This is a genomic window from Vibrio salinus, assembly GCF_021272385.1.
Classification (GTDB): domain Bacteria; phylum Pseudomonadota; class Gammaproteobacteria; order Enterobacterales; family Vibrionaceae; genus Vibrio; species Vibrio salinus.
Map to the genome: position 1 here is coordinate 346,029 of NZ_JAJSDZ010000007.1, position 57,671 is coordinate 403,699.

53 protein-coding genes and 5 pseudogenes (2 of these 58 cut by a window edge) are annotated in these 57,671 nt (G+C 36.5%); 25 read left to right on the top strand and 33 right to left on the bottom strand.

The genetic code is table 11. The annotated features are described in order from the left end of the window. The 6 genes in view from LRQ06_RS07435 to LRQ06_RS07460 are tightly spaced (each overlapping or abutting the next) and all read right to left on the bottom strand, a layout consistent with a single transcriptional unit that may run on beyond the window. On the bottom strand, positions 1 to 56 hold the 5' end (the start) of the coding sequence (locus tag LRQ06_RS07435; protein ID WP_232765760.1) for a WavE lipopolysaccharide synthesis family protein. Its footprint begins 877 nt before the window's first position; the window shows 56 of its 933 coding nt (coding positions 1-56); its start codon is at positions 54 to 56; its stop codon lies off the left edge, out of view. Continuing rightward, positions 53 to 796 carry a glycosyltransferase family 2 protein gene (locus LRQ06_RS07440; protein WP_232765761.1) on the bottom strand — a complete coding sequence of 248 codons (744 nt, stop codon included), beginning with the start codon at positions 794 to 796 and terminating at the stop codon, positions 53 to 55. Before LRQ06_RS07440 ends, LRQ06_RS07435 begins: the two co-directional genes overlap by 4 nt. Beyond that, positions 793 to 2,379: an aminoglycoside phosphotransferase family protein gene (locus tag LRQ06_RS07445; protein ID WP_232765762.1), complete on the bottom strand. Its 1,587-nt coding sequence runs from the start codon at positions 2,377 to 2,379 to the stop codon at positions 793 to 795. The genes LRQ06_RS07440 and LRQ06_RS07445 overlap by 4 nt, the downstream gene beginning before the upstream one ends. Further along, positions 2,370 to 2,750, bottom strand: coding sequence for an HAD hydrolase family protein (locus LRQ06_RS07450; RefSeq protein WP_232765763.1), 381 nt, complete (start codon positions 2,748 to 2,750; stop codon positions 2,370 to 2,372). The genes LRQ06_RS07445 and LRQ06_RS07450 overlap by 10 nt, the downstream gene beginning before the upstream one ends. Beyond that, entirely contained in the window at positions 2,725 to 4,032 is a 1,308-nt protein-coding gene (gene waaA / locus LRQ06_RS07455) for a lipid IV(A) 3-deoxy-D-manno-octulosonic acid transferase (RefSeq protein ID WP_232765764.1), read from the bottom strand. The genes LRQ06_RS07450 and waaA overlap by 26 nt, the downstream gene beginning before the upstream one ends. Further along, entirely contained in the window at positions 4,033 to 4,824 is a 792-nt protein-coding gene (locus tag LRQ06_RS07460; protein ID WP_232765765.1) for a glycosyltransferase family 32 protein, read from the bottom strand. Between the two features lie 256 nt (positions 4,825 to 5,080). Between LRQ06_RS07460 and LRQ06_RS07465 the strand changes: the two genes are divergently transcribed. Beyond that, positions 5,081 to 6,193 (top strand): glycosyltransferase family 4 protein, encoded by a 1,113-nt coding sequence (locus tag LRQ06_RS07465; RefSeq protein ID WP_373054814.1) that lies wholly within the window; start codon positions 5,081 to 5,083, stop codon positions 6,191 to 6,193. Here LRQ06_RS07465 and LRQ06_RS07470 read toward each other — a convergent pair. From LRQ06_RS07470 to rfaD, 5 genes are all read right to left on the bottom strand, one after another. Further along, positions 6,184 to 7,164 carry a WavE lipopolysaccharide synthesis family protein gene (locus LRQ06_RS07470; protein ID WP_232765767.1) on the bottom strand — a complete coding sequence of 327 codons (981 nt, stop codon included), beginning with the start codon at positions 7,162 to 7,164 and terminating at the stop codon, positions 6,184 to 6,186. The two genes, LRQ06_RS07465 and LRQ06_RS07470, sit on opposite strands and share 10 nt — an antisense overlap. Before the next feature lie 10 nt (positions 7,165 to 7,174). Further along, positions 7,175 to 8,428: an O-antigen ligase family protein gene (locus LRQ06_RS07475; protein ID WP_232765768.1), complete on the bottom strand. Its 1,254-nt coding sequence runs from the start codon at positions 8,426 to 8,428 to the stop codon at positions 7,175 to 7,177. Beyond that, the gene (locus LRQ06_RS07480; RefSeq protein ID WP_232765769.1) at positions 8,419 to 9,441 is read right to left on the bottom strand and encodes a glycosyltransferase family 9 protein; all 1,023 of its coding nucleotides are present in this window, start codon (positions 9,439 to 9,441) and stop codon (positions 8,419 to 8,421) included. The genes LRQ06_RS07475 and LRQ06_RS07480 overlap by 10 nt, the downstream gene beginning before the upstream one ends. 16 nt (positions 9,442 to 9,457) lie before the next feature. Further along, a complete protein-coding gene (gene waaF, locus LRQ06_RS07485; RefSeq protein ID WP_232765770.1) occupies positions 9,458 to 10,480 on the bottom strand; it encodes a lipopolysaccharide heptosyltransferase II in 1,023 nt (340 codons plus the stop codon). A 131-nt stretch (positions 10,481 to 10,611) separates the two neighbouring features. Next, entirely contained in the window at positions 10,612 to 11,556 is a 945-nt protein-coding gene (gene rfaD / locus LRQ06_RS07490) for an ADP-glyceromanno-heptose 6-epimerase (RefSeq protein ID WP_232765771.1), read from the bottom strand. Between the two features lie 236 nt (positions 11,557 to 11,792). On the opposite strand from rfaD, the gene rfbB reads away from it, so the two are divergent. From rfbB to LRQ06_RS07540, 10 genes are all read left to right on the top strand, one after another. Continuing rightward, positions 11,793 to 12,857 (top strand): dTDP-glucose 4,6-dehydratase, encoded by a 1,065-nt coding sequence (gene rfbB, locus LRQ06_RS07495; RefSeq protein ID WP_232765772.1) that lies wholly within the window; start codon positions 11,793 to 11,795, stop codon positions 12,855 to 12,857. A gap of 1 nt (position 12,858) precedes the next feature. Next, complete coding sequence (rfbA, locus tag LRQ06_RS07500) at positions 12,859 to 13,746, top strand: glucose-1-phosphate thymidylyltransferase RfbA (protein WP_232765773.1); 888 nt, start codon at positions 12,859 to 12,861, stop codon at positions 13,744 to 13,746. 65 nt (positions 13,747 to 13,811) lie between these two features. After that, positions 13,812 to 14,369 carry an acyltransferase gene (locus LRQ06_RS07505; protein ID WP_232765774.1) on the top strand — a complete coding sequence of 186 codons (558 nt, stop codon included), beginning with the start codon at positions 13,812 to 13,814 and terminating at the stop codon, positions 14,367 to 14,369. 1 nt (position 14,370) lies between these two features. Continuing rightward, positions 14,371 to 15,516 (top strand): dTDP-4-amino-4,6-dideoxygalactose transaminase, encoded by a 1,146-nt coding sequence (rffA, locus tag LRQ06_RS07510; RefSeq protein WP_232765858.1) that lies wholly within the window; start codon positions 14,371 to 14,373, stop codon positions 15,514 to 15,516. Between the two features lie 14 nt (positions 15,517 to 15,530). Beyond that, positions 15,531 to 16,664, top strand: a complete 1,134-nt coding sequence (wecB, locus tag LRQ06_RS07515) for a non-hydrolyzing UDP-N-acetylglucosamine 2-epimerase (protein WP_232765775.1) — start codon at positions 15,531 to 15,533, stop codon at positions 16,662 to 16,664. A gap of 41 nt (positions 16,665 to 16,705) precedes the next feature. Then, the gene (locus LRQ06_RS07520) at positions 16,706 to 18,430 is read left to right on the top strand and encodes a hypothetical protein (RefSeq protein ID WP_232765776.1); all 1,725 of its coding nucleotides are present in this window, start codon (positions 16,706 to 16,708) and stop codon (positions 18,428 to 18,430) included. Then, positions 18,430 to 19,233 carry a hypothetical protein gene (locus LRQ06_RS07525; RefSeq protein ID WP_232765777.1) on the top strand — a complete coding sequence of 268 codons (804 nt, stop codon included), beginning with the start codon at positions 18,430 to 18,432 and terminating at the stop codon, positions 19,231 to 19,233. Before LRQ06_RS07520 ends, LRQ06_RS07525 begins: the two co-directional genes overlap by 1 nt. After that, positions 19,227 to 20,114, top strand: a complete 888-nt coding sequence (locus LRQ06_RS07530; RefSeq protein ID WP_232765778.1) for a glycosyltransferase — start codon at positions 19,227 to 19,229, stop codon at positions 20,112 to 20,114. The genes LRQ06_RS07525 and LRQ06_RS07530 overlap by 7 nt, the downstream gene beginning before the upstream one ends. A 54-nt stretch (positions 20,115 to 20,168) precedes the next feature. Continuing rightward, positions 20,169 to 21,428 (top strand): glycosyltransferase family protein, encoded by a 1,260-nt coding sequence (locus LRQ06_RS07535; protein WP_232765779.1) that lies wholly within the window; start codon positions 20,169 to 20,171, stop codon positions 21,426 to 21,428. Positions 21,429 to 21,444: 16 nt separating this feature from the next. Beyond that, positions 21,445 to 23,157, top strand: coding sequence for an ABC transporter ATP-binding protein (locus tag LRQ06_RS07540; protein WP_232765780.1), 1,713 nt, complete (start codon positions 21,445 to 21,447; stop codon positions 23,155 to 23,157). Positions 23,158 to 23,256: 99 nt separating this feature from the next. Here the strand turns inward: LRQ06_RS07540 and LRQ06_RS07545 are convergent, their stop codons facing one another. From LRQ06_RS07545 to LRQ06_RS07570, 6 genes and pseudogenes are all read right to left on the bottom strand, one after another. Continuing rightward, entirely contained in the window at positions 23,257 to 24,009 is a 753-nt protein-coding gene (locus LRQ06_RS07545) for a glycosyltransferase family 2 protein (RefSeq protein ID WP_232765781.1), read from the bottom strand. Positions 24,010 to 24,012: 3 nt separating this feature from the next. Further along, positions 24,013 to 24,339, bottom strand: a complete 327-nt coding sequence (locus tag LRQ06_RS07550; protein WP_232765782.1) for a cupin domain-containing protein — start codon at positions 24,337 to 24,339, stop codon at positions 24,013 to 24,015. After that, positions 24,329 to 25,408 (bottom strand): nuclear transport factor 2 family protein, encoded by a 1,080-nt coding sequence (locus tag LRQ06_RS07555; protein WP_232765783.1) that lies wholly within the window; start codon positions 25,406 to 25,408, stop codon positions 24,329 to 24,331. Before LRQ06_RS07555 ends, LRQ06_RS07550 begins: the two co-directional genes overlap by 11 nt. After that, on the bottom strand, positions 25,401 to 26,036 hold the full coding sequence (locus LRQ06_RS07560; RefSeq protein ID WP_232765784.1) for an HAD family hydrolase: 636 nt from the start codon (positions 26,034 to 26,036) through the stop codon (positions 25,401 to 25,403). Before LRQ06_RS07560 ends, LRQ06_RS07555 begins: the two co-directional genes overlap by 8 nt. Continuing rightward, positions 26,029 to 26,664 (bottom strand): PI-PLC domain-containing protein, encoded by a 636-nt coding sequence (locus LRQ06_RS07565; RefSeq protein ID WP_232765785.1) that lies wholly within the window; start codon positions 26,662 to 26,664, stop codon positions 26,029 to 26,031. Before LRQ06_RS07565 ends, LRQ06_RS07560 begins: the two co-directional genes overlap by 8 nt. Positions 26,665 to 26,759: 95 nt before the next feature. Then, positions 26,760 to 26,996: pseudogene (locus LRQ06_RS07570) on the bottom strand (IS3 family transposase); the annotation flags it as partial. Between the two features lie 73 nt (positions 26,997 to 27,069). Here LRQ06_RS07570 and LRQ06_RS07575 point away from each other — a divergent pair. Beyond that, positions 27,070 to 27,342, top strand: a pseudogene (locus tag LRQ06_RS07575) (transposase); the annotation flags it as partial. Further along, positions 27,341 to 27,499 (top strand): annotated as a pseudogene (locus LRQ06_RS21190) (IS3 family transposase); the annotation flags it as partial. The pseudogenes LRQ06_RS07575 and LRQ06_RS21190, both read left to right, overlap by 2 nt. An 8-nt stretch (positions 27,500 to 27,507) precedes the next feature. Here LRQ06_RS21190 and LRQ06_RS07580 read toward each other — a convergent pair. After that, positions 27,508 to 28,217 (bottom strand): annotated as a pseudogene (locus LRQ06_RS07580) (IS3 family transposase); the annotation flags it as partial. A gap of 667 nt (positions 28,218 to 28,884) precedes the next feature. On the opposite strand from LRQ06_RS07580, the gene LRQ06_RS07585 reads away from it, so the two are divergent. From LRQ06_RS07585 to LRQ06_RS07600, 4 genes are read left to right on the top strand one after another with little or no spacing between them, the layout of a single operon-like run. Next, on the top strand, positions 28,885 to 29,865 hold the full coding sequence (locus LRQ06_RS07585; RefSeq protein WP_232765786.1) for a radical SAM protein: 981 nt from the start codon (positions 28,885 to 28,887) through the stop codon (positions 29,863 to 29,865). Further along, positions 29,858 to 31,138, top strand: a complete 1,281-nt coding sequence (locus LRQ06_RS07590) for an MFS transporter (RefSeq protein WP_232765787.1) — start codon at positions 29,858 to 29,860, stop codon at positions 31,136 to 31,138. The genes LRQ06_RS07585 and LRQ06_RS07590 overlap by 8 nt, the downstream gene beginning before the upstream one ends. After that, complete coding sequence (locus tag LRQ06_RS07595; RefSeq protein ID WP_232765788.1) at positions 31,139 to 32,356, top strand: radical SAM protein; 1,218 nt, start codon at positions 31,139 to 31,141, stop codon at positions 32,354 to 32,356. It abuts the gene before it with no gap. 9 nt (positions 32,357 to 32,365) lie between these two features. After that, the gene (locus LRQ06_RS07600; protein WP_232765789.1) at positions 32,366 to 32,605 is read left to right on the top strand and encodes a hypothetical protein; all 240 of its coding nucleotides are present in this window, start codon (positions 32,366 to 32,368) and stop codon (positions 32,603 to 32,605) included. Positions 32,606 to 32,694: 89 nt separating this feature from the next. On the opposite strand, the gene LRQ06_RS07605 is transcribed toward LRQ06_RS07600, so the two are convergent. Both LRQ06_RS07605 and LRQ06_RS07610 read right to left on the bottom strand, forming a co-directional pair. Next, complete coding sequence (locus tag LRQ06_RS07605; RefSeq protein WP_232765790.1) at positions 32,695 to 33,252, bottom strand: recombinase family protein; 558 nt, start codon at positions 33,250 to 33,252, stop codon at positions 32,695 to 32,697. Between the two features lie 139 nt (positions 33,253 to 33,391). Continuing rightward, the gene (locus LRQ06_RS07610; RefSeq protein WP_232765791.1) at positions 33,392 to 33,682 is read right to left on the bottom strand and encodes a hypothetical protein; all 291 of its coding nucleotides are present in this window, start codon (positions 33,680 to 33,682) and stop codon (positions 33,392 to 33,394) included. 44 nt (positions 33,683 to 33,726) lie between these two features. Between LRQ06_RS07610 and LRQ06_RS07615 the strand changes: the two genes are divergently transcribed. The 5 genes from LRQ06_RS07615 (at position 33,727) to LRQ06_RS07635 (ending at position 39,127) form a co-directional block, all read left to right on the top strand. After that, complete coding sequence (locus LRQ06_RS07615) at positions 33,727 to 34,791, top strand: glycosyltransferase (protein WP_232765792.1); 1,065 nt, start codon at positions 33,727 to 33,729, stop codon at positions 34,789 to 34,791. 84 nt (positions 34,792 to 34,875) lie between these two features. Further along, positions 34,876 to 35,913: a polysaccharide biosynthesis protein gene (locus tag LRQ06_RS07620; RefSeq protein WP_232765793.1), complete on the top strand. Its 1,038-nt coding sequence runs from the start codon at positions 34,876 to 34,878 to the stop codon at positions 35,911 to 35,913. Between the two features lies 1 nt (position 35,914). After that, positions 35,915 to 36,790, top strand: coding sequence for a dTDP-4-dehydrorhamnose reductase family protein (locus LRQ06_RS07625; protein WP_232765794.1), 876 nt, complete (start codon positions 35,915 to 35,917; stop codon positions 36,788 to 36,790). Further along, a complete protein-coding gene (wecB, locus tag LRQ06_RS07630; protein ID WP_232765795.1) occupies positions 36,783 to 37,916 on the top strand; it encodes a non-hydrolyzing UDP-N-acetylglucosamine 2-epimerase in 1,134 nt (377 codons plus the stop codon). The genes LRQ06_RS07625 and wecB (LRQ06_RS07630) overlap by 8 nt, the downstream gene beginning before the upstream one ends. Next, positions 37,913 to 39,127 carry a glycosyltransferase family 4 protein gene (locus tag LRQ06_RS07635; protein ID WP_232765796.1) on the top strand — a complete coding sequence of 405 codons (1,215 nt, stop codon included), beginning with the start codon at positions 37,913 to 37,915 and terminating at the stop codon, positions 39,125 to 39,127. The genes wecB (LRQ06_RS07630) and LRQ06_RS07635 overlap by 4 nt, the downstream gene beginning before the upstream one ends. Positions 39,128 to 39,181: 54 nt before the next feature. Here the strand turns inward: LRQ06_RS07635 and LRQ06_RS07640 are convergent, their stop codons facing one another. Beyond that, the gene (locus tag LRQ06_RS07640; protein WP_232765797.1) at positions 39,182 to 41,050 is read right to left on the bottom strand and encodes a polysaccharide biosynthesis protein; all 1,869 of its coding nucleotides are present in this window, start codon (positions 41,048 to 41,050) and stop codon (positions 39,182 to 39,184) included. 181 nt (positions 41,051 to 41,231) lie between these two features. On the opposite strand from LRQ06_RS07640, the gene LRQ06_RS07645 reads away from it, so the two are divergent. Continuing rightward, positions 41,232 to 42,182, top strand: coding sequence for a UDP-glucose 4-epimerase family protein (locus LRQ06_RS07645; RefSeq protein WP_232765798.1), 951 nt, complete (start codon positions 41,232 to 41,234; stop codon positions 42,180 to 42,182). A gap of 7 nt (positions 42,183 to 42,189) precedes the next feature. Continuing rightward, on the top strand, positions 42,190 to 42,738 hold the full coding sequence (locus tag LRQ06_RS07650; protein WP_232765799.1) for a sugar transferase: 549 nt from the start codon (positions 42,190 to 42,192) through the stop codon (positions 42,736 to 42,738). 87 nt (positions 42,739 to 42,825) lie between these two features. Here LRQ06_RS07650 and cysN read toward each other — a convergent pair whose 3' ends face one another. The 12 genes from cysN to wecA form a co-directional block, all read right to left on the bottom strand. Then, complete coding sequence (gene cysN, locus LRQ06_RS07655; RefSeq protein ID WP_232765800.1) at positions 42,826 to 44,235, bottom strand: sulfate adenylyltransferase subunit CysN; 1,410 nt, start codon at positions 44,233 to 44,235, stop codon at positions 42,826 to 42,828. 66 nt (positions 44,236 to 44,301) lie between these two features. Then, positions 44,302 to 45,270, bottom strand: coding sequence for a DHH family phosphoesterase (locus tag LRQ06_RS07660; protein WP_232765801.1), 969 nt, complete (start codon positions 45,268 to 45,270; stop codon positions 44,302 to 44,304). A gap of 3 nt (positions 45,271 to 45,273) precedes the next feature. Next, the gene (gene cysC / locus LRQ06_RS07665; protein WP_232765802.1) at positions 45,274 to 45,912 is read right to left on the bottom strand and encodes an adenylyl-sulfate kinase; all 639 of its coding nucleotides are present in this window, start codon (positions 45,910 to 45,912) and stop codon (positions 45,274 to 45,276) included. Next, complete coding sequence (cysD, locus tag LRQ06_RS07670; RefSeq protein WP_232765803.1) at positions 45,912 to 46,826, bottom strand: sulfate adenylyltransferase subunit CysD; 915 nt, start codon at positions 46,824 to 46,826, stop codon at positions 45,912 to 45,914. The genes cysC and cysD overlap by 1 nt, the downstream gene beginning before the upstream one ends. A gap of 34 nt (positions 46,827 to 46,860) precedes the next feature. Then, positions 46,861 to 48,597, bottom strand: a complete 1,737-nt coding sequence (locus LRQ06_RS07675; RefSeq protein WP_232765804.1) for an SLC13 family permease — start codon at positions 48,595 to 48,597, stop codon at positions 46,861 to 46,863. Between the two features lie 225 nt (positions 48,598 to 48,822). After that, complete coding sequence (locus LRQ06_RS07680; protein ID WP_232765805.1) at positions 48,823 to 50,271, bottom strand: phosphomannomutase; 1,449 nt, start codon at positions 50,269 to 50,271, stop codon at positions 48,823 to 48,825. A gap of 15 nt (positions 50,272 to 50,286) precedes the next feature. After that, positions 50,287 to 51,690 (bottom strand): mannose-1-phosphate guanylyltransferase/mannose-6-phosphate isomerase, encoded by a 1,404-nt coding sequence (locus tag LRQ06_RS07685; RefSeq protein WP_238483948.1) that lies wholly within the window; start codon positions 51,688 to 51,690, stop codon positions 50,287 to 50,289. 199 nt (positions 51,691 to 51,889) lie between these two features. Continuing rightward, complete coding sequence (locus tag LRQ06_RS07690) at positions 51,890 to 54,085, bottom strand: YjbH domain-containing protein (protein ID WP_232765806.1); 2,196 nt, start codon at positions 54,083 to 54,085, stop codon at positions 51,890 to 51,892. After that, entirely contained in the window at positions 54,082 to 54,876 is a 795-nt protein-coding gene (locus tag LRQ06_RS07695; RefSeq protein ID WP_232765807.1) for a capsule biosynthesis GfcC D2 domain-containing protein, read from the bottom strand. Before LRQ06_RS07695 ends, LRQ06_RS07690 begins: the two co-directional genes overlap by 4 nt. Further along, entirely contained in the window at positions 54,877 to 55,557 is a 681-nt protein-coding gene (locus tag LRQ06_RS07700; RefSeq protein WP_232765808.1) for a YjbF family lipoprotein, read from the bottom strand. 80 nt (positions 55,558 to 55,637) lie between these two features. Continuing rightward, positions 55,638 to 55,994: a hypothetical protein gene (locus LRQ06_RS07705; RefSeq protein WP_232765809.1), complete on the bottom strand. Its 357-nt coding sequence runs from the start codon at positions 55,992 to 55,994 to the stop codon at positions 55,638 to 55,640. Positions 55,995 to 56,137: 143 nt separating this feature from the next. After that, complete coding sequence (gene wecA, locus LRQ06_RS07710) at positions 56,138 to 57,235, bottom strand: UDP-N-acetylglucosamine--undecaprenyl-phosphate N-acetylglucosaminephosphotransferase (protein ID WP_232765810.1); 1,098 nt, start codon at positions 57,233 to 57,235, stop codon at positions 56,138 to 56,140. 425 nt (positions 57,236 to 57,660) lie between these two features. Between wecA and LRQ06_RS07715 the strand changes: the two are divergent. Then, a pseudogene (locus tag LRQ06_RS07715) lies at positions 57,661 to 57,671 on the top strand (transposase) (its annotated part continues 466 nt past the right edge of the window); the annotation flags it as partial.

Sequence of the window (57,671 nt, forward strand, 5' to 3'; positions counted from 1 at the left end):
CGCTGAATCGGTCCCTGGATGACAAAAGTGATATCAGAATCAGCTACCTTCATCATAGTAATGTCTTCTTAAGAAAATCGGTATATTCATCAGGTACACCACAAAATATGACTTCGCTTGGGTCGATTTTGTGGTAGTGGATCGATTTTCCCTCGGCAATCAGCGTATTGTACATTGGTGCAATGTACAACTCGCCTTTTTCCCACTCTTGCTTCGGACGGTTAAGCGCATTTTGAAAGGCGTCCAGAAAATCTTGTACAGAACTGAAATGATATAAGCCGGTGCTACACAGATTAGAGATAGGCCTTTTTTCAGCCGTCTCTGCAACCTGTGTATCATTATCTGAAATTGGCTTTGCAAAAGACCAGTTATCTCCGGAACCTTCAAAAACTTCCAGGTATCCATCACCTTTGAAAGCTTCGTCAGGAAATGTAAAACCGGGTCTGAAGGTATCAATGTTGAAGACCGTAATTGACCCCTGAATGTTGACATCTTGATCAAATAATTCAGTCAAACCTAAAAAAACGGTGTCGGCTTGCCCTCGAGTGTCTGAATTTAGTTCAACAATATAAAACGTGCGAATACCCAACTTTTGGGCTTTTTCCTGAACAAATTTTTTTGTGTCAAAGACATTACGGGTAATAAACAGAAATGGTATTGAATCAAAGTAACGAGAGAAACTCTGTACCGAATGTTCAAATAAGGTCTTACCATGTGCTTCTAACATATATTTAGGCTTTTCGTAGCCGGCTTTAAAAAATCGGGAACTTAATCCTGCCATTGGGATAACGATCATTGAATTTCCTTTATTAGCAACTGATGTAATCGAAAGGCATTTGCAAAAAGAGCATCCTGACGAATCAGATCATCTGAATGTAACGGAAGCATAGATAAAAATAATTGAATTTTCATTGCATAAAGATGAGATGCGTTAAGATTAAATTGTTGTCCGATTAACTTCAAAAATGTTGTCTGGATATCAAATTGTGACTTACCGGCATGGATAGCTAAGTCAATCTGTTTATCCTGAATATGGACACTATAATACCCAGCGATAATAAAGTCATATAGACCAAGTATGGAATGACTGAGTTTCGCTACATCATAGAGAATATCGCCGTACAGGCTGATTTGACCTTCTGGTGTTAATCCTCTGGGGTCAATGGTTTTTATTCGTCGGGAGCGTGAGTCATATAAAATATTACTGAAGCAAAAATCACCATGCAGAACACATAATGTCGAGCTTGGTTGTGGCAAATATCTGGCGCTGTCATGAAGCAGTTGTGTTATGGAGACCTGATGTTCATCATTGAAATTCCAGAGTTGGTCGACGTCAATATTTCTCTGAATGCAAAATTCCTGGATGCGTTGTTGGGTTTTTTCACCAAAAAGAGAAGAAAAATGATTTGCCGGGACATTATCTGGTGCTTTGTATTCCGAACATGATGTCAGAAATTCAATACAACTTTCTAATATTGGTTGCCATGCATGAGTTGGAAGTTCGGCAAAGACAAAAAGTTCATTAAGCGCAGTCTGATGAAGATACTCTAACTGATAACTGATGTCGTTGCCTTTTAATGCTTGACCCAAAAATTGGGGAGTAAACATTCGCAAAGGCGTAGGAAGGTGATCAAACCAAAAGGCTTCGGCTTTTATTTTTTCATTATTCGTACTGGATTTTTCAATATAATTGGTGTTGATCATCATAGAATTAAACGCACGTTGCGTTGTGAATTCAGCTTTGGAGCGGTAGTAAGTATTCACATGTCCAAAATCTAACCAGCCATCTGATTTGATGGGAGTTAACCCGATTTCAGTCCGATAACGGTTTAGTCCTGAAATAAAATCCCATTGACTTTGGGTGATACATTTTAAAAGAGCTCGTGGGTGAGAGAATTTAAAGTAACCATCAATAATATTGGCGTATTCATTGGTTCCCTGAGTGGTTACTGGTTTTAACCACTCAGATGTATCCTGAGTCACCATCGCCCAGTCATAGCTGTCTCTTATTTGTGAGATACTAATAAGATCATTACCTTCAGGTAAAGATTTAAATAAAGTATCGCCATAAAGAATATGGAGTGGCTTAGTGAGGGCCGCACCGGTCATGTTAATGGATGCAATAACAGAAGCTCCCAGACTGAGTTTATCCGGTGTTTTGATGATGGTAACGCTATGTGCATTTAGCCACTGCATGTCTTTTTGTGCGATTTGATATGACTCAGGTAAGGAGAGATAAATGTCACTACCTGTTGGTGCTAATGCTACTTGATGCTGGAATAACCGACGATTACCAAGAGGTAAAAAACTCGGAGGTATGTGACCAAATTCAGATTGCAGCTCTTGGTCCACATAAGCTGCAGACATAATTAAAAACATGTTTTTTCTTTCTCAAATAGAGTATTAATTTCGTCAAGGCTCATAGATGCAAATTCTGAGGGGCGTACAGAGCGGTCATCAATATAAAATCCTTCATGTCCACACCAGGGTTTGCCCACTAAGATTTCATCGTAAGGAACATCGTGTTTTTTTAACCACTCAGTAATGATCGGTAGCGTGTTTATATTGATTTTACCCACGTTTCCTTCGTAAGTTCGCATGTTTCGGGCTGTGAAAATAACAATTTCAAACCCTTCTTCTTTATAAGTTCTTAATTGCTGAATGACATCAAGTCTCGGTGAAACATTTTTATAGTCAGAAGTATCAGCCTGAGTGATTGTTCCATCAAGATCGACAACCAGTTTCTTCATTTACGTTCTCACTCTTTTCATTGATATTTTGCAGAGTTCTATCTATTGCTCCTGTATTTTCGGCAATAAATTGTCTGGCATTTTTTGACATCGTATGTTGTAGGTTTTTGCTTGTCATTAAATGGATGACAGAGGATGCAATGTCCTGTTCATTTTTCACTATATTGATTGCGGTTCTTTGCACCAGATTATCAACAATATCTTTGAAGTTAAAATAACTTGGTCCAATTAAGATTGGAACATTTAGTGTAGCGGGTTCTAATACATTATGCCCACCCACTTTATTCCCAAGGAAACTTCCTCCCATAAGACAAAGGTCAGAAGCTTGTATTAGTATTAACAGTTCTCCCATACTGTCACCCAGATATACTTGTGTTTCCCTAGATAGTTTGCCCGATGATGCCAGAGAGCGGCGTTTTGTCAAAAATGACTGGCAGCATAATTTGTAAACATCATCGAATCGTTCTGGGTGTCTTGGCACCAGAATAAGGAGTGCATCTGGAATTTGCTTGATAATGGTTTGATGAGCTTTCAGTATTTTCTCATCTTCACCCTGGTGTGTGCTGGCCGCAATCCATACCTGACGACCGTTGCCTAGTTGTTGGCGCAGGTCAGTTCCCTTAGTTAGTATGTCATTTGAGATTTGAAGATCAAATTTGATTGAGCCAGTTACTTTTAACTTTGCTTTTGAAACGCCTAATTGAGCAAAATTGTCTTCATCCTGTTGTGTTTGACATAAAACGCGCGTTAAACATGGTTCAATTACCCTAAACAGAGGCAGAATTTTTTTGTATCGCTGACAGGCGCGATTTGATAGACGTGCATTAATTATAGACACCGGAATGTGATGCTTTGCCAGTGTATGTAATGTATTTGGCCACAACTCGGTTTCCATTATTAGGAGTTGGGAAGGATGAATCGTTTGGATAAATTGGTTTATAGCAAAAGAAAAATCCAGCGGCATATAACGGTGTTCTGCGATTGAACTCAATTTTTCCGCTTGCTCAGCTCCTGTCGGTGTTGTTGTGGTAATAAGGATCGCAGCTTCCGGGTGTTGTTGTTTATAACGTTTTATTAATGGTGTTACTGCCATCATTTCACCAACGGAAACCGCATGAAACCAGATAGGGGATTTCATTGTTTTAAGTGGTGGTGTAAAACCAAAATGTTCTTTCCAGCGTGCTCCTACGGACGGCTTTCCCGTTTTTTTTCGAAATAAACCGAAGAGAAAAACAGGAGCAATAATAATCAGTAAAACGGAATAAAAAAATCGGATAATCAATTAATCATCCTTTTTTTGAATCAAATCTTCAGGCTTTACGTGAATCCATTTTGTGCGGGGTCTATCTATATATTGGAAGTGTTCATTTGTGAATGTGCCTTGTATACAGACATACTTACGGTCTTCATGATGAATATCATTTCGATTTTCAAACAGCTTATCAAGTACACCCGGGCCTGTACTGTAATACACTCCCATCTCTGGTTTAAAGTGATTAATATTATCGATGACCAGTTCTATTGCTTGTTGTAAATCATGATTATTGGGTGAAGAAGCAATGAAATAGTTTGTGTAACGAGTGTTGTTGCTTATTTTTATGAAAATTGCATTATCTTCATTTCCTATTATCCGATTTAATGGCCATACAAAAGTTGCGTCGATATCGGCGTAAACGCCTCCCTCTTTATTTAATACAACCAGACGCCATAAATCTGCCTGAGCAGCCCCATTTTTGAGCCGGGAAAAGGCTTCATAAAGCTCAGGCGTTGTATTGGCTTTCATGTATTCATCTCTGGCTTCTGTACTGACATAATGATAATCGCAGCTTAAAGACATTAAACGGTTGAATAAATAGTTTAGATAGACGGGTAAAGCACACTTATTGGAAAAGTTGGTTTGCCAGATGACTCTGGGAATAGCACTTTGCTTAGATAAGCGCAACTTTGCCGGTGAGTATTCAGGGATGGTAAAGCGATAGTTTGGTAACACCCAGTGAAATGGATATGACAAGGTTTTGCAAATATTACCAAAAAGGCGAATACAGCGGTTGGTAATAAGTTTGGCTATTTTCATCTGTTAATCCTGATTACGATGATTACTCGTTTACATTATACAATGGTAATCTAGCAAAATTTTATCATAAAAATAATTCAGAATGGATGAGATAGGAAGGATTTATGTCTCTGAGGAGAAAAGCAATACCTGATTTTTCAGACAGAGTATTTTTTCTATAAATGAATATCCAAATATAGGTTCAACAACAACGATTGATTTGCTAACCTTTCACAAATTTATTGAACAGATGAAATATACCTGAGAGTAAAACATATTGAATAAGCCGAATATTGTCCACATTTGTCTTTCTTCCGGATGGGGAGGATTGGAAATGTACCCAATACGTACAGCCAAGGAGTTTATCGCTTTAGGTTATAACGTTTACTGTGTGTGTCTCGATGGTGGGCACATTCAAAATCACATGAGAGAGTTGGGTGTTGAATGTTTTTCAACGACAAGCAAAGCGAAACTTTTATCACAGCAGCTTTTTCGGCTTAATAATTGGCTGAAGGAAAGGAATGTTACTGTTGTTCACAGTCATAAGTCAGGGGATATCTTGATTTCAGCGTTATTACATTGCTTGATGCCAAGGAAATCTTTTTTTACTGAACATATGGGAGTTAAAAGGCCGAAAAAAGACGTTTTTCATAAAATGGTTTATCGGCATCTCTCCAAAGTGTTTTCTATTAGTAATGAAACCTATCAAAGAAATATTAAAGCTCTACCTATTGAACTGGACAAAATTACCCCTCTGCTATTAGGCACTTATGTTCCGGAGATTCAACCTGTAGCGAATAACTCTGACATTATAAAAATAAAACAAAGCGTTGGGTTACCGGAGCACAGTTTTGTTGTCGGCACAGTAGGCCGGGTTTGTTATGGGAAGGGACAAATGCATTTATTTGATGCCTTTTGTTTACTTTCTGAGGAATATCCTGATTTGCATTTATTGATTGTTGGTGGGATAAGTGAAGCGGATGGTTCGGACAGCCTGTTTGTTCATGAGTTAAAAGAGAAAATTGATAAGGCCCGCTTAGTTGACCGCGTTCATCTTACAGGATTTCGGAAGGACACTAAGAAAATGTATTCAATTATGGATATCGTGTGTTTACCATATCATGATGAGGCATTCGGATTAACTGCTATCGAATCAATGGCTCAGGCAAAAGCGTTAGTGGTTTCGAATACAGGAGCATTGCCTGAAGTCGTTAATGAAGCAGCAATACTGTGTGATCCACTTAATCCAAAAGATATAGCAAACAAAATCCGGTTATTCATTGAGAATACAAGTATAAAAAGTAACTATAGTCATAAAGCTTATTGCAGAGCGAAAAATAAATTTTCTATAAACAAGCATATTCAAAAGTTAATTGGTTTTTATTCTTGATTGTAAAAATTTAGTAAGTAATTTTTTATCTTTAAAAATAAGCCTTTTGCTTTATATCTGATGCCATGATGTATGAATTTATAAAAGTATCCAATATACCACTTTAATTTATAGTTGATTGGTATTGAGGATTTGAGATTGAAATAGCTTTCGTATAACCATTTCCACCTTAAAAATGAGTAAAACTCATAAGGAAATTTATTTGGCTGTTCAAGTCTGGATGGTACTTCAAGACCAATCATACCATAATCCAAAATTATGATGTTGTTTATCATATAGTTATATGAGTCTGCAATGTCTTGATTGGCACCATACTCATCATTAAGCGAAAATGGCTTTCCGGTATTTTTGGATAAAAATGCAAGCCATAAATCTTGTTCTACATGGGAACATCTCATTGGATATTGCTTATGTTGAAATTTCCCCGATAACCTATCTTGAAAATTGTAGTTACTGAAAAGATCAATGCTCCACAATTTTTTCAGATCAGTGGTCTTGCCAAAGTGAAAAAAGTCTGAAAAAAAATAGGGAATTTTTGTTCCTTTAGTTATCTCTTTGGCAAATAAATTTGAATATATTATTTTTTGGTCAAATAGCGAAAATTGTGAAGTCTTTTTTGTGAATTTATTTAGGTAATGAATGAATTCATTTGAATGCAATATGTTATCACTTCTTAATTTTACGGCATACTCTGTTTGAACTGCATTTAATCCATTAAGTGTAGAACAAATTTGTCTATTGATATTCGCTTTTCTGGCAATATCATCTTTACCATAAGATAAGATTGTTGGGCCTGGATCTTCATTTTCAATAACTAAATCAGCGTTAATATTTGAAATATTTTCCCCTTTCCAGGTTGAAAGGATGATAAAGCTTGAGGGGAACAATTTTCTTACATTATCAATGGACTTTTTTGTAATACTTTCGATTACAGGTCCCTGGATGACAAAGGTAATATCTTTAAAGTCCATTTGATTCAACTTAATCACTATGGTTGCTAGAATTTTGCATTATTCTATTATTTTTTATATCTAGATTTGTGAAAACGATTAGTATTACTAACATTAATCCATAGTAGGTACTAATCAAGTTTTGTTCTAATGGTACTTCTGTCATGCAAAAAAGAACAAACCCAGATACAAGAATAAATCCAGTTAAAGCATAATTTGTCTGATATATTCTTTTTAAGAAAAAGAATAAAGGAAAAAATAGTAATAAAATAAAGGCAAAAATACCTAATATTCCATAAGATGCTAGCATTTCAAAATATTGATTATGAGCATGTGCTCTTTTTATTCCTACAGCAAGAGGACCTATCTTTTTTTCTTTATATAATGTACTTAACATTTCTTCTCTTTTCTTAAAAGATTGCCCAATTAAAGGACTTTCTTTAAAAGATTGAATTGCACTATACCATAAGTCTAACCTTACACCTGAAGATACAGATTCAGTAATATCACCTCTATAAATGTTAGTAAATTCGTTAACTGTAAAATGTATGCGTTCTTTAAAGTTTGGTGAAATCACATAGATTATAGAAGTAAACAATACTATCGATACAGTACAATAGAATATTCTTTTAATTTGGTTATCTTTTTTATAAAAGAATGCCACTAATATAAGTAAAATTGGTATAGCAAAAGTGGCTCCTCTAGTTTGTGTTAATATAGTAGCGTACGTATCAAAAATAAATGATAATAAAAGAAGTAATTTAAAGTGACTGTCTTTTGAGAGGGCTAAAGATAAAAATGCTAAGGAGCATGCTAAATATCCAAAATTAATACTATAGAGGTAGCCCACTACTCTTTCTATATTTAAAATATAATGTTGATATATAGCTAATGTTATTGTACCAACTGAACCGATAAATATTCCAAGATCTAAATATTTTCTAGATATATTGGGGAGTTGTATTTCATTTTTTAAGAAGAAATATATGGGAATAAAACAAACATATCTAATTGAACCTTTAAAATATCTAGTACTATCCATGTCTTTTATATATATGGGAAGACTGGCAATAAAATATCCAGATAATATGGTTATCACTAACATATCAATTTTTGTTATTGTTATTACTTTATAATTCTTAGCTATATATATCAAGGATGTTATTAATAAAACAATAACAACACCAACAGTAAAATTTTTTGTGCACAATAAAAAAAATAATGAAAAAAATAAACAATAGTTAATTATTTTGGTATAAATATGTGTGTTTGGGATCATTTGCATAGAGCTTCTTTTATGAGGTTACATACAGTGCCAACATCTGGAATACTACCATCTGGTGACATTGCGACAAAATGTTTTTCGTAATGAGGTGTATATCTGTAGGGAACGGTAGAATAGAATATCCCGACAGTAGGAGTATGTGTCGATATCCCGACATTTCTTACACCAGTGTCTGGGGAGATTAATAAGGTTGCTTTTGCTGTGAGCTCTATGAGATCATCTAATGGCTGTAGTGGCCGTACCAAACAGTTATCATTTTTTTCTACCACTTTTTTTAAAAAATCTCCCTTTTCAAAGTTATTCTTTCCTTCGAGAAAAATATGTATATAGTCAGGATGTTCTGCTATTGAGCGTGAAATTAACTCTTTCATATAGTCCTGACTAACAATTTTAGATTTTTGTGATGCGCCATTGAAATACAATATATAGGGAGCATCTTTTTCTTTAATTACTCTGTTATCAGGATATGCAAAATTTAAAGGGTATTGTGGGTAGTGTCCTAGAAGTTTAAGCATATCTAACATGCATTCGACTTCAGGCTGAAAATCAGAGCGGGGTACACAAACGTTGTATAAGATACCACGTAAGTAATATTTATATGGGAAACCTATTTTCAGAGTTGCTTTACTTAAAGCCATCATCCAGTGAGAGCGATTGGTACTGGCCAAATCAAAAATAATGTCTTGCGATCCAAGTTCTTTAATATTTTTAATCTTTTCGGAAACAGATGCTTTCTTTTTATCTTTGTGTTTTCCAGGCATTACATGAACATGATCGACGAGATCATCAGGAACACCATACATGTAATTAGAAACCGCAACTAATGTGATTTTTGCATTTGGGAAAAATTTTCTGGCTTCAATCAGAAAAGGGCGAACAATAACCTGATCGCCTAAAGCTGCATGTCGTATGACGGCTATTTTTTTTATCTCATTTGGGTTAAATGAGTTTGAAAGATACTCTTTTGCTTTTGAGGTTGCATAGGCACCCCGCTCAAACCATTGGTATTTCATTTTTTATCGCATCTGTTTATTTGGTCGTTATGCTATCAATAACTCTGTCTGGTGTTAACTGTTTTAAACACTTCAAATGACCATATGGGCATTCTCTTTTAAAACATGGTCTGCATTCTATATCAGTATTTAATATAGTGACATTATTCGATAGTGGTGGGGTATATTTTGGTGACGTTGAACCATATACGGCGATGATCTTACATCCTACGGCGGCTGCAATGTGCATAAGGCCTGAGTCGTTACATATTACAGTGTCGCAACAGGCGAGTAAATCCACGGCCTCAACCAATGAAGTTCTGCCGGATAAGTTGTGGCAAAATGGTTTTTGTTGCTCATTGAGGGCCTGATAAATTTTATCGGTGACTTCCCTATCTTTTTGTGAACCAAATAGCCAAACTTGCTTACCTTGATCAATACAATGGGCGGCTACCTGAGCGTAATAATGATCTGGCCACCTTTTGGCCGGGCCAAATTCAGCTCCAGGGCATAACCCGACCACTTCATTTGTTTGTAATAACGATAAGCTCTGTCTAACGGACGATTGCAGCTCGAAATCGACTTGTAGTGAAGGAATTGGACATGTATTCAATGACACGTCTTTGAGCATGGCTACTTTCGAGCTCGCTAATGCAACGTATCGTTCGACCATGTACTGAAAAACGTGTTTATCCGGTCGCAGATCGTTCAATAACCCATAACGCATTTCGCCTTTCCAGCCGATTCGATGTGGAATTCTTGCAAAAAAAGGTATTAAGGCTGATTTAGCAGAGTTTGGTAAAATATAGGCATGGGTATAACGATTTGTTGCTAACTGACGACCTAACTTCCATCGACCTTTGAGGTCTAAAGCACCATGACCAATTGGCATTTCAAAGGTATTATCAATTTGTGGCATTCTTTCTAGAATAGGCTTACACCACTGAGGTGCTAATACATCAATGGATGCTTCGGGATAGCGACGCTTGAGCTTTATGTATAGGCTTTGTGACATCACCATGTCGCCAACCCATGATGGACCTATAATGAGAATTTTCATCAGTTAATACATTACCTTTCTTGAACAGCCAGAATAGTAACACTACAGGTTAGAAAAAGTACATTATATAAAGAATTTAGAACGCACAAAGGTACTCACTGTTTGAGTACCTTAAATAAAAAATAGTAGTTCTATTTGTTATTTATAATCTGCAAATATTCAGCGACACCCTGAGCGACTGTTTTGAATTCAACATCACAACCGCTGGCTCTCAATTTGGTTAGATCAGCTTGAGTAAATTCCTGATAAGCCCCTTTCAAATGTTCAGGGAACGGAATCGATTCGACTTGCCCTTTTCCATGATGCTTAATAACCGCTTTTGCCACTTCATCAAAGGATTCTGCATTGCCAGTTCCACAATTGAAAATACCTGAAACACCATGCTGCATAAACCACAGATTTACTTTACATACATCACCAACATAAACAAAGTCACGGATAAAATGGGCGCTGCCTTCAAACAGTTTTGGATTTTCGCCCGCATTCATCTGATTGTTTAAATGAAAAGCAACAGAAGCCATTGAGCCTTTGTGGTTTTCTCTTGGCCCGTAGACATTAAAGTAGCGGAACCCTGTAATTTGCGACAGTTTTTCACCATGCTCTTCTGCATCTTTCCATAGACGACGTACATAGTTATCAAATTGTTGTTTTGAATAACCGTAAACATTTAATGCACCTTCAAATTCAGGTTCTTCAACAAATGTTTTGGTGTCCCCATAAGTCGCGGCAGAAGAGGCATACAGGAATGGAATTTCACGATCCAAGCAGTAATGCAGTAACTCTTTAGAATATTCGTAGTTATTGAGCATGATGTACTTGCCATCCCACTCGGTAGTAGCAGAACAAGCCCCTTCGTGGAACACCGCTTCAATAGGGCCGAAATCATCACCGGCCATAATCTGGGTTAAAAAGTCATCTCGATCCATATAATCGGCGATGTTTAAATCAACTAAGTTTTTAAATTTTCGTCCATTTTTCAGATGGTCGACAACCAGAATGTCTTCAATGCCACATTCGTTGAGTACTTTTACTATGTTGCTGCCAATCATGCCTGCGCCGCCAGTTACGATGATCATAGTGCTTATTCCGTAATCAAATTTACAATGGTTTATATTATAGCCACTTACCATGAGTCTGTAATCACAAAATGTAGGTTAGGAGGAGGTTAATCTCGCGTATTGTGCCTCTTTGAGGTAGTATTTTTACTATGTAGACAAAGTTAAATAATGTATCGCATCTATAATTGAACTCGTATTGAATTGATTAAAGTTCCGGGGATATTTTAGTCGTTAGGTAACATAGGAAAAATTTGATGAGGATTCTGGTCACTGGGGGTGCGGGCTTTATTGGGTCTGCGTTAATTCGTTACGTGATTGAAAACACGCAAGACTCTATAATTAATGTCGATAAATTAACATATGCAGGTAACTTGGAATCGTTAGAGTCTGTTTCATGTAATGAGCGTTACTCATTTGAGCAGGTAGATATTTGTGATCGTAATTCATTGGTTCAAATTTTTAGACAATATCAACCTGATGGCATTATGCACTTAGCTGCCGAAAGTCATGTTGACCGCTCAATTGACGGGCCTGGTTCATTTATTGAAACCAATATCGTTGGCACGTATACCTTACTTGAAGTCGCTAGAGCATTCTGGGAAAAGTTACCTAAGGATAGGAAAGATAAATTTCGTTTTCATCACATATCTACGGATGAAGTTTATGGTGATTTGCAAGATCCAACAGAACTCTTCACTGAAAATACATCATATTCACCTTCCAGTCCGTATTCAGCATCAAAGGCGTCTAGTGACCATGTAGTTCGAGCTTGGTTTAGAACTTATGGTTTACCTGTTATCGTTACTAATTGTTCTAACAATTATGGACCGTTCCATTTTCCGGAAAAATTGATTCCATTGATGATCTTAAATGCTATCGAAGGAAAGCCTCTTCCTGTATATGGTGATGGTATGCAAATTAGAGACTGGTTATATGTAGAAGATCACGCACGAGCTTTGTATCAGGTTTTTTCTAAAGGGATCTGTGGCGAAACTTACAATATTGGTGGTCATAACGAAAAGGCAAATATAGAGGTAGTTGAAATAATCTGTGATTTGTTGGAAGAACTAAGACCGGATAAGCCTGCTGGTGTGAGTAGATATAAAGATTTGATTACATATGTCAAAGATCGCCCGGGACATGATATTCGTTATGCCATTGATGCCTCTAAGATTGAAAGGTTGTTAGGGTGGAAACCGGAGGAAACTTTTGAAAGTGGAATTAGAAAAACGGTTGAATGGTATTTAGATAATAAAAAGTGGTGGTCAAGAGTTTTGGATGGTTCATATTCAAGAGAAAGACTAGGGGTCAAAGGTTGATATGAAAGGAATTGTTTTAGCCGGTGGTTCGGGCACTCGTTTGTACCCTTTGACCAGAGGCATATCGAAGCAACTTGTTCCTATATACGATAAGCCAATGATTTTTTATCCTTTGTCAACATTAATGCTAGCGGGCATACAGGATATATTAATAATTACAACTCCAGAAGATAACGAGGCATTCCGTCGCCTACTGGGAAACGGCTCTATGTTTGGGGTTCGGCTACAGTATGCAATACAACCATCTCCTGAAGGCTTAGCAGAAGCTTTTCTTATTGGTGAAAAGTTCATTGGAGATGATTCAGTATGTCTTGTTCTTGGTGATAATATTTTTTACGGTCGATATTTTACAGGATTATTAAAGAAAGCGGCATCTAGACAAAAAGGGGCGACAATATTCGGATATCAAGTTAAAGATCCTGAACGATTTGGGGTCGTTGAATTTGATAATGAAATGAAAGTGATTTCACTAGAGGAAAAACCCCTGGAACCTAAGTCTGATTATGCTGTTACAGGATTGTATTTTTATGATAATAGGGTTATCGAGTTCGCCAAACAAGTAAAGCCATCAGCTCGGGGGGAATTAGAGATAACGTCTATTAATGAAATGTATCTCCAAGATGGTACTTTAAATGTCGAGTTGTTTGGGCGAGGGTTCGCATGGTTAGATACTGGGACTCATGAAAGTTTACATGAAGCCTCATCTTTTGTTCAGACAATTGAGCACATTCAAGGTTTGAAAGTCGCGTGTCTGGAGGAAATTGCCTGGCGAAATGGATGGTTAACTAATGAGAAAGTTATAAAACTAGCCCAACCTATGCTAAAAAATGACTATGGTCGGTATTTGGTAAAATTAGTAGATGAGTCCGTCAAAAAATTAAATCGCTAATGTTTGAAAAGATGTTTTGCATCGTGTGACTAGAAATGAAAAAAAGAACATAAGGAATTGGCTGTATGGCGTATTTATCTGCAGATGAGCTCAAATCGGTTGGGTTTAAGTATATTGGTAAAGGCGTTAAGGTTAGTAAATCTGCTGCAATTTATGACGCTGAGCTCATTGAATTGGATGATTATGCTCGAATTGATGATCTATGCATACTTTCCGGGAGAGTAACTGTAGGAAAATATTGTCATATCACCCCTATGTGTTTAGTTGCAGGTGGGATTCCTGGTGTATACATTAGTGATTTTTGCACACTAGCCTATGGCGTTAAGATATTTTCCCAGTCAGATGATTATAGTGGTGAGACGATGGTTAATTCATTGATCCCTAAAAAGTATAAGAATGAGTTCTTTGCTGAAGTTATTCTGGAAAAACATGTTATTGTCGGGACTAATTCTGTTATTTTTCCAGGCGTAACCATATCTGAAGGTTGCTCTATAGGAGCTATGAGCTTAGTTAGTCGCTCTACTAAATCATGGGGGGTATATGTTGGCTCTCCTGCTCGATATCTAAAACCAAGGAAGAAAAATATCCTTGAATTAGAGAAGGACTTTATAAGTGGACAGTGAAATTATCTCTTTTAATAAGCCTCCGTTTACTGGAAACGAAGAGCAGTATGTTATTGCTTCTATGAGAAGTAATAGTCTTGCGGGAAATGGTCCTTTCTCTAAAAAATGCCAGGACTGGTTTGAGAAAAAACAGCATTTGAATAAGGTGCTGTTGACTCCTTCGTGCACTCATTCACTAGAAATGGCCGCTTTATTACTTGATATTAAGCCTGGTGATGAGGTTATTGTTCCTAGTTATACGTTTGTTACTACTGCTAATGCATTCGTGCTAAGAGGAGCAAAAATAGTATTTGTAGATATACGACCAGATACTATGAATATTGATGAAAAACTAATTGAGGAGGCTATCACTTCAAAGACGAAAGTTATTGTTCCTGTCCATTATGCTGGAGTAGCATGTGAGATGGATAGTATCATGGCTTTAGCAGAGAAATATGGCCTTTATGTTGTTGAAGATGCTGCTCAGGGGATGATGGCCACTTATAAAGGTCGTCCTTTGGGTTCAATTGGTCATATCGGTGCTATTAGTTTTCATGAAACAAAAAACTATACTAGTGGTGGAGAAGGTGGTCTCCTTATTATAAATGATAAATCTCTTGTTGAAAGAGCAGAAATTATTCGTGATAAAGGGACTAATAGGAGTCAATTTTTTCGTGGTATGGTAGATAAATATAGCTGGGTTGATTTGGGAAGTAGTTATTTACCTTCTGATATCCAAGCTGCATATTTATGGGGTCAGTTGGAAAAAGCTGATGAAATAAATAAATTCAGGTGTCGTGTTTGGGATTTATATTTTAAAGCTCTTAAGCCGTTATCAGATAGATATATTATTAGTGAACCACATGTTCCTATAGAATGTGAGCACAATGCTCATATGTTTTATATTAAAGTTAGCGACCTTAGTGAAAGAACCAAGCTAATTGATTATTTAGGAATAAATGGAGTCAATGCTGTGTTTCATTATGTTCCTTTGCATTCATCTTCGGCAGGCAATAAATTTGGTCGGTTTTGTGGTGAAGACCGTTACACAACAGAGCATAGCGAGAAACTAGTAAGGTTACCTATATGGTATGGTATTACTGATACCCAAATTAACTTTATTATTGATCTCATTTATAAGTTTTTTGATTCTTCCATAGAAAAATAGAGTGGAATTGTAGTATGGCAAAAAAGATTTTGTTGGTTTTCGGAACAAGACCTGAAGCAATTAAAATGGCACCTTTGGTTAAGGCTTGTGCTGGTGATGATAGATTTGAATGTAGATCTTGTGTGACGGCGCAACATCGTGAGATGTTAGATCAAGTTTTGGAATTGTTTGAGATAGTACCTGATTACGATCTGAATATAATGAAACCGGGACAAACATTAAATGAAGTAACATCTAAAATCTTAGTGAAGATGAAGGATATTTTAACCGATTTTAAACCAGATGTGGTTCTTGTTCACGGAGATACAGCAACAACTTTTGCCGTTGCTTTAGCTTGCTATTATGAAAGAATTGCTGTTGGTCATGTTGAAGCTGGTTTAAGAACTGGAAATATATATTCTCCCTGGCCTGAAGAAGCCAATCGAAAGCTGACAGGTGCATTAGCATCCTATCATTTTGCTCCGACAGATTCATCTAAAAATAATTTAATTAAAGAAAATGTAGATAAAAATAATATTATTGTTACTGGTAATACGGTTATTGATGCTCTGTTATGGGTTGAAAATAAAATTGATGAATCTCCTGAAATTATTTCCTCATTTGTTAAACAGTTTCCATTTGTTAATGATGGAAAGAAATTAATATTAGTTACTGGGCATCGACGGGAAAATTTTGGAGATGGTTTCGAGCATATTTGTAATGCTCTTAAATCTATATCCGAAAAATATAATGATATGGTTAATATTGTTTACCCTGTTCATTTAAATCCAAATGTAAAAAACGTTGTTACAGAAAAGTTAAATAATAATTCAAATATATTTTTAATTGATCCTCAGGAGTATTTATCTTTTGTTTTTTTAATGAGTAAGGCATATATCATAGTTACCGATTCTGGTGGTATACAGGAAGAGGCCCCATCTTTAGGAAAACCAGTTTTGGTAATGAGAGATACAACTGAGAGACCTGAGGCTGTTGAGGCTGGTACTGTACGAATTGTTGGTACGAATGAAATAAAAATAGTAAATGAAGTCAGTCGTTTGATTGATGACTCAAATTACTATGAGTCTATGAGTCAAGCTCATAACCCATATGGTGATGGTTTTTCCTGTGATAGAATTATCAGCTTTATATTTGAAAAACTGAAATAGAAATAATATTTAAAATGAAAAATTGATAGGTTTATTATAAGATGGATAATTTGACTATTTGCCTTTATGGACATATTTGTCGAGATAATTCAGCAAATTTAAAGTCATTCTGGAATGGGTTTATAAACATTCAGAAACAAATACCCAAGACTGATAATATAAATATTGTAGCTCATAGTTGGAATCCAGAGTTTTACGATTTGGTGCAAAAAGTTTATGCACCAAAGCATTTGATTATGGAAAAACAAGAAAACTTTATTGGCGAATATATGCCATTAATTCAGCCAATAGACAAGTTTGAACTTGGGATAAAAAGAGCAAACTCTCTATGGGTGAAAAGTTCACCACAAAGTTTTCTTGGAATGTCAAAGACTCGTTCTAAAACAGTCGAGCTTTTAGAGCTATTAGATGATGTTGATGAACAGGATTGGGTTCTGGTTGCTAGGTGGGATCAAGGATGCGCAGGAAGCCGCGAGGTGAACCAAATTGTGGCAGATAGTGCTTTACCAAAAGGCTATATATACCTTTCATACTTTAGAGAAATTGATGAAGGGTATGCTGATATGTGGTTTTTTACTACTAAAGAGTTAGCGAAGAAATTTTCAACATTCTCTGACTTTGTTTTAGAGTGTCTTTCTGGTCAGAATGATTATTTTTATGAATTTACAGAAAAAGGTTGGCCACTTGCAATAAGAAAAAAAGCTCAGAACCGATTACAGTTGATTTTTGAATATAAAATCGCACCTCGATTAGTAAAAATTTTTGAAAATTTATCTCGGCTGAATATGCCCCCCCAAGTGAAAAATAAAATGTTAGGGGCTAAGCAACGACTATTTAATTATTTGTATAGACCTTCAGTAACAGGGGAAAATGCTCTTTCTTTAAATGAACCAACAGATATTACATATCCAACATATCAAGCACTGAATATTCATGCAATCTTTAAATATTTTTTTAAAGAAAAAAAACTCAGAGAAAAAGCAAGATTTTTAGACATTAAAGATTTTGAGAATTTAAATTCTGGACAAGTGATTAATGCTAAAAGATATGCTTATATTATTTATAGTCATTCGTCATTTAGTGATTGTTGGAAGATGGCAATTAACCAGGCGAGAGAAAACTTATCTCCAGAGTGCTCTAGTATATTCATTCTTTCAGAAGATTCGTTAGAGACAGAGCTAGCATATAAGAAGCTCGAAATTGATGCTAAAATAATAAAATATGCTGATGATGACTTGTACTCTGAACGCTTGAAATATTGCTTTAATAAGTTGAAAAGTGAATGTGAGTTCGTTTATTTTGTCCATGAAGACATGCCCCTAATAGATAAAGTTGATAGAGTATATTTAAATTCGCTACTGCATTTTTTAGATAATTCAAATGAATTTTATATAAAGTTGGTTGACACTAATTATGTTGATAAGAAATTAGATCATGAGGTTTTTCCTGATTTAATGACCAATCGTGGTGGATATTCGTTCTCAATTCAACCATCTATAATGAAATTATCAAATATGATTTCTTTTCTTAGTGGTTTCAACCACGGTATCTATGATATGGAAAAAGTCTCAATTTGTTCCAATTTTGTTTTTTCTGCTGTTAAGGGTGAACGCAAGGTAGGGAAATATTTATTGGCCAATGATAAATTTCCACATATTGCTACTGCGATTGCTAAAGGAAAGTGGTGTACAAGTGAGTGGCATGATGAAATCAATTTTCTATCTAAAAAATATGGTATTGATTTGAGTAAAAGGGGTGAATGTTAATGTCTAAATTAAAAATTCCTTTTGCTGAAGAACATTTAAATAGGCTTCAGGCTCTATTAGAAAATCAAACTCCATTTCATTTTGTTAGATTTAGTGATGGTGAAACAGAAATATTACACAATCGCTACTTAGAGATAGGCCAGGGTAAAACTGTTTTCAGAGGACGTACTTTTGGTAATGAATTTCCTGCCTTTGACTCAAAAAGATTTGATCCACGCATCCATCAAGAACTAAGAAGTGATTTATTAGCATCGGCAACATACAGAGACGAGTATTTTTTCAAAGGTATTCCGACAAGCCATAACAATGCCATTATTGATCGTGAGTTTATGTTGCGTCTAAATGGTGGGTTTTCTTCTAATATTACATTCTCTGACTTGTTTTTGAATTCGAATTATGAATGTTACAGAGATAATATTGTTCCGCTCTTTAGTAAATTTAAACATATATACGTGGTTGCAAATTATCGATCAAAATTGGTGGGGGAGTTATCTAATGCAAAGCTTATTGAAGTCCCTGATAACTTTTTCAATTGTTATCAGGAAACTTTAGATAAAGTGATGCATGAATTAATAGATATTGAAGCTGGTGCTTTAGTCCTTTCTTCTGCATCATCATTAACCAATATTATTGGACACAAACTGCACACCAGAAGACAAGATATAATATTAATTGATATCGGTACATCCATAAACGATTTACTATCTTTAGATTCAAGAACCAGGGCATATCATTTGGTTCAGGGAAGTCTAATTGCTAAATTAAAATATAAATTATCCAAAGGTTATAAAATCACATGGTGAAAAGTGAAGCCCCGAAGATTGCAGTAGTATTAAATGCTTTTAAACGAACAAAATATTTATATATGCAGCTTGATGCAATAGAGGGCCAAACGATAAAGCCAGAGTCTATCTATGTTTGGCAAAATAAAGGCGAAGTTATTGATGAGAAATTAAAGTCTCGATTTATTCTTGCTGAGTGCTCTGAAAATTTAGGGGTTTGGGCTCGATTCGCCTTTGCTTTGAATATTGATGCTGATTATATTTGTGTATTTGATGATGATACGATACCTGGTGAAAGATGGTTTGAGAATTGTATCGAGACAATGAAAACTCATGAAGGCTTGCTTGGTACCCGTGGACTTAGGTATATGAACCCTAAGAGATATCATCCATTTGAACATTATGGGTGGGGAAACGCAAATGAAGAGACAATGCAGGTTGATATTGTTGGTCATGCGTGGTTCTTTAAAAGAGAACACTTAGCTATGTTTTGGAGTGAAATGCCACCAAAAGATTCAAGTAAGATCGCTGGAGAAGATATACATTTCTCTTATATGTTACAAAAATTTGGGTTGGGGACATATGTACCACCACATCCTGAAAATGATAAGAGCTTATGGGGTAGCTTGCCTGAGTATGGGAAAGATATTGGAATGGATGAGAACGCTATTTCATCAGATGAAACTGCTCTATCAAGATTTGATGTTGCTCTTAGGTATTATACCAAAAGGGGGTTTACTCTATATCTTTCTGGTAGTGAGCGACTCAAAAAAGGCATAGTAGTAGGTTCTGGAGTTCGGACAAATAAAGTATTTAGGAAAGTGGCATCCAATAATCCGTTAATTAAGAAAATGGGGAAAAGAGTACTATCTATGTTAGAAAAACTTGGTATTCATATTTAGTCTGGTAATGACTGCTTGCAAAATTGATAACAAAATATTAAATGAGAATAAATAATGGGACTTGATAATAATTCGCCAATACTTTTCCTTAGCTATTTCTATGGAGTACAAGGATGTTGTCCAGCAGAATGGGCGGATGATAAAGTCGATGCTTTATCTAAGATGAATAGAAAAATAATATTAGTTTCTGCTTTATCATCCAAAAAATGTAGTTTGTCTAATGTAAAACACTTTAGGGTACCTTCTTTTTCATGGACAGATTTTAAGCATGAAATTGATGAATTAAAATTACGTGGCGATTCTTTAACTCAGTGGAAGATATTGTTGTATTTCCCATTTGCTTTTATCTTTGGCAATTTTATGGATTTTTTACAAAAAATAGCTGTTGGAGGTAATGGTGGAGGTAAATGGGCATGGGCGATTACTTGTTTTTTATGTGCGTTCCCATTGATGATCTTTTATCGTTGTAAAGTGATTTTTTCTACAGGGGGACCTGCATCCAGTCATCTTGCTGGTGGAGGGATCTCATTGATAACAGGAAAAAGATTAATCTGTGAGTTACAAGATCCACTGGTCGGTCGAGAAATTGGACGAAATGAAAACTCGAGTAGACTATTAGGTGTTGTTGAGAAATTTGTTGTAAAAGCATCTTCTAAAATAGTTTATGTAACTAAATTAGCAGCTCAGGAAGCTAAAGAGCGTTATCCTGATTTTAGTAGTAAGGTTTGTGCGATATATCCAGGGTCCAAAAAATTTATAGATCAGAAGATTGACGCTTCAAGTGATTCTAAAAATGATAAGTTAGAGATGATTCATCTCGGAACATTATATTCATCAAGAAATTTAAATACTATTATCCAAGCTATCGATGAGTTAATCAGCGAAAATAAAATATATGAAGGACAAATAAGTATTTTTAATTTGGGGGAGATCTATGGTGAGATAAAAGAGCATCACCTTAGTCGTTCATATGTAAAACAGCGTTCTATTATGCCAAGAGAATTAGCAGTAACAGAAGCAAGTACTAAAATGGTTTCATTGTTAATTCAGCATGCAGATGATCGTAGTCAAACAACAATTCCTTATAAAACATATGATTATTTAAATATAGGTAATCCTATATTAGGACTGACTAATAGCGAGGAATTACAGCATCTATTACACGATTCTGGTAATATAGCTGAAAATGTGAGTGATATACCTAATATTAAGATTGTATTATTAGATTTACTTCATAATTATTCGATATATAAAAATAAAGCTAAAAATAATAATATTAATATTGATGAACAATTAAATAAACTATTTGAATAAAGTATAGGGTTTAGTTTTGAACATATATTTGAGTTTTATAAAACTATTACCAGCAAGATTGCTTCGTCGTCTTTATATCTTGGTTCCAATGTTAGGTGTTGCAGGAATTATCGAGGTTGCATCTATTGCGTCTCTAATACCGTTAATGTCTGTAGCATTAGACGCCAACAAAATTAGTCAAGTAAATAATTTTTTAGAAATGCAGTTGAATTATAACCAAATGCTGGTGTTTCTTGCTGTTGGTATTGTTTTTATCTTTATTTTAAAGGGTGTGTTTTCCTTATATGTGTATAGATACACATATAAATTTGTTGCTAATGCTAAAGCATATATACAAAGGAATTTGTTTTATCATTATTTATATAAAGATATTCAGTTCTATTTGAATTCTAATTCATCAGAGTATATTCGAAATATAATGACAGAGTGTAATGTAGTTGAAGCTCGTTTTATTATGCCAGTCTTGGTGTTGATGTCAGAAATAGTTCCTTTATCTTGTTTATTAGCTTTTGTTATTTATCTAAATCCACTAGGGATATTATTGTCCTCTGTATTATTTGTATCTGTTGGATTTATTATTACAAAGTTGACATCACCAAAATTGAAAGAATATGCGAAAGGACAAATGTGTTCTGATGGGGCAATGATAAAAAATGCACAACAAGCATTCAATTCTATAAAGGAAGTCCTTATTTACTCACAACAAGAAACTTTCACTGAAGAGTTTAGACAACACTCGCAACAAAGTGCCAGTTGTATCTCTAATGGCTTATTTATTAACTCTTTACCAAAATATATTTTGGAAGTGGTCGCTATTATTGGGGTCTTTATTATTGGTAGCGTTGCTTTTTTTTCTGGGCTTAAAGTTGAAGAAATTTTTATTCAGATGGGAGTATTTTTTGCAGCATTAGTAAAAATTTTACCATCGGCGAATAAGATAGTTGCTCACTTTCAGGCACTATCTTATGCTAAACCTTCAATAGAGAACTATATGCACTCGATTCAGCAAAGAGTAAGTCCAAAAGGAGAGGGCGATGCAATTGTTAATTCTGCTGAATTAGGGGAATTTATGACCATTGATTTTAACGATGTTAGTTTTTCGTATCACGAACATTCTATAATTGATAATTTTAACTTTCAATTTAAAAAAGGGGATACGGTAGGGATTGTAGGTAAAACTGGTTCAGGGAAGAGTACTCTGCTGAATATTATTTTAGGGTTGTTGTCACCAGATGAAGGACTAGTTTTAGTTAATAATCATAAAATGCAGGAAGTGTTATCAAGTTATAGAAATAAAATAGGATATGTACCGCAGGAAACATATTTGTTAGACGATAGTCTTTTTCATAATGTGACTTTTTATAGGGACTTTAAGGATACTGATTCAGCAAGGGAAAGAGTTAGCTCTCTTCTTCATGAGATGGATCTTGGTGAACTTGTTAGCACACAGGAAGGACTTGACACATTCGTAGGCGAACAAGGAAGTCGTCTTTCTGGTGGGCAAAGACAAAGAATTGGTATAGCAAGAGCATTATTTAAAGATCCGGAAATAATAATTTTTGATGAAGCGACCAGTGCATTAGATAAGGTAACTGAAAAGAAAATTATAGATTATGTTATGAGATATAAAGGAACGAAAACAATAATAATGATTGCACATAGAGAGTCAACATTAGAGAAATGTGATTATATTGTTCATCTTGAAAACGGTAATGTTTATGTCAGTTAATGTTGCCGAAGGCTTTTACAATATTATGTTCTGATTTTTGAGTTAGAATTGAAGTTAAGTGTGAGAAACATCAAAGGAGTGTTTCTCACATACATTTCACTAAAAATCTAAAGCTTTGGATAATACTGATGATTTTAAGAATAATTCTAAATCATCAGGGATTCCTAGCCCGTACATCCCATTGGCTTCTTCTCCAATATTAAACACGCCAATTTTTTTATTGTCTTCAGCCATAAAAGTATATGTAGGTGCAACATAAAATTCGTTGTTACTTCTTATGTTATTTTGGATCATGTAATCTGCGTAGCGACAAAAATCTGAACCTTGAGTAAAGTTATAAATACCGACTGTAGCTTCATCTGAAACGACGACTTTCTCAACAACTTCTGTTACCAGTCCTGATGGCTCAACTTTAGCGTATGACCATTTAGGATCAGTGGCTTTCATAGTAAGCATACTGCCATCTAAATGTCGTTCTTCTATATCATCAAGATATTCATTAATATCGGCATCTATCCATTGATCTGAATTAGCAATCATTAGCGGTTCATTATTATCGATAAAATCCCGGGCTTTTAACACAGTAATAGCTGCGCCCTCTGTAATACCATCAATACCAATAACTTCAAAGTGTTCACATGAATTGGAAAAAATTGCGTTTAGATCATATTTATCTAAGTGCTCATTTTGACATATAAAGATAAAACGGTGTTCATAGTGAGGAGTTAAATTGTTGATGACTACTTCGATCATCGGTTTCCCACCAACATCAATTAGTGGTTTGGGTAACTCATAACCTGCGTTAGAAAATCGACTGCCTTTTCCAGCCATCGGTATAACAATATTTAGCATTTATTATTCTTCCTTTAGATATTTATCGTTTAGAGCCCCAGGCAGTTTTACAACAGTAGTTATGGTATCTTCGAGAGCCTGAAAATCTGTAAATTCTCCAGGTGATAGGGTAATGACATCACCAGTCTCAAATTGTTGCCCGTTCATTTTTACTTTTCCTGAGACAATTACGGTAATCTCTGTCGCTATTTTGTGGCAGTGTGATGCTTCATGCTGACCTTTTTTGAAATGTTGAACTGCGACTTCGACATCAGTTGTATTATAAAGTGATGGTTCGAAGCCACCGACAAACCAGCCACGGGTAAAATTTGTAAGTTTATTATTTTTCATTTAAATAAGCCTTCAGTGATGTTATTTTTCCCTGTTCATCCCAAGTAATAATATCTACTCCAGATAACATGCAGTCAGATAGTTGTAGCTCGAATTCTAGAATGCTTGACTGTTGTGATTCGATATATATTTTTTTTACATCAAAATGCAAGTCACTATTGTTTTTAAATATTTTTTCTATATGGGTACTTGCTGTTTCTTTGCCAGAAAAGGTTACGTCTGGCTCAATTAACTCAAAATTATTACTGAACATTGTTTTTAATGCGGTGATTTCTTTTGAATTGAAATATTGGATATATTTTTCAGTTAATTGTCTTATTTTCTCTTTTTTATTGTTGTTTTCTTCTCTGATGGAATCTTCAAAATTAGTAAGAGAATATTCATCATTAATATGAAAATATTTTGTTTTATCAATCGGAAGTGCTTTTACGACACCTTCTTTTAATATGATTTCATTTAATGTTTGTGATATAAAAAATAGTCCATTTGTTTTTACATCTTTTCTTATTATTGATTTTGCTGCTTCGACAAATTGTCTGGCAGTTTTATAATAATATAGACCAGCAATTGCGTTCTTGCTGATTGGATTTTTCTCTGCAGCTTGTGTCACTATCTGCTGTGTATTTACTTTAACGAATGACCATTTCGGGTGAATTGCTTCAAATGTTAATATTCCAGCATCAACGCCACTATTTTGAAAATCTTCAATATATGGATTTAAGTCAAAATCAAGTATTTGCTCAAAGCTGGATATAACAAGAGGAGAATCAAGGTCGAGGTGTTCGATTGCTAATAATGCGGAGCAAGCTGCACCCTGAGTGTCGCCATTTATACTGCAGATTTCAATCGAGTCGGATAATAGAGAAATTACATTTTTCAGTCGGAACTGTTCCGATTCGTTTTTAGGAATGGCGACAACTATCTTATTGTGCTTTAGATCTATCAGCGATCTTGCTGCTCTTTCTATTATTAATTTGCCATCAACTTCGGTTAAAATTTTGGGGAATGGATTATTACTATCTGTTTTAAAAGTATTCTTACCAGCCAAAGGTATTAATATATTAAGCATTATTTTCTATCTCGCAGATATAGTTGTATATGTTGTCAAAGTTGACATCATTAACGGTTTCCACTTTAAGAACTTGGGCACCTGATGCATAGGCGGCTTTTAGCCCATTTTCATTATCTTCGACGATTAAGCATTCCTGAGGTTGTAAATTAAGTCTGTTGATTGCCGTATTGTAAATTTCAGGATCTGGTTTACCTTTAGTTACATCCTGATTAGATAAATAAAAATCCAAGTATTCAATTAAACTTGAGCGTTCCATCATTACTTTTACCGTATTACGGATGGAATTAGATGCAACTGCTAAATGATATCCATGTTGCTTTAATTTTGATAAAGCATACTGATGGTGAAATACGGGTTTACATAACTGGTATGTAATATCCATCGTATACTGTTGCTTCATTTCATTAATAAATGGGTGCAGAGCTTCGGGAAGCACGTGAGTTTTCGAGAGGATGTTCAATTTTTGTGAAGTTGATAGTCCATCAAAAGTAACTAGGTGATCATGCCTGCTAATTGTTAAACCGAAAATAGCCAGTGCTTTGTTTAGAGCTTCATAATGCCAGTCTTTGGCATCGATGAGAACTCCGTCCATGTCAAATATAATTGCTTTGATTTTGTTATTCACAGAAAAATCTCTTAGCTTCGTGTGGATGGTCAGTACAAAGTTTAATTTTAGCTTTAAAGTTGCTGTTATGGTTTATAAATGTTTTGAGTGTTGTCCAATAATCTGAATGTTCAAAGCCATGCAGTTCAGGAGAAACTAAAGCTACTAGTTTATTATCCTGTAGGAACTCCAGTAACATCTTTTCGTTAAGTTTGTTGGAATAAAAACTGTCTAACCATACTCCGGTGGCCTCAGAATATAGGGCTGGAGTTTCTTCTATGTCTGAAAAACGAGTATAGTAAGAAAGATTTTCTCTTACATAGCTAAGTGTGTCAGGTATCGACATGTCGAAATAGAAATGAGGGATTTTTTGCAAGGAAACATATTCTTGCAGTTTTTTTTCCAGACCATCTGCTTTTATGTTTAAAGCCAACGTTACTTGTGAATTGATCTCATTAACTAGTTTCAGAAATTGGCTGAAAGTAGCCGCGTGTTCATCAGGTATATCATGACTGATTACTAAGTCCTGATTAGAGTCTCTGATATCTGTCTCTATCCCGAACCCGGAAGATAACGCTTCTTCAAATGCTTTAATCGAGTTCTTTTCATGAGGTTGTTGCCAAACGCCTCTATGAGCAATTATTTCCATGTACGAACCTCCTTTGAGGACATCTATATTTATTGGATAAAATAATATGAATGATACTTACTTAAGACATTTTTGTATATTGAATAGCCACCGACTCAGTAGACACTAGTTAGCCTTTCTTCATATTGCTTTTCATACTCTACAGGTGATAGCTGATTATTGGAACCATGCCTGCGTTTTACGTTGTAGAACATCTCAATATATTCAAAGATATCCATACGTGCATCTTCCCTTGTAGAGTAGATTTTTCGTTTAATTCTTTCTCTTTTCAGTAATTGGAAAAAGCTTTCTGCTACAGCATTATCGTGACAATTACCTCGGCGGCTCATACTGTAGTGGTACATTAAATTTGGCCACCTGATTAGAGGTGCTATGATTGTGTTCATAGCAGAATTAGGTGACAAAATGGTAAAGAAAAAACGTAACTATTCAGCAGAATTCCGAAGAGAAACAGCCGAGCTGGTTCTGGATAATGGATATTCACATCACGAAGCTGCTGATGCTATGGGGGTTGGGTATTCAACCGTTGGGAAATGGGTCTGCCAGCTAAGGTCAGAGCGTCAGGGGAAAAGCCCCACGTCTGCTACGATGACACCAGAGCAAATCGAAATTCGGGAGCTCAAAAAACGCATTCAAGAAATTGAATTAGAAAAGGAAATATTAAAAAAGGCTACCAGGATATAGAAGTTTTGCAGAAGCCAAGATGAAGATCACCGATTATATTCTTGGTTATTACAGCCAAGTCAGGCCACATCAGTACAATGGTGGTTTGACACCCAATGAGTCAGAGCGGTTGTTCTGGCAGGACTACAAAACTGTGGCCAATTTTGTTTGACCACTACAAAGGTACAACCAACCTTCATGTGTTTTTATATAGGTAATATCGGTTACCCATGATTGGTTTGGCGCTGTTGGATTGAACTCTCTGGCTAATTTATTAGCCGAAATGATATGTTCAGTACCCGCTTTAGCTCTGGGTTTTCGATACCCACGTTGTGACTGTAAACCTTCTCGTTTCATCAAACGATGTACTTGATTAATTCCACAGGTTTCACCTTCATCGCGTAAGTCACTGTATATCTTTCGATAGTCATATACCCCTCCTGATTCCAGCCAAAACTGTTTGATCAGTCCAAGAAGATATTTACGCCGTTTCTCTTGTTTACTGTCAGGTTGTTTCATCCAGGCATAATAACCACTGGGATGAACCTCAAGAACTTTACACATCCGTCTAACAGGCCAAACAGACTGATTGGCTTTAATAAAGGCGTACCTCAGTCGGACTGGCTTGCGAAGTACACCGCGGCTTTTTTTAGTATATCCCGTTCTTCGGTGACTCTTTGCAGTTCTTTCCGAAGCCTGCGAATTTCGGCGTTTTCATCGGTGTGAGTTTGGTATTGTGATGAGTCTGGACCATAACGTTTAACCCAAGCGTAAAGACTATGAGTCGTTGTCCCTAAGCGGTTGGCAACATCAGCCACACTATGACCTTTTTCAGTGATCTGTTTTACTGCTTCAATTTTAAATTCTTCTGGATATCTTTTGCTGCTCATAAGCACCTCTCTGTTAGTCATTTTGTCTAACTAAAAGATGTCTATCAAGTCGGTGGCTATTCATACTAACGAATTCATTTAGTTGAAACAGAAGAGAACCTCTTCTGTTACTTATCTTATCATCAAAATAATTATCTATAAAATTGTATTTTAACAATACTTACAACACCTAACTTTGAATTAAATTGTGACATTTACCCCAAAATATTTAATAACAAAAAACGATTCAAGAATAAAATATAACTCAAAATTCACATAAAGTTTAAATAAAAATAACCATAATAATTAATTGCAATATATTTTCTTAAAATAGATTTATTTTACAAATGTTATTGTATTTATTTTATTTATAAAAACAATGAATTAAGTATTATTGAGTTTTATATTTGTGGTTTTGGTAAATTAAAATTAATTTTCATCCATAAATTTTTAATGTAATTTATAGAAACCTTAAGGCAAACAAGTAATTAAACCAATCTTATCTTATTTGAGGAAAGAAAAATGAACAAAACATATGTAAAACCAACTGTAAAATCTGTACCTGTAGCTGGCTGTATGAGTAGCACAAACTCCGGAACCCATAGCTTGGGCGGTGGATTATTTTAAAATATTATCCGGCCAAACATTCAGTTTGGCCGGATTTTTAAAGATTTAATAGGTTGGCGTAATGAAAATACTAAGTTTAAATTTTCCTATATTTGTAAAATGGTATATAACAGGAAGATGTAGTTTGCGATGCAAACATTGTTACCTGACCAATTATAATGAAGAAAAAGAAGTTAATTTAGAAACTATTGAAAAAATAGTTAGCTATCTTTCAAATAAAGGTGTTAAGCATATTTGTATCTTAGGTGGGGAACCGACTGAAAGAGAAGATTTAAATGAAATAATTAAAATATGTTATAAAAATAACATCGTAAATAAAATTGCAACAAATGGTATATCATTAAATAAAAATAAAGTCAGGGATTTAATAACTTCAGGATTACGAGAATTCCAAATAAGTCTTGATGGCCATAACGCAAAAGAAAATGATTATATTCGTGGGAAAAATAGCTTTAATAAAGCAGTAAGTGCTATTAATAGCATTAAGACCTATGGAGCTTGGTGTTCTATTGCATTCACAGTCAACAAATATAATATACATAGTTTAGAAGAAATGTTTATACTTGCTGAAAAATTAAATGTAGATGAATTAAAAATAGTACCATTCATTCCTGTTGGAACCGGATCAAAAATTAACAAATTAAACTTAGAAAAAAAAGACTTCAAGTTAATAAAAGAAGTAATTAATAAGCATAAAATAACCACAAAAATAAACATTAACAGTTATTTTTGTGAAAAAGTCAGTTGCAACAAAACTAACTCATGTTTTACCTTTGGCTGTGGTGCTGGTACAAACACTTTAATAATAAACAATGATTTAACACTATCTGCATGTGATCTTCTTACTGAAGAAGACAGAACAGACAAACCAATACAAACCCCTGAAGATATTGATTTCCTATGGAATAACAACTTTATTTTTAATAAATGGAGGGGATTATCATCAATAGGTACTAAATGTATAAAAGATTTTAGTGATGTGCATAATAATGGATGCCACGTAGCTAATTACATATATAAGGAAGATATAGTTGATGATTAATATTCTTAAGTTGAAGTTAATAAAAACATACATATTCATTGCTGCTTTTACCCCACTAGAAGCATTTTTAGCCCCGGTTATCGTTGTTTTCTACCTAAAGTATATTGGTATTTCATTTATTCAATACTCTAATTATATCGCTTTATTATTGATTTTAAATTCTTTATTAGAAGTACCCATGGGGGTTGTATCAGACTTAATTGGTAGAAAAAAAGCTCTAATAATAGGTAATTTTATATATTTTATTTCTATGGGAGTTATATTATACACACCTAATATATATACTCTTTACATTACTGCAATTTCATTTAGCATTGGCAGTACCTTATCAAGTGGAAATCTAGGTTCAATAGCATATGAAATATTTTCGGATAATAAAATTGAAGACAAGTATGGGATATTTTTTTCTAAGGTAGGTTCAATTTCTATTGGTGTTTCAGCACTTGCTGCCCTTGCTGGAGGTTATTTGGCTGATATCGACATTTCTTATCCAATGATAGTTGACACTTTAATATTAGGTTCTAAGGTCCTTATAGGAATACTGATATTTGTTGTTTTTTGGCCAAGAAATATAGATAATAATGAGAAAAACTCGGAACAGAATAATAGAGAAAGTAATACTCATAAAAACAAAATTAATTTAAATATAATTTTATCTGATTTTAAAAAAGCCAAAGATGTCATACTAAAAAAAGACTATTTATTATCACTAATTTTAGGTGCTGCTTGTTTTTCATTACTTAGGACTAGTTTAAATTTTTATCAACCAGCCCTTGTCAGTACAGGAGTATCTGAAACTGAACTAGGTTATCTTTTTTCTTTCGGAATCCTAATTTCATCTTTAATATCATTTCTATGTACACATTATAATTTAATAAAAATGGAAATTAAGTTTGGTTACTATTTTATGGTTGTTATGAGTTTATCCTCTTCATTATTATTTTTATATGACAATGGAATCCATTTTCTATTTTTCCTCGGTTTTATTTTCCACCAAATAATTAGAGTGATAATACCATCAATAGAATCTCATAATATTCAATTTTCAATTCCGAGAAACTACAAATACAGAACGTCTGTTATATCATTTTCTTTTCTTTTTAAAGCTATAGTTACAGCAATTTTCATATCTATTACAGGATATATTACTAGTAAAGACATTTCATACACAAACACCTTAGTATTTTTACATGTTTCGATAATTGTCGCATTAGTATTATCATTATTTTTCCTAAGAAATATAAAAGAAAAAAAATCCATGGAGGCTTTATAAATGTCCAATATGCCTATATGCGCCAATATATATATTACAAATCATTGCCAGTTTAAATGCGATCATTGTTTCTTAGTTGATAATAGAACAATTAATTCTAATCACATAAAAATTTCTGTCTTAAAAAAAATAATTGATAATTTTCACGAAAATAAAATACTAATGGTTGTAATATCTGGCGGAGATCCAACTTTACATCCTGAATTTTCAGAAATAATATCATATGTGAAATATAAAAAAATGGTTCCGTTATTAGGAGTTAACCCAATAGACTATGATCAAAATATATACAATGCCATCAAATCTACTGGACAAGATAATTTTCAAATTAGTATAGATAATTTTACAGGAGATAATCTTAGAAGCTTAGATAATTCAGAAAACATAATTCATAAAATGATTAGTCTGAACTTTAAAATCACTGTTGCCGTAACAGTATTTTCCAACAACTACAATTTAGTTGTGGATCTTTGTTATAGGTTATTAAATATCGGCATTTATAAGATAAAACTATCTTTTGGTTTTTATACTGAATGGGGTGAAAACCATGACTTTATTCCTGTTTCTCATTCTCAAAAATTATCATTAATAAATTCTATTAAAAATGATAAAAAATTGTTTGACTCAGTACTAATCCCTGGCTGTTTTAAAGACAATGAGAATAACTTCGGAATAGAAGAACGAGACGTTCCAAGGTTTGTGATTAATAATAATGGTAATGTTTCATTTTCCGAATGCTCAGATGTGCTATTTAATGTTTGTTCCTGTGATGATATTTGTTATTCTTTTTTAAAAGCGTTTGATGATTTTTGCTCAGAGAAGACATCAGAAATAATAAATTTTTTATCTTCAAAGTATAAAATTAATGATATTACATTCCAATCTCGGTCAAAAATTAATGCTACAGGAATGGTCGTAAAAAATGGTCAACAATTTTTTATATTAATTGCCGATGATCTTACCCCTTCTCAATCATTTTGGGCAATATTACATGAAATAGGTCATGTTGCCTTAGATATATTTTATAATGATAATAATTTCTCACGAGATAAATATGAATCCAATGAGAAAATAATAAACAAATGGGTAACAAATTCCATTTCTAAATACATTACTAAAAGATTTTATTTTAGATTGTTGGATTTGATAGATAATCATGATGAAAATAAATTATTTTCAGAAATAGAGTTATATTTATTTAATAACATTGTACTATAGGATACCTCAATGAAAGTATTTAAAATTAATGATGATTTTGTAATAAGAAATGATGGAGAAATGATTTTTGATTCCAATAAATTTATAATTCATAATTTCAATGTATCTGGATTAGAAATAATAAAATTATTACTAAAAAAACCAACAGATTTGGCAGGCCTTTGTGATGAACTGCCATCTTTCCCCAAAAACGACATTTATGAATTTTTAGAAGAAGTGAAGAAACTTAATATTGTGGTAGAAAAGTGAGATCAAATTTTAATCAATAACTTTAGCCTAAATATTTAATTAAGTTTTTGATAATATCTAAATAATCAATGTAATGGGAAATTAATTTATCAAATACTTATATTAGGACTTAGTATTCTATAAACCGTAGTCCGACTACACCCTAACTCTTTACTAATCGCATGCTTGTTCATTCCTCTATCGTGAAGCTCTTGTATGCGATTATGAAGGCTCTTGTTAGGAAGTCGGCCAAGGTGACGCCCTTCTGCTTTTGCCCGCTCCCTGCCCTCATTACAACGCTGTAAGATTCGTTTTCTTTCCATTTCTGCAAAAGCTGAGATAGTGGTATAGATAACCCTACCAACATCGGAATTAATATCGATGTCACCGAGATCATGAAAAACCAAACCGGCATTCTTTTCTGCTAATATGTCAGCGATTTTTAAGGCATCTATTGTGTTACGAGCAATCCTATCCACTTTGGTTACGTGAATAACATCCCCTTCTCTGGCGAATTCGAGTAATTTATTGAGCTCTACCCTATTGTCAGCCGATTTCCCGCTTTGCTGTTCCTGGAAAATTTTCTCACAGCCAATTGCCTGCAGCTGATCAAGTTGCACAGATAATGTTTGTTCTAGGGTACTGACTCGGGCGTAACCGATTTTCATAAGGAAGGCTCCAAAGTGAACACAAAGATAGTTAAAATTAGTATACATGTTCACTTTGAAATTAAAAGACTTTTTGAACAGATATATTCAGAGATGTGTACTATGTACCAAAAGTTACACCTTTATGGACATCGATAATTTATTTAACTCCAAATTTTTTCCAATCATCTTTCCTTTTAGTTGTGAAAATACAAGAAACACCACCTCCTGCATGAGTAATGGGGTAATCAAAATCACAAAACAAAGTCACGTATAAGAGTGGCACTTGTTCATTTCCATAAGTATTAGGTAAAAACATAGCAACATCACCATCAGTACATTTATTTTTTGCTTCTATAGTGCTGGTAGCCGAACAAATTTTTGAGTTATCCTTGTGTGGCTTACTAAGATTTATGGTTAATTCACGTTTATAAATAGTGTGTTTAAACATACAATACTTAGTATTTTATACTTTACAGGTGAGTTGTTGTTCAAATGAGTGAATGTAGACATAGAAAGAAGAGAAGACTCATAGTTGCGCCAAATATTCATACCGGGGGCGGGCTAGTTTTGTTAAAGTCACTTCTGAAATGTTCGGGTAGTTTAGATGACTCGATTCTGATATTGGATTCAAGAGCCCAAAAAGAGCTTTCTTTTTATGTTGGCACTCGTGATGTCTTTTGGACCCCTTGTGGTATTTTAGGACGAATTAAAGCGGAACTATTTGCTAGAAAAAGAGAAAATGAGTGTACCAATATCTTCTGTTTTCATAATCTACCGACCTTTTTTACAAAAAAGAAAGTTTCAGTGTTTCTGCAAAATAGACTTCTTGTTGAACAGAGCTCATTATCTGATTTTTCGCTACGTCCCTGGGTCCGAATTGCACTGGAAAGATTGATACTGAAAACGTTGTTTAAAAAGATTGCACAGTTTTTAGTTCAGACAGAAAGTATGAAGTCAACAATAGATAATTGGGTAAACTCAGAAGGGTTGAATCAAAAGTGTAGTATAAAAATTACGCCTTTTGTTCCAGAAATAGATGAAAACGATCATGCTGATAGTAATTTACCTGACTCGACAGATTCCGATTTTATTTACGTTGCAGATGGTCAGCCGCACAAAAATCATATCAATTTATTAAAAGCTTGGGAAATTTTAGCAAGTCAAGGTCATTTCCCTAAATTATTACTCACATTGCCTGAACGAGATTATGAACTTAAATCGCAAATAAAGCAGTTATCTGAGAAGAAAGGTTTAAGTATTTATGATATCGGAATGGTTTCCAATAAGGATATTATTGGTTTATATAATGAGTCAAAAGCCTTGATTTTTCCTTCTACTCTTGAGTCTTTCGGTCTTCCTTTGGTTGAAGCAAATCAGTGTGGCTTGCCAATTATTGCATCTGAGCTTGACTATGTCCGAGATGTTTGTGAGCCTTGCCAGACATTTGATCCAAATTCACCAATTTCAATTGCCAGGGCTGTTACCCGTTTTTTGGGATACAATCATCTGAGAAATAGACCTATGTCTGCTGAACAGTTTATACAAGAGTATCTGTAATAAGTAATCTATACGGCCGATTACACGCACGAAAGAGTCTAATACATTAGTTCATGTAACCTTATTTAATAATAGAAGATAACTATGTTTGACAATAAAACACTACTGATTACCGGGGGTACCGGATCGTTTGGTAATGCAGTTTTAAGACGCTTCCTTAAAACCAACATTAAAGAAATTCGTATATTTTCCCGAGATGAGAAAAAACAAGATGATATGCGAAAATTATTTCATAGTGAAAAGTTAAAGTTTTATATTGGTGATGTTCGGGATTATCAGAGCGTTTCTAACGCAATGAGAGGTGTTGATTTTGTGTTTCATGCTGCAGCGTTGAAGCAGGTTCCGTCATGTGAATTTTACCCGTTAGAAGCCGTGAAAACAAATGTTTTGGGTACTGAAAATGTTCTGGAAAGTGCTATTTATCATGGAGCGTCTCGCGTAGTGTGTTTAAGTACAGACAAAGCTGTATATCCTATCAATGCAATGGGCATTTCTAAAGCTATGATGGAGAAAGTTATTGTTGCAAAGAGTAGGAATTTGGAACATACAAATACTACGATTTGTTGTACACGTTACGGTAATGTTATGGCGTCAAGAGGTTCCGTTATTCCTCTTTTTATTCGGCAAGTAGTTAATAATGAGCCTATTACAATTACAAACCCTGATATGACTCGGTTTATGATGACTCTGGATGATGCAGTAGATCTTGTGTTATATGCATTTAAGAATGGCAACAACGGTGATGTTTTTGTTCAAAAAGCTCCTGCTGCAACGATTGGCGTTTTGGTTGATTCAATTCTTGATATTATGCAACGACAAGATCATGTTATAAAAGTAATTGGTACCCGTCATGGGGAAAAACAATCAGAAGCGTTATGTAGCAGTGAAGAAATGTTTATTGCAAGGGATGAAGGTGATTATTATCGGATACCGGCTGATAATCGTGATTTGAATTACTCAAAGTATTTCGAGGAAGGTGAACAGCAGTTGACTACTATTGAGGACTATAACTCGAATAATACGGATCTTTTAGATGTAAAATCAATGAAAAAGTTATTAATGAAATTAGATTTCATGAAGGATATTTCTGAAGGGAAAATAATTGTTCCTGAAGGAGTTTAATATGAAAGTTCTCATTTTAGGTGCTACAGGTATGTTAGGTTACAGTTTGTTCTCTAATTTATCTGAATATGATGATCTTGAAGTTTTTGGTTCTGTAAGGTCGATTGAAGGTATTGAACACTATTATCAAAGCAATATACAAAAGTTGATATTTAATGTTGATATAAATGAACTTGATACAGTAAATAGTGCTATTAAAGATATTACCCCTGATGTTGTTATTAATTGCATTGGAATTATAAAGCAGAATAAAGTGGTGAATGAATATGTTACAAATATTCAATACAATGCTTTATTTCCTCATCAGTTAGCTGATATCTGTAACTCTGTTAATGCTAAGCTGATACACTTTTCAACTGATTGTGTGTTTGATGGAAAAAAAGGGCACTATACAGAGGCAGATATTCCGACGGCTACCGACCTATATGGAAAAACAAAACAGCTTGGTGAAGTCGTTTATGGTAAGCACCTGACGATAAGAACATCTATTATTGGTCATGAGTTAAAATCGAATGTTAGCCTTATTGACTGGTTCTTAAATGCTTTTGGTTCTGTAAATGGATATAGCAATGCTATTTTTTCAGGATTTCCAACGTGCTATGTAGCTAAGATCATTGCTGAACATATATTGGGGAATGAGAATCTTTATGGATTAATGCATCTTTCATCTAAGCCAATTGATAAGTATTCACTTTTAAGATTGATTTCTGATACATATCATAAAGATATTAATATAGTTAATTATCCTGATTTTAAAATAGATAGATCTATGGATTCATCTTTATTTCAAAGTAAAACTGAAATATCAATTCCTGATTGGTCAGAACTCATCCAATTAATGTTTTTAGATTATAAGAAGAGATATCTACATGAGTAAGTTAAAAATTGTTACAGTTGTTGGTACTCGACCAGAAATTATTCGTTTGTCAAGAATTATTTATAAGTTAGACCAGTTTTGTGAGCATGTTTTAGTTCATACAGGACAAAATTATGATTATGAATTGAATCAGATATTTTTTGAGGATTTAGGCATAAGAGCTCCAGATGTTTTTTTGGAATGTGCCGGAGAAACAGCGGCTCAGACTATTGCTCAGGTTATTAGTAAATCAGATGAGCTATATGAAAAAATATCTCCAGATGCAGTTCTTATTCTAGGTGATACGAATAGTTCGATGGCAGCTATTTCGGCTAAAAGGAAAAAAATACCTATTTTTCATATGGAAGCCGGAAATCGTTGCTTCGATTTGAGAGTGCCTGAAGAAATTAATAGAAAAATCATAGATCATATCTCAGATGTAAATATGCCATACAGCAATATTGCAAGAAATTATTTATTGAATGAGGGAATTAAGCCTGAGTTTATTGTTAGAACAGGTAGTCCATTGGATGAGGTATTATCATTTTATAAAGAAGGAATAAGTAATTCAGATATCTTATCTAAGTTTTCTTTGACTAAGGAAGCTTATTTTGTTGTTAGTGTTCATAGAGAAGAGAATGTCGATTCACTGACAAATATTACCAATTTAAACCAGGTGTTAAATAAACTAGCTGAACTGTACAGTTTGCCAATTATTGTATCAACACACCCTAGAACGAGAAAAAAAATTGCTGAATTAAAACTTGAATTTCATCCTTTGGTCAAGTTGATGAAACCTCTTGGGTTTACTGATTATGTGCGTTTACAGCTTGATGCCAAAGTTGTTCTTAGTGATAGTGGTACGATTACCGAAGAATCTTCTATATTGAATTTTAGAGCTTTAAATTTACGTGAAGCTCAGGAGCGTCCGGAAGGTTTGGAAGAAGGTGCTGTTATGTTCACAGGTCTTAATATCGATCGTATTTTACAAGGGATTCAGATATTGGAGCTACAACCATCTGGTGAGGATAGGTTGTTACATAAGGTCTATGATTATAATGCTCCTAACGTTTCGGATAAAGTAGTCAGAACAATACATTCTTATGTGGATTATATTGATAGAGTCGTTTGGAGAAAACGTCTGTGAGGATTGCGATTTTCTCTGATGATAGTCTTCCTGATAGTACTCGGGTTCATGCTAAAATGCTTCATGAGCTAGCTTTAGAGTTAAAAAGTAATGGACATGAACCTGTAATTTTAACTCCGGGACACAAGGCTCAGTCTCGATTAGTCGTCGATTTTATTGATGATATTGAGGTTTGGCGATTCCGTAGTAATCCTACAAGAAGCGGTAATAAGTTAAAAAGAGCAATTACTGAGAGTTTACTATCTGTTAATGCTTACCTAGCTATATCAAAAAAAGTTGCGACAAGGCCTTTTGATTTATATATAAATTATTCACCGACTATATTTTTTGGACCTTTAATTCGTCTGTTAAAGCATCGTTTTGGTGGTTATTGTTATTTGGTTTTAAGGGATATGTTTCCTCAATGGGCGATCGATGAAGGACTGTTGAGGAAAGGATCACTTATTACAAAGTATTTTCAGTTTTTTGAATTGTTTAATTATAAAACAGCTGATTGTATTGGCGTTATGTCTGATGCCAATAAGCGGTTTTTCCAGGAGCAATATCCACAGTTTGATAATGTGAAAGTATTATATAATTGGACCTCGCTTGAGCCATACAGGGAAAATATATCTGATGAAGATGATATAAGAACCCAGTTGTCATTAGAAAATAAAATTATCTTTTTCTATGGAGGTAATATTGGACATGCTCAGGATATGGGGAATTTGTTGCGTTTAGTTAACTCGATGAAAAATCACCCCGATGCCCATTTTTTATTTGTGGGGCAGGGAGATGAAGTGGATCTGGTAGTAGAGGCCAAGGATAGATTGAATTTAGACAATTTGACCTATTTGCCTTCAGTCTCTCAAAGTAAATATCAGAGTATTCTTTCTCAGGTTGATGTAGGTCTATTTTCATTAGCAAAGACACATAAAGCTCATAACTTCCCTGGTAAATTATTAGGGTATATGTGCCAGTCAATCCCTATTCTTGGCAGCATTAATTCTGGTAATGATCTTGTTCGTTTTATAAGAGATGAGCAAGCAGGTTATGTATATGTTAATGGTGATGACTCTTCTTTATTTTCGTCTGCTATTTGTTTGCTGGAAGACTCTACATTAAGAAAACAGACTGGAGATAATGCCTATCGTGTTTTGTGTCAGTACTTTTCTGTAAAATCAGCTGCAGCAGCTATTGTTGATGATAGCCATCAACTTACTGTATATTAAAATATATCCTACGCCAAGGCAGGATATATAAATAGTGGGGTGGATGCTTGAAGGCTATACACTTGTTGGTTTGTAGCCTGTGGGGGCTTTTATTAGAAGACGTTTAATACATTCGATATCAAAGCTATGGCAGCACATATCAAGATGTTCTAATAGGGCTTGCATCTCGCTCCAAGATAACTTATTTTCTTTAGCTGTCATTATTTTCTGATGACTTGTCCCTTCAACATTGTCACCAATCAAAAGTTCTTCATACAACTTTTCTCCGGGACGTAAGCCTGTGAAATGTATTTCAATATCACCGACATCCTCGTGATCTTCAAAGTATTCTTTCATCCCCATTAAATGGATCATACGCTTCGCCAAGTCCAATATTTTAACGGGATCCCCCATATCCAATACAAATACTTGGCCATTGTTTCCCATTGCACCAGCTTGAATAACCAGCTGTGCGGCTTCAGGAATTAGCATGAAATAGCGAATGATATCGGGGTGGGTGACAGTGACTGGTCCACCTTTACGAATCTGTTTTTTAAACAGAGGCACAACAGAACCTGATGAACCTAAAACATTACCAAAGCGAACCATAGTAAATGTCGTTTCAGTCTGTTTATCGGCGAAAGCCTGCAATACAAGCTCAGCCATCCTTTTACTGGCACCCATAATATTAGTTGGGCGAACAGCTTTATCGGTTGAAATCAACGTGAAATTTTTTACATTTGCCTCGATGGCTGCATTGGCACAAGAAAAGGTCCCAAATACATTGTTACGGATACCTTCGACAATGTTATCTTCTACAATCGGGACATGCTTGTAAGCTGCAGCATGATAAACAGTATCAATGGAGCTTATGGTCATTAGATTGTGCATTCTATTTCCATTTTGAACTGAACCAAGGGCGGCCACAATTTTGGTAGTAAGTTCTTTTCTTTTTTTTACAGCTTGTAATTCCTGATCGATTTGATATAGATTAAATTCATTAAGTTCTACTAATACAAGGGTACTTGGCTTTTGCAGTAGTATCTGTCGGCATAGTTCTGAACCAATCGAACCACCGGCCCCGGTAACCATAACATGTTTATCAGTAATATTTTTTGTGAGCAGTTCCGGTATGGGATCCACAGGAGCTCTGCCTAATAAATCAGCAATATCAAGATCTTTGATGTCTGTAGCGTTTCCCTTTCCAGCCGCAATATCTTCTACACTAGGCACAGATTGTACTTCTATCGGCCAGTCAGATAATTTTTCTAAAAGGCGTAGCCGCTCCCCTTTGTTGATATTATTAATGGCAAGGAGTAATTTGACTGGCTGATAGAGTGATTGTAGCGTTTCGAATTCACAGCTATGATGTACTCGTAGGCCAAACATAATCTGACCTGTTTTACTATGATCATCATCTAACAAAACTACCGGATGATATTCATCCCCCTGAATTAATGCATAAGCTAAATCACGTCCGGTCGCTCCCGCACCATAAATAAACACATTCGGCTTTTGTTTTTTTATCTGATAATAATACACAGTGCGAATCAAAATTCGTGGGCCGCCCAGCGTTAAAATGGCTAACCCGGCATAAATGAAAGGAACACTTCGGGGCACAAAGGCATGAAAGAAAAAACTACTTAATGCCAGCGCAAGTGATGAGAGAAAAACAGCAAAGAAAATATGCCCAATCGCAGGCATCATCATATAGCGCAATACGGCTCGGTACATACCGAATTTAACAAAAGTGAGAAGCGTTACTCCTATCGTGACCAATATACATAAAACTTCTTGAATACCAACCGTAAAATGAAACCCGTCCAGCCGGAGCACCATAGCGGCAACAAGTGAAAATAATATCGCACAGATATCATAGATAATACTAATAAATCGTTTATTACGACGTTGGGCCTGTAATAATAACTGAATAGGAGTAAACATTTTTTGCTTGCCTGCTGCAATGATTTATCGCGATACCGATTTTATCGGCATTTATTTATGATTCTCAACTGATTGTTAGTGTATGTCTTACACATTAAGCAAATCAATTGTAAACTCATAGAATTCAGATGAAATTTCGCCTGTTAGGTGTTTTTTTGAACGATAGTAAAGTTGAATAGGCATGAATAAAATATTAGTGACAGGAAGTGGTGGTTTTGTCGGAAAGAATCTTGTACATCAACTCCTTCAGCAAAGAAACGAAGTTATTGCCCATTCTCGTTCGGTACAGTTGACCGGATGTGAGAATGTGCATTCTGAAATTTCATCGCTGACTGACTGGTCTGGTGTACTTACTGATGTTGATGCGGTTATTCACTGTGCCGCAAGAGTGCATCAAATGAATGAATCTCAACAAGAAGCTAAGATCCTTTATCACGAAGTGAATGTGGCTGGTTCGCTTAATTTAGCAAAACAAGCCGTAGAGGCTGGTGTTAAACGGTTTATATTTATCAGCTCAATTAAAGTGAATGGAGAATGGACTAACGAATCAGAACCATTTACTGCTGATGATATGCCCCATCCGCAGGATGCTTATGGTCAAAGTAAATACGATGCGGAATGTGCATTAATCGAATTTGCTCAACAAAGCGGATTGGAGTTGGTTATTATTCGACCTCCATTGGTGTATGGCCCAGGAGTTAAAGCGAATTTTTTATCTATGATGAAAGTTGTTGCTAAAGGCGTACCATTACCATTCGGTGCAATTAAAAGTTTACGTAGTTTTGTGTATGTGGAAAATCTGGTGAACCTGATTCTGGTATGCTGTGAACATACTAAAGCTCCAGGGAAAATATTCCTGATTTCTGATGATGAGGATATAAGCATTCGAGAACTATTGCGACAGTTGGCTCAACTATCAGGGAAAAAATCCTATTTGTTACCGATTCCAAAATTCTTGCTTATTTCATTGTTAACGCTTATCGGTAAAAAAGCGGCTGCACAACGTTTGTGTCAGCCACTACAGTTGGATATTCAGGAAACGAAAGACATTTTAGGATGGGAACCGAAGTATTCACTACGAGAAGGTTTAGAGAAAACCGTTGATAGTTATCTGAATGATGTAAAGGATTAAATTACAAATGATTCGTTGTCTTGATTTTTGTTTTTCTATGTGTGGTTTGTTAGTGCTTTGTCCTGTAATGTTGATAATTTGTATATTGGGGTATTTCGATACTGGCAGTCCTGTTTTTACTCAAACTCGGGTTGGTAAAAATAAGAAACCATTCACACTAATAAAGTTTCGGACCATGCCTCCTCAGACTAAATCTGTCGCCACTCACTTAGTCGGAGCCGGTTCAGTGACTAAACTCGGTGGTTTTCTGCGTAAAACAAAATTAGATGAACTTCCTCAACTTATTAATGTAGTGAAAGGAGATATGAGTTTAGTTGGCCCAAGGCCCTGTTTATTAAATCAGGAAGAGCTGATTGAAGAGCGGGATAAGCGTGGTGTACTGAATGTGCTGCCTGGTGTGACTGGATTAGCGCAGGTCAATGAAATTGATATGTCAACGCCTGAGTTATTAGCTGAATGGGACCAGAAGATGATAGAAACGATGTCGGTTAAGAATTATTTTACTTATATCATTCAGACTGCAACCGGGAAAGGTGCGGGAGATAGGGTTAAATAAAGTTTGCAGTAATCAGTGGGCAGAATTACAAACTCTGCCCCAGCTTCAATCTGTTAACTGCAAAACTATCAACTGTATACTGAAAACTTAAATCTCCTCACACCCCCATTCAGGATAATGCTTTCTCACATAAGCGTTGAGATCTTTTTCGGCCTGAGAATACTCGCGTTGTACGGGAGTTTCCTTATCTACAACGCTATCAACCATACCTGCACCAACCGTTACATTGGTGTGACGGTCAATAATGATAAATGCCCCAGTTTTTGGCAGCGACTGATACGCGTCAACAGCAATATTATCGGTCAGGAAAATAGTTGCTAAAGCAATCTCATTTAACTCTAGTGAATCACTACTTTCTGCATGTTGTTCCAAAGTGTTTACATCAATTTTATGCGGTAGTGTAGAGACCTTACCGGAGCAAGATTTAGTCGCAAATTTAAACAGATACTCTTTATGTGTGCGTAGAGGTGTTTCACTCATCCAGACAATATGGGTATCCAGGTGTTTGGTGACTTTTGGCTCATGCCCTGGATGAACTAACATATCTCCACGGGAAACATCAATTTCATCTTCCAGGGTTAAGGTAATTGCCTGTCCTGGTTGAGCCTGATTTAGCTCACCATCATAGGTATAAATTGATTTAATGCGGGAGACTTTACCAGAGGGAAGGGCTTTAACGTCATCGCCAACCTCGACAATTCCTGAAGCAAGGGTGCCACAGAATCCACGAAAATTAAGATTTGGACGATTGACGTATTGCACAGGGAAACGCATTTGATCCAGATTTTTATCTTTATCAATTTTAACGGTTTCCAGAAGCTTCATTAATGTTGCACCTGGATACCAGTCCATATTCTCGCTCGGAGTAACAACGTTGTCGCCCAGCAACGCAGAAATAGGAACAAAGCGAATATCATCAATATTTAAGTGGGTTGCCATATCACGATAGTCTGTTTTGATTTTCTGATAAACTTCCTGGCTATAGTCCATTAGGTCCATCTTGTTAACCGCGACAATGACGTGTTTTATACCAAGTAAACTACAAATATAGCTATGACGACGAGTCTGGGTTTGAATGCCATGGCGTGCATCGACCATCACAATTGCTAGATCGCAGGTTGATGCACCTGTGGCCATATTACGGGTGTATTGCTCATGCCCCGGAGTATCGGCGATAATAAACTTACGCTTGTCGGTTGAGAAATAACGGTAAGCGACATCAATGGTGATACCTTGTTCGCGCTCTGACTGAAGTCCGTCAACCAGTAACGCTAAGTCAAAAGCCTGATCCGTGGTATTAAACTTTTGTGAGTCCTTCTCGATAGCTGCCATCTGATCTTCGTAAATCAGTTTGCTATCATAGAGCAAGCGCCCGATTAGGGTCGATTTTCCATCATCTACGTTTCCACATGTCAGAAAACGTAATAAATCTTTATTCTCATGAATTTTTAAATAAGCTTCGATATCTTCTGCAATCAATTCTGATGAATGGGACATAACTATAAATTCCTTATTAGTTTTTCAGTGTGTTAGTTTGCAGTTATCAGGGGGGATTTTTACCGATTACTGATTACTGAAAAACTTTGTTAATACTTTAATAAATTTAGCCTTCTCACCCACAGGTAACGCATTGATTCCGGCTGCTGCTTTACGGCCTCCACCGGTGGCAAACTGAGTGCAAACTTCATCGGCACCGGTGCGATTATTCAGAGGTGCCCGCACGCTGACGGTATAATCATTGCCGCTGGCATTTAGCGTTAATACGGCATGAGCTAAATCTGGTGACTGGTTCGCGAGTTCGTTACCAAACACCCCGCTGACACGCCTTGCCCAGGACTCACAGGGCAATTCATAAACACAACAAATTGAGTTATCTTCACTAGGTGTTAAATTTTCAATATTGACATAATCCTGATCATAACCTTGTTTAAGAGCATAAAAAGGTGAATTAAGATCATCTCTTAAAGAAAATGGGTCAGGGTAGGCTAACAGCTGTTTAAATAATTTGGCTGGTGGAATATGCAAATCGTCAAGCGTTGCACCATATCCGTTGTAGTTAATCAGGGTTCCCAATTCACAGAGAAAATCGATATCAGCCTGATTCAGCCCTTCTTTTTCCCCCAGTGCCAGAGCTCGTTTATGCAGGTTATCACCAAATGCAGCAGCAGTTGCCCAGTGAACATATTTACCTTGCAGTTTTTGATTGATTAACAGGCTGGTGCATACTTCGGCATCCAGATTAACTAACACATCAAGGTTTGATGAATCAGGAATGTCGCCCGTTCTATGGTGGTCACAATAGAATACCGGGATCTGTTTTTTTAGCAGAGTCAGTAATGGTTCCTGATTTTTTTCCATCGATATATCCAGACAGGTGACTGAAGAAGCATCTCCCGCTTTTTCAACCTGACTTAGTAACTTAATATCACGTTTTACGCCGGTAACCAGTACGCTTTCTTTAGGCTCTGCCAAACGTAATTGCAGTAGCGCAATAATCCCATCCGCATCGCCGTTAAATACATCATAATGCATAAGTTATTGTGCTCCTTTCAGATAGCCTAATCCTTCAAGTTTATTCACGACCTGAATGGCACATTCTTCAATAGAGTATTCTGCAGTTTTGATATGAATTTCAGGATTAACCGGAGCCTGATATTCTGAATCAATACCGGTGAACTGCTTAATTTCACCGGCACGGGCTTTTTTATACAGTCCTTTGGGATCGCGAGATTCACATATATCGAGAGGGGTATCGACAAACACCTCTAAAAACGGGTCAGGTTCCAGAATTTTGCGAACTTGTTCCCGGTCGCTAATAAATGGGGAGATAAATGCCGTTAAAACAATAGAGCCAGAGTCAACGAACAGCTTGGCAACTTCACCAATACGGCGAATATTTTCGACTCTGTCTGTATCGCTAAACCCTAAATCTTTATTTAGCCCATGGCGGACATTATCACCATCAAGCAAATAACTGTACTTACCCTGTTGCATTAACTGGCTTTCAACCGCATTCGCGATAGTTGACTTTCCTGAGCCACTCAGTCCGGTAAACCAAAGCACAACCGGAGTTTGTCCTTTCTGGAGTACACGATCCTGATGCGTGACGGTAGAGTGATGCCAAACCACATCCCCCTTACTTTGGTGTTTTTTTTGTTCGTATGGTGAACTCATCAGAAGTATCCTTCGCGTTTTTTCTTCTCCATTGACCCTGAGCTGTCATTATCTATGACGCGTCCCTGTCTTTCTGAAGTGGTGGTCAGAAGCATTTCCTGAATAATTTCCGGGAGCGTGGTTGCCTGCGACTCGATAGCTCCGGTTAATGGATAACAGCCTAATGTTCTGAAACGGACCATTTTTTCTTCAATGACCTCACCTTCTTTTAATTTCATACGATCATCATCGACCATAATCAGCGTTCCATCTCGTTCTACGACCGGGCGTTTTTTCGCAAAATACAGAGTTGGAATCTCAATGTTTTCCAGATAGATATATTGCCAGATATCGAGTTCAGTCCAGTTCGATAATGGGAACACCCGGATACTTTCCCCCTTATTAACCCGACCATTATAGATATTCCATAGCTCCGGACGCTGGTTTTTTGGATCCCAGTGGTGGTGTTCATCACGGAACGAATACACTCGTTCTTTGGCTCGGGATTTTTCCTCATCACGGCGCGCACCACCAAAAGCCGCATCGAACTGATATTTATCCAGAGCCTGCTTTAACCCCTGAGTTTTCATGATATCGGTATGTTTTGCACTGCCGTGAACAAAAGGGTTGATATTCATTGCTAATCCTTCCGGATTTTGATGAACAATGAGTTTCATTCCTAATTTTTTTGCCATATAGTCCCGGAACTGAATCATTTCCTTAAATTTCCATGTGGTATCGACATGCATTAATGGAAATGGCGGGATGCCGGGAGCAAAAGCTTTTCGGGCAAGGTGTAACATGACTGACGAGTCTTTACCGACGGAATACAGCATGACGGGGTTATCAAACTCAGAAGCCACTTCACGCATAATATGAATGGATTCCGCTTCCAGTTGCTTTAAATGTGTCATACGTTTAGGTGTTAATGTCATTTTTTCTTCCTGACTGAACATTTTTCATGTTGGTTTACAAATAGAATAAACCCAGCATTGTTATTACGATGCTCCCATAAACGATGCTGATTGGGAGTCCGATACGCATAAAATCATTAAGACAGTAATTTCCTGCACTGTAAACCATCAGATTTGTCTGATAGCCATATGGGCTGATAAAACTGGCACTTGCACCAAAAGCAACGGCCAGTATATAAGGTTCTGGTGCAATATTTAAACTGGTCGATAAGCCATAAGCCACAGGAAAAATTAATGCAGCAGCAGCATTATTGGTCATCAGTTCTGTCATTAACCAGGTAATAAAGTAGATGGTGATTAATCCGATAAAGGGTGAAAATGAACAACTATTCGTTAACAGCCATTCATTCATAGAGTTCAGCGCTCCCGAATTTTGCAAAGCATTTGACATCAAAAGTGCAGAGGCAATGATTAACCAGATATTACGTGGCAGTCTCTGCATGATTTCGTTTGCAGACAGACAACCAGTAAAAATGAGCACTGCAAGTAATATTAATAATCCGTTAAACAGAGGGATAAGTTTGCATGCCGCCAGCATGATGACGAATAAAAAACCCCACACTGAAATCATTTCCCTGAAACCGGATAATACCTGTTCGGTTTCCACTGCGCCGGAAATTAAGTAGAAGTTCTTGTTAATGTTTCTGCGGGTATTGAAATCTTCCCCGGTTGCCAAAATAAGGTAGTCACCGGCTTTCAGTTCTATCTGCCCCAGTTTTCCTGAAAGTTTCTCTCCATCCCGTTTTATTCCTAAGACAGCCGAATCAAAAAGGGCGCGAAAACCCGATTCTTTAAGTGTTTGACCGACAAGGATACTTTCCGGTCGAATAAGCACTTCTGTCAGGTTATCCATCGGCAAGCCACTTTCTCCGGCAAAGGAGATTAAGCCATCAAATTCGGATAAACGTTGAATTTTTGTTATGTCTCCACTGAAAATTAAGCGATCATTGGAGCGTACTATTGTGTTAGGTGAGACGGGAGAAATAAGGCGGTTGTCTCTGATAATTTCCACAAGGAAAAGCTCTTCAAGATTTCTTAGCCCATTACCCTCAACACTACGATCAATGAGTTTTGAAGTCGGCATTACTGTCATATCAATAAAGTAGTCAGTAGCTAATTTTTTATCTTCTGCAATTGTTGGTAAATATTTAGATAAAAAATATAGAGTGATACCACCAAGTATCAAGATGATGCTACCGATTAAGGTAAAATCAAAAAATTCCAGAGGTGGTAACCCCATGTCGATAACCATACTGTTAACAATGAGATTCGTTGAGGTACCTACAAGAGTTAGCGTACCGCCCAAAATAGCGGCATAGGATAAAGGAATTAGTAGCTTGCTGGCTGGATGATGAATATTATTGCGTATAGGTGCCAGTAGGGTCGAAACGACAGCGGTATTGTTGAGAAATGCAGAAGTAATACTGGTAAAAATATATAAGCGTAGCCAGGTTGAATGATAACTGGGCGTGATGATTTTTCTTGCGATCCTCCGAAGCAGGGTCGTTTTTTCCAGTGCTAATGAGCAGGTCATTAACATAATAAGAGTTAACAATCCTATATTGGAAAAACTATCCAGTACCTGCTGTGTTGAAACCAGTTTTGTTGTAATCAGAACTAACAGAGAAACACCAAACACAATATGAGGTGTGTTCTGAAATTTGATTAAAGCCAGAATCGTCAAACAGAATATAATGATTGTGAGAGCAGAATTACCAATAAAAAAATGCATATTTAATGTTAATCAGACTTTGTTTCTGATTGAGCCAGCATAAACCTCAGATTACCACTATTAGCTTTCTCAATTATTCGTTATATAAGAAAACTAAGTATACTGCATTCCTATATTATTTATATTGGTGTTTTGTTTGTAAGGATCGCTTTTCTGTTTTAGTCTCAAAATAGAAAAGCGATTTCAGGTGATATTTCCTATTTTTGCCCCTGGAAGCCTTGGATTCTATAGTTTTAACGACTGAATTTTATTTAAGACTGTTGTTACCAAATCTCTTGCTTTCTCTATAGAATCGGACTCGGCATAGCATCTGAGTTCAGGAGCATTGCCTGATGGTCTCAGGTGTATGATATCTCCCGTCGATAAGGTAAAACGAACACCATCGAGTGAATTAATGTCAGAAACGGCAATATCTCTAAACCCTAAGTCATCGATAAATTTTTGTGGAGAGAGGTTTGATTGGTGAACTATATTTTCACTTTGTTCTTTCGGAAATTCTTTTAAACGATCACTGTTTGTGAAACGTTTCGGTAATTTGCTAACCAGTGAAGAGATGTGAACGTTTTTCTGTTTTGCTAAATAAAGCAGCATAATAAATGGTAAAACAGCATCACGTGTTGGAAGGGCGGAAATCACTTGTCCAGAAAAAGGGACATCAGAGCCTAATAAGAATCCGCCATTGGCTTCAAATCCTGCGACGGATGAGTATTTACGAGTTAGTGATGCGAATTCATCAATTACGTATGGCGAGCCGATTTTAGTTCTTGATGTGTGTTTAAAATAAGAGGTTAATTCAACAGATGTATTGCAACTAACCGGTATGGCAAGTGCCTCAATTGATAAAGCTTTTGCTGCTAGTATTCCCAGAATATCGCCGCGTAGCCATTGACCATTTTCATCGGCGACCAGGGGACGGTCTCCGTCGCCATCCGTTGAAAAAATAGCATCAAACTGATACTTCTCTGACCACTTTATTGCCCGCTTTTGGTCATCTTCTGTGACTGCCTCTGTATCAATTGGCACAAACTTATCAGTCCGGCCCAGTGAAATAACATCGGCTCCCAGATCCGAAAATAATTTTGAATATAATTCGCGACCCGCACTGGAGTGCTCATAAATACCTATTCTGAGACCAGATAACGTGTTGGTGTCGAATAAGCTGGTATAACGTGTTATATAATCTAATCCACCATAAGGATTGATTTCTATATCCGTAATTTCGTTAATTGGATTGAATTCTTCCCGGGCATTGACAATGGCTTGCTCATCTCTTTTATCGATTTCTCCGTCGGGTCGGTAAAACTTAAGGCCATTCCTGTCAAATGGGATATGGCTTCCTGTCACCATAATGGATGGTATGGATTGTTTCATTGCCGTATAGGCCAATGCCGGTGTAGGGATGACACCATAAAATACCGGTTTTATATTTCGTTGTTTCAGCGTCTCAGCACAACTCATGGCCATATCATAACTGCTTGGGCGGTTATCAATAGCCAGAGCAACGGAATCAAATTCAAATGAATTTTCTATGTGAGAAACAAAAGCGTGAGTAAAGGCGGCGCAGGCATTAACCGAAAATTGAGAGACTAAACCCCGGGCGCCGCTGGTACCAAAATTAATACCACTTTTGGCAATAACTTCAGAAGTTAGCATGCTGGACTTGTTAGTTATCATTTTAACCACTTATTTTTATAGTCGACCATAGCGGTCTTCAAAACGAACAATATCATCTTCTTTTAAATATGATCCGGATTGGACCTCGATCATTTCTAGCGGTACTTTCCCTGGGTTTTCTAACGCATGTACCGTTCCGACCGGAATATACGTCGATTCATTTTCTGTAACCAGAAACGTTTTATCGCCGTTTGTCACTTTGGCTGTACCACTGACCACAATCCAGTGTTCCGCTCTGTGATGATGCATTTGTAGCGATAGCTTTTCGCCAGGCTTTACCATGATATGTTTGACCTGATACCGGGTGCCATTATCAATAGATTCGTATTTACCCCAGGGGCGATAGACTTCTCTATGCAATATGTGTTCAGAACGACTGGCTTCTTTTAGTTTAGCTACAATTGCTTTTACATCTTGTACTTTATCTTGGTGGGCAACCAAAACAGCGTCTTTTGTTTCAATGACGGCCATGTTTTCTAAACCGATGGTTGCAACTAAACGGGACTCACTGCGGATAAAACAGTCCTTTGAATCGATCTGTATGGTATCGCCATAAGTTGCATTACCCTGATCATCTTTTTCGCTAACATCCCAAAGGGCACTCCATGACCCTACGTCGCTCCATCCTGCATCTAAAGGCACAACGACAGCATTCGATGTTGATTCCATAACGGCATAATCTATAGATTCAGAAGGGCAATCGAGAAAAATTTGTTTATTTATTCGGATAAAATCTTTGTCGCTATCTATAGATGAATCGACCAATGCCTGACTGCAGGCATTATTTATGTCCGGTCTGTATTTTTTCAATTCTGATATGTATTTTGATGCTTTAAAGAGGAATATACCGCTGTTCCAATAATAATTACCGCTTTCCAGATATTGCTGAGCTGTTGTTTTATCGGGTTTTTCAACAAAGGTTTCAACAGTGAATCCCTGTTCAATGGCAGAACCCTGTTTAATATAACCATAACCGGTATGAGCATGTTGAGGAACCACACCAAAAGTCACCATTTCTCCGCTATTTGCTAGTGGAATCGCTTTATTTATTGCTTCAATAAATTTTTCTGGTTCTTGAATTAGATGATCGGCAGGAAGAACTAATAATAAAGGATCGTTTTTAGCAACGGAATGAGCCGCTAGCGCTATTGCGGGTGCCGTATTTCGTCCGGCTGGCTCTAATATTATGCTTCCCAGTTGATTTATCTGATTTAGTTGTTCTGCAACAATAAACCGGTGCTCTTCACTACAGATGGTAATCGGTAATTGACAGTCAAGATCTTTTATTCGCATTAACGTCTGTTGAAGCATTGAAAGCTTCTCGGATTGTAATGCCAAAAACTGTTTGGGGTATAGTGAGCGTGATACCGGCCACAACCGGGAACCGCTGCCACCAGCAATAATGGTTGGTATTATCAAAATGATCCCTTTATATCTACTTTAAATTTTTCAGTAAAATAATACTGTTCAATAGAGTAAGCTGTAAACCATTTCATAATAACGCCCATAATAGTCAAGCACAAAGTTATGATGGTTATTAGGTTAGTACATAGTCATGTTTAATCCATTAAGACGCATTGAGGATTAAACATGATTCAGTATGTGCATTTTGTGAAAATTAGTTACGTATGGGTCTGGTATACCAGGGCGCTCTGGCGTCTGTCATGCCATATAAGTTAAATTTCTGTCCCAGTTTTTGTCCCCCATCACGGGTCAGAGGTTGCCATGAAATATTGGCACGACTGGTACTTGGTTTAACCGTCATTAAGTCGAATGGTATAGAGATATAGAATCCTTTGGTAAAGCTGCCTTCCCCATATTCTGAAGCAGAAAGATTGGTTTTTGTTGCGTAAACCCCAGCAATGACGCCACTGGAAAATTGTTTAGAAAAATCGACGGTGACACCTTTGTCTTCAGCTAAATATTGCCCGGCGCTTATTTTTAATAATGAATTATCAAATGCGGACCAGAATTTAGGCTGCCAGTACAAAGTTGCATGGCCGGTCAGGGTGCCTGTCTGAACAAAGTAATTTCGGCCAATGGTAGGATCGTAGTGAGTTTCTTTATCATAAATGCCAAAGACAGTATCTGGATCTCTTTGCTTAACGTAAGCGCCATTCAGGCCAATTGCCCAGTTTGTATTCATTGGTCTGTACAGAATTTCACTGCCAGCCCCGGCAAACATGGATTCCAAATAGCCGGCATAGGCTTGGGTATAAATATTATCACCAAAGTGGTCAAGATACGTTAGCTGTAAATTACTGATACGAAATGTTTGGTTAAAGTATTTACGAGCTAATGTTCTGACTCTTTTCAATGTTGTGCCATCTGGCGGTACGGTATATTTGAATTTGTCGTAGTTATCAAAGACGTTTCCGTACAGACTACTTGAGAAAAGAAAATGGTCATTTAACCGGTATCCGGCATTCGCTTTTACGCCAATTGCGTACATATAAAAACTTTCAGACCCGCCGAATGATTGCTGTAAGACTGGAGATAAACCAAAATTCCAGTCTTTTTCAGGCGTTGTGATTTTTTCCCCTTGAATGGGAGAAGGTTGTTGCTGGTAACTTGCGTCATTAAACGTTGCATTCGGGTAGTCTGCGTCGGCGACCCGTTTGAATGCATGAGCGTTAATTACTGTCTCTGTCAGTGCCTGGCTATTCGACGTTTCGATAATATGGTAAGTATCGGAATTAATACCACTATTGGCGATTAGCAAAGATGCACGCTCTTCTGCTTCCTTTCTATCACGGTATTTACGTTGAGAGCCTTTAATTGTCAGGCTTTTATCACTCTGATAGATCGAAAGATCTTTATATCCTGCGATTTTTTTCAGATCTTCAGAAAGCTTCTGCCACTCTTCATTGGTCAGTGTAGGGCTAGCATGCTTAGGTTGGTAATCCGGTTTTTTTTCATCATCCCAGTTCGGACGAAGCTTATCGAAATTCGTACCTAAGGAAATGCCAGCTGTTAATGTGTTTCCCCGTTCATAGCTAAGGCGCAGGCGTGCCCAGTCAGCCATAGTGTAAATCAGACCAATATTCCACGGTGTGTTAACCACCATGACATCGGCACCTCTCGTGACGGGAAAATCACTGCGGTAGTCATTTGCGTCGTATTCTACCTTAATGGTCAGAGGAGAATAGGGCGTTTGATATTCGATACCGCCAAACAGTGATTTACAACCGGTAAACATCCGGGCCAGATCCACACTGCCACCGTTACCTGTGTATCCTGTTCCTCGTCCACAATCGTAGCCGGTTTTTTCTGCGCCAAGGTTATTGCGGTTACCGATATAGCCCCAGCCAATACCAAGGGTAAAATCCAAAGGCCCAAGTTGTTTACTGCCCACAATATATTCGCTATCAAACAATCCGGTACCACCAATGTCTCGAAGCCCTACAGCAACCTGAGGCAATAATTTTCCTTCATTAAGAAGCACGGCTTTCACATCGATGGACTTGTCGGTGTAATCAGTATCGCCACTAAAGCTTTCATCTTGGCTGTACAGTAATTCATGAACCTGAGTATAGCGGATGTTGGTTTCCAGCCAGGGGAAGAGTTGTAGGGATACGGTATAGTTAAGGTAGTCATCATTATTAGTGATACCAAAAGTAAATTCACCATCATCCATTACTCGTGCCGTTGGCATCTGCATCAAACCCACTCCGCCAAAATCCGATTGTGAGTGAATCAGAACAGGACCACTAAAGGGATCGGTATTGGCAAAAACCGGATGTCCAGGAAAGCAGACTACAATAAAAATGAGTAATGATAACGGAGATCGTCTGGTTGGGCGTATTTTTATCATCGTATGCGATTTCTCAGTAATTCAATAATGAGTTGGTTTGGATCTTCCATTGTATTCAGCGGATGCAAGGAAGAAGAGATAAAAGAAAAGGGCACATACAGAATAGCTCCTGGAGCAATATCCTGAAAATGAAGGATGCCTTCCTGTTTCACCAGATGGGTTTCAATTTTTCCGTCCGGCTGTATAACAGTAACCTCTGTATTCACGTTGTCCATGTTGTCAGTATCGTTTAAATAGAAACGCGCACTTTTAAAATTATGCCACTGATATATGCCTGGGTTAAATACGTTGCCCATAATGGTGATGCTGTTTGTATGTTTTCCGGATTTTAGCAGAATGCGCCACTTGCCTTTGAGGCGAGGGTTTAAACGAGGATTTAAACGGGTAATGTCCGGATCAAGGGGCATCAGTATTCTGTGGCCAAATGTCGATTTTTTGATAAACTGCATTAAACCCTGCAAAGTATATTTTGTCTGGTTATCTGCCAGGTCATATTGATCGACCAATATGTCCATCACTCTTTTTTTGAGTTGCTCCGGTGACGATAGATCGTAAATACGGGAGTTTAACCAGTCGATATTTTGTTGACGAAGACCTAATGCTGTAAGGGTTGTTAATACGGCTTTATCCGCTCTTGGTACCTGTTTAAAGCGAAGCTGGCGTTCGAATTGGGTAGAATAGTTGGGAACAAACGAACCATACTGAACATTAATTATGGTTGGCGTGGCTTGAATAAGCGGAACATAAAGCAAGCAGCTCAGAAGGGCGCAGGTTCGGAAAAAATAATGCATTTACTGATCTCCGTAATAAGGTTTCGCTATGGACAGCATGATTTTTTTTGAACCTGGAAAAAGGTATTGTTTACTTATTTCAACATGACCATTTTGTGGATTTAGCCAGTAGTCATTTTGGTACGTTGAGTTAAGTGCTGGAATGGTTACTTGTTCAACTACATGTAAAAGAGACTTTGCTTTTGTGAGAATCTCTTTTTCTTCAATATCTTTAACCATAAATTTGGATATTGCCTGATAATTCGAGTGGTAACCGGGTTGCCAGCTAATTTGGTAATGCCATTCTTTCGGGGTGTTTGCTTTTGTCAGGTTTAACGACAACGGATCCGGCCGGGATGAACGTAATGAAATCAGGTTTCCTGCTTTTAAATTAACGGTCTTGATGACTCTGCCACTTTTTGTGGCGATGAGTTCTTTACTAGCAGACAGCCATTTCAGAGTATGTGGTGATGATTTACCTTCGACCCAGGTTAAAATCAATAATGCTTCGGGGTTATCCCCTAACCGGGTAAGCATACTGGCATAGGGGATAGTATAAATTTTTGTTGGTGAGATATTAGTATCTATGGGGCCGATAAAAGCGGATTTCATTGTGTCTGATAAATCTTGTGTGTTCTGAGAACAGCCAGACAAACACAATAAAAGCCACAGAGAAAAAATAAAATATAGATAGCGAATCATACCCGAATACAGATTCCTTAGTTGAGACGTAAAAAAACAGCCGCCGTGACAGCAGCTGCTTTTGATGCTTGTGTATAACACTATTGAGCAGAACTAACAGAAGTGGTGGTTGCTGTAGTGTCATCATCATCATTACTACTAACTACGGCTGCAGCAGCAACCGCCGCCGCTGCGACACCAGCCACCGCTGCAGCTGAAATTCCTCCGACAGCAGCCCCTGCAGCCCCTGCTGCTCCACCTGCTGCAACACCACCACCAGCAACACCTGCGCCTGCTCCGGCACCAGCACCAGCGCCTGCTCCGGCACCAGCGCCTGCTCCGGCACCAGCTCCACCTGTTGACGTTGTAGCTCCAGCACCTGCGCCAGCACCAGTAGCTGCGAATGTTGGAGCAGTCATTCCCAAGGCAATTATTAAAGCCATTGCGATTTTCTTCATAGCCTATTCCTTTACTGATATATCATTATTAACATCGATGTTAAAAGTTGATTAAACTTTCAACAACATTGTAGACGGTCTTGAGGTTATATTGTAGTGATTTAATCATCTTTTATTGGATTTCAATACCATATGCGCCATATCTAATTTTCAGTGATAGATGTATTGTTATGTGAATGAGATGCTTCGGTTTCCAAATGAGGTGTTGTCATATTTTCTAAGTAATTTAAAACGTAATAATACCCAATGAAGCAAATCATAAAACCAATAAACATCCATTCATCAGCAATATTAGCGTATTCTCCGAAAATACCGATGAGAGCAAAAAAAGCACCAAGTGAAACAATAATGACTAAAGTTTGATAAGTGCTAAATCCAATGCGTTGAAGTATATGGTGAAGATGCCCCCGGTCTGGTTTTAATGGTGAACGGCCTTGTAGCATGCGCCTTATCATAATTGCGGTCATATCCATTAAAGGAATTGCAATAATCCATAATGCGGTAACGGGTTTCATTGACACATTTGATATTACCGTTGAAGTATTGGTTTGGCTCAGCGCCATTAAGAGCCACACAACGGTAAACCCGATCACCATACTGCCTGCATCTCCCATAAACACTTTACGTTTTTTTCCACAGTAGCCTAAATTCATGGCGATATAAGGTAGAAGAGTCGTAATGATTATCCAACAAAATTGCGCTAGCATCGTCTGTTGCTGAATTGTTAATAATATACCTAAGCTTGAGAAGGTGACAATGGCTAACCCTCCCAGAAGGCCATCAATTCCATCGACCATATTGAAGGCGTTGATTGCACCGATAACAGCGATTATTGTTACTATTACCCCCCAGCTCCCCAGTTCGATATTGCCAGAGCCCAGTAAATTGCCAAAGGATTCAAGAGATAGGTTTCCTTTATATAACACTAATACAGATAAGGCGGCTTGTATTCCCATCCGCAGAGAAACACTTAAATCATATTTATCGTCCAGAGCACCCAAAAGAGCAAGGACGATAATACAAAAAAGATATAAATCTACATGTTGTAAAAGGTCCGGATTGATAGTCAGAATACAGACTAGTGTTACGGTAATGGCAATACCTCCGACTAATGGAATTGTTCCGTGATGCTGCTTTCTGGTATTAGGGATATCAACTAAGTCAATCTTTTGAGCTACTTTTCTCAAGAAGAACAGTGAAACAAAAGAAACAAAGAAGATACTGATTAACATAGGTAACATGAGTTTAACTGTCCTTGTTTGTGCCATTCATTACTATAGATCTAATGCTGTTCACATTTTATCTACAATTAATGTTCACATACGTAGTGTAGGATAAAAAAGTATATTTTTTTATTGAATTTCTAAATTTCTAAATTTCTTGATTCTAAATAGCTGTTCCTAAATGTAGTTCACCGAAGAATAAAAAGAAAGGAACCTGGTAGCGTTAGCGCGATTTGATAAGTTGCCAAATAAAGAAAACGAACAAAACAGTACCGAGAGCCATGATTCTAACATTACCTAAACGTGCGAAGCGACGCCGAATTATCAAAAAAAATGCTTGAAAAAAGAGATAAATACTATTATGACGTTTGAATGTCATACTAGCTGACGGACATACTGGCATCTGGAGGCCTGCTACTTATTGACCGTCCATCGGTCAACCGAATCCGAAATC

Coding starts and splice junctions, on each gene's coding strand:
- LRQ06_RS07460 (WP_232765765.1), bottom strand. CDS start 4,824: ATGAAAATAGCCAAACTTATTACCAACCGCTGTATTCGCCTTTTTGGT.
- LRQ06_RS07550 (WP_232765782.1), bottom strand. CDS start 24,339: ATGAAAAATAATAAACTTACAAATTTTACCCGTGGCTGGTTTGTCGGT.
- LRQ06_RS07660 (WP_232765801.1), bottom strand. CDS start 45,270: ATGCATTATGATGTATTTAACGGCGATGCGGATGGGATTATTGCGCTA.
- LRQ06_RS07535 (WP_232765779.1), top strand. CDS start 20,169: ATGGGACTTGATAATAATTCGCCAATACTTTTCCTTAGCTATTTCTAT.
- rfaD (WP_232765771.1), bottom strand. CDS start 11,556: ATGATCATCGTAACTGGCGGCGCAGGCATGATTGGCAGCAACATAGTA.
- cysC (WP_232765802.1), bottom strand. CDS start 45,912: ATGAGTTCACCATACGAACAAAAAAAACACCAAAGTAAGGGGGATGTG.
- LRQ06_RS07695 (WP_232765807.1), bottom strand. CDS start 54,876: ATGCATTATTTTTTCCGAACCTGCGCCCTTCTGAGCTGCTTGCTTTAT.
- cysD (WP_232765803.1), bottom strand. CDS start 46,826: ATGACATTAACACCTAAACGTATGACACATTTAAAGCAACTGGAAGCG.
- cysN (WP_232765800.1), bottom strand. CDS start 44,235: ATGTCCCATTCATCAGAATTGATTGCAGAAGATATCGAAGCTTATTTA.
- wecA (WP_232765810.1), bottom strand. CDS start 57,235: ATGTTACCTATGTTAATCAGTATCTTCTTTGTTTCTTTTGTTTCACTG.
- LRQ06_RS07470 (WP_232765767.1), bottom strand. CDS start 7,164: ATGGACTTTAAAGATATTACCTTTGTCATCCAGGGACCTGTAATCGAA.
- LRQ06_RS07675 (WP_232765804.1), bottom strand. CDS start 48,597: ATGCATTTTTTTATTGGTAATTCTGCTCTCACAATCATTATATTCTGT.
- LRQ06_RS07680 (WP_232765805.1), bottom strand. CDS start 50,271: ATGATAACTAACAAGTCCAGCATGCTAACTTCTGAAGTTATTGCCAAA.
- LRQ06_RS07445 (WP_232765762.1), bottom strand. CDS start 2,379: ATGTTTTTAATTATGTCTGCAGCTTATGTGGACCAAGAGCTGCAATCT.
- rfbA (WP_232765773.1), top strand. CDS start 12,859: ATGAAAGGAATTGTTTTAGCCGGTGGTTCGGGCACTCGTTTGTACCCT.
- LRQ06_RS07645 (WP_232765798.1), top strand. CDS start 41,232: ATGAATAAAATATTAGTGACAGGAAGTGGTGGTTTTGTCGGAAAGAAT.
- LRQ06_RS07700 (WP_232765808.1), bottom strand. CDS start 55,557: ATGATTCGCTATCTATATTTTATTTTTTCTCTGTGGCTTTTATTGTGT.
- LRQ06_RS07595 (WP_232765788.1), top strand. CDS start 31,139: ATGTCCAATATGCCTATATGCGCCAATATATATATTACAAATCATTGC.
- LRQ06_RS07530 (WP_232765778.1), top strand. CDS start 19,227: ATGGTGAAAAGTGAAGCCCCGAAGATTGCAGTAGTATTAAATGCTTTT.
- LRQ06_RS07615 (WP_232765792.1), top strand. CDS start 33,727: ATGAGTGAATGTAGACATAGAAAGAAGAGAAGACTCATAGTTGCGCCA.
- LRQ06_RS07520 (WP_232765776.1), top strand. CDS start 16,706: ATGGATAATTTGACTATTTGCCTTTATGGACATATTTGTCGAGATAAT.
- LRQ06_RS07555 (WP_232765783.1), bottom strand. CDS start 25,408: ATGCTTAATATATTAATACCTTTGGCTGGTAAGAATACTTTTAAAACA.
- waaF (WP_232765770.1), bottom strand. CDS start 10,480: ATGAAAATTCTCATTATAGGTCCATCATGGGTTGGCGACATGGTGATG.
- wecB (WP_232765795.1), top strand. CDS start 36,783: ATGAGTAAGTTAAAAATTGTTACAGTTGTTGGTACTCGACCAGAAATT.
- LRQ06_RS07590 (WP_232765787.1), top strand. CDS start 29,858: ATGATTAATATTCTTAAGTTGAAGTTAATAAAAACATACATATTCATT.
- LRQ06_RS07585 (WP_232765786.1), top strand. CDS start 28,885: ATGAAAATACTAAGTTTAAATTTTCCTATATTTGTAAAATGGTATATA.
- rfbB (WP_232765772.1), top strand. CDS start 11,793: ATGAGGATTCTGGTCACTGGGGGTGCGGGCTTTATTGGGTCTGCGTTA.
- LRQ06_RS07545 (WP_232765781.1), bottom strand. CDS start 24,009: ATGCTAAATATTGTTATACCGATGGCTGGAAAAGGCAGTCGATTTTCT.
- LRQ06_RS07605 (WP_232765790.1), bottom strand. CDS start 33,252: ATGAAAATCGGTTACGCCCGAGTCAGTACCCTAGAACAAACATTATCT.
- LRQ06_RS07625 (WP_232765794.1), top strand. CDS start 35,915: ATGAAAGTTCTCATTTTAGGTGCTACAGGTATGTTAGGTTACAGTTTG.
- LRQ06_RS07450 (WP_232765763.1), bottom strand. CDS start 2,750: ATGAAGAAACTGGTTGTCGATCTTGATGGAACAATCACTCAGGCTGAT.
- LRQ06_RS07475 (WP_232765768.1), bottom strand. CDS start 8,428: ATGCAAATGATCCCAAACACACATATTTATACCAAAATAATTAACTAT.
- wecB (WP_232765775.1), top strand. CDS start 15,531: ATGGCAAAAAAGATTTTGTTGGTTTTCGGAACAAGACCTGAAGCAATT.
- LRQ06_RS07440 (WP_232765761.1), bottom strand. CDS start 796: ATGATCGTTATCCCAATGGCAGGATTAAGTTCCCGATTTTTTAAAGCC.
- LRQ06_RS07525 (WP_232765777.1), top strand. CDS start 18,430: ATGTCTAAATTAAAAATTCCTTTTGCTGAAGAACATTTAAATAGGCTT.
- LRQ06_RS07610 (WP_232765791.1), bottom strand. CDS start 33,682: ATGTTTAAACACACTATTTATAAACGTGAATTAACCATAAATCTTAGT.
- LRQ06_RS07640 (WP_232765797.1), bottom strand. CDS start 41,050: ATGTTTACTCCTATTCAGTTATTATTACAGGCCCAACGTCGTAATAAA.
- LRQ06_RS07480 (WP_232765769.1), bottom strand. CDS start 9,441: ATGAAATACCAATGGTTTGAGCGGGGTGCCTATGCAACCTCAAAAGCA.
- LRQ06_RS07600 (WP_232765789.1), top strand. CDS start 32,366: ATGAAAGTATTTAAAATTAATGATGATTTTGTAATAAGAAATGATGGA.
- LRQ06_RS07565 (WP_232765785.1), bottom strand. CDS start 26,664: ATGGAAATAATTGCTCATAGAGGCGTTTGGCAACAACCTCATGAAAAG.
- LRQ06_RS07620 (WP_232765793.1), top strand. CDS start 34,876: ATGTTTGACAATAAAACACTACTGATTACCGGGGGTACCGGATCGTTT.
- LRQ06_RS07705 (WP_232765809.1), bottom strand. CDS start 55,994: ATGAAGAAAATCGCAATGGCTTTAATAATTGCCTTGGGAATGACTGCT.
- LRQ06_RS07505 (WP_232765774.1), top strand. CDS start 13,812: ATGGCGTATTTATCTGCAGATGAGCTCAAATCGGTTGGGTTTAAGTAT.
- LRQ06_RS07650 (WP_232765799.1), top strand. CDS start 42,190: ATGATTCGTTGTCTTGATTTTTGTTTTTCTATGTGTGGTTTGTTAGTG.
- LRQ06_RS07690 (WP_232765806.1), bottom strand. CDS start 54,085: ATGATAAAAATACGCCCAACCAGACGATCTCCGTTATCATTACTCATT.